General features: G+C 50.2%; 54 protein-coding genes (2 of these 54 running past the window's edge). 16 read left to right on the top strand and 38 right to left on the bottom strand.

Annotated elements, in window-relative coordinates; genetic code table 11:
• Together IEV98_RS05060 and IEV98_RS05055 are read right to left on the bottom strand one after the other, a co-directional pair.
• Positions 1-445: the 5' portion of an N-acyl homoserine lactonase family protein gene (locus IEV98_RS05060; protein WP_188504801.1), read on the bottom strand. 320 nt of this gene lie to the left of the window's left edge; only the first 445 of its 765 coding nucleotides appear in the window; the start codon lies at positions 443-445; its stop codon lies beyond the left edge, outside the window.
• Positions 446-543: 98 nt separating this feature from the next.
• Entirely contained in the window at positions 544-1,368 is an 825-nt protein-coding gene (locus tag IEV98_RS05055; protein ID WP_188504800.1) for a helix-turn-helix domain-containing protein, read from the bottom strand.
• Between the two features lie 210 nt (positions 1,369-1,578).
• Between IEV98_RS05055 and IEV98_RS05050 the strand changes: the two genes are divergently transcribed.
• Entirely contained in the window at positions 1,579-2,166 is a 588-nt protein-coding gene (locus tag IEV98_RS05050) for a Crp/Fnr family transcriptional regulator (RefSeq protein WP_188504799.1), read from the top strand.
• Here IEV98_RS05050 and IEV98_RS05045 read toward each other — a convergent pair.
• From IEV98_RS05045 to IEV98_RS04940, 22 genes are all read right to left on the bottom strand, one after another.
• Complete coding sequence (locus tag IEV98_RS05045) at positions 2,116-2,559, bottom strand: DUF4345 domain-containing protein (protein WP_188504798.1); 444 nt, start codon at positions 2,557-2,559, stop codon at positions 2,116-2,118. The genes IEV98_RS05050 and IEV98_RS05045 overlap by 51 nt on opposite strands.
• A 222-nt stretch (positions 2,560-2,781) precedes the next feature.
• Entirely contained in the window at positions 2,782-4,083 is a 1,302-nt protein-coding gene (locus tag IEV98_RS05040; protein WP_188504797.1) for an aspartate aminotransferase family protein, read from the bottom strand.
• Positions 4,084-4,103: 20 nt separating this feature from the next.
• The gene (locus IEV98_RS05035; protein ID WP_229738582.1) at positions 4,104-5,348 is read right to left on the bottom strand and encodes an MFS transporter; all 1,245 of its coding nucleotides are present in this window, start codon (positions 5,346-5,348) and stop codon (positions 4,104-4,106) included.
• Between the two features lie 23 nt (positions 5,349-5,371).
• A complete protein-coding gene (locus IEV98_RS05030) occupies positions 5,372-6,169 on the bottom strand; it encodes an SDR family oxidoreductase (RefSeq protein ID WP_188504795.1) in 798 nt (265 codons plus the stop codon).
• Between the two features lie 20 nt (positions 6,170-6,189).
• Complete coding sequence (locus IEV98_RS05025) at positions 6,190-7,104, bottom strand: aldo/keto reductase (protein ID WP_188504794.1); 915 nt, start codon at positions 7,102-7,104, stop codon at positions 6,190-6,192.
• Complete coding sequence (locus IEV98_RS05020; protein WP_188504793.1) at positions 7,101-8,204, bottom strand: hypothetical protein; 1,104 nt, start codon at positions 8,202-8,204, stop codon at positions 7,101-7,103. The genes IEV98_RS05025 and IEV98_RS05020 overlap by 4 nt, the downstream gene beginning before the upstream one ends.
• Positions 8,201-9,043 carry an SMP-30/gluconolactonase/LRE family protein gene (locus IEV98_RS05015; protein ID WP_188504792.1) on the bottom strand — a complete coding sequence of 281 codons (843 nt, stop codon included), beginning with the start codon at positions 9,041-9,043 and terminating at the stop codon, positions 8,201-8,203. Before IEV98_RS05015 ends, IEV98_RS05020 begins: the two co-directional genes overlap by 4 nt.
• 1 nt (position 9,044) lies before the next feature.
• The gene (locus tag IEV98_RS05010) at positions 9,045-10,511 is read right to left on the bottom strand and encodes a M81 family metallopeptidase (protein WP_188504791.1); all 1,467 of its coding nucleotides are present in this window, start codon (positions 10,509-10,511) and stop codon (positions 9,045-9,047) included.
• A 2-nt stretch (positions 10,512-10,513) separates the two neighbouring features.
• Positions 10,514-10,897: a RidA family protein gene (locus tag IEV98_RS05005; RefSeq protein ID WP_188504790.1), complete on the bottom strand. Its 384-nt coding sequence runs from the start codon at positions 10,895-10,897 to the stop codon at positions 10,514-10,516.
• A gap of 12 nt (positions 10,898-10,909) precedes the next feature.
• Positions 10,910-11,803 (bottom strand): dihydrodipicolinate synthase family protein, encoded by an 894-nt coding sequence (locus tag IEV98_RS05000; protein ID WP_188504789.1) that lies wholly within the window; start codon positions 11,801-11,803, stop codon positions 10,910-10,912.
• Complete coding sequence (locus tag IEV98_RS04995) at positions 11,793-12,908, bottom strand: pyridoxal-phosphate dependent enzyme (RefSeq protein WP_188504788.1); 1,116 nt, start codon at positions 12,906-12,908, stop codon at positions 11,793-11,795. The genes IEV98_RS05000 and IEV98_RS04995 overlap by 11 nt, the downstream gene beginning before the upstream one ends.
• Positions 12,905-14,152, bottom strand: coding sequence for a sialidase family protein (locus IEV98_RS04990; RefSeq protein WP_188504787.1), 1,248 nt, complete (start codon positions 14,150-14,152; stop codon positions 12,905-12,907). Before IEV98_RS04990 ends, IEV98_RS04995 begins: the two co-directional genes overlap by 4 nt.
• 1 nt (position 14,153) lies before the next feature.
• Positions 14,154-14,963 carry an SDR family NAD(P)-dependent oxidoreductase gene (locus IEV98_RS04985; RefSeq protein WP_188504786.1) on the bottom strand — a complete coding sequence of 270 codons (810 nt, stop codon included), beginning with the start codon at positions 14,961-14,963 and terminating at the stop codon, positions 14,154-14,156.
• Entirely contained in the window at positions 14,941-15,894 is a 954-nt protein-coding gene (locus tag IEV98_RS04980) for a succinylglutamate desuccinylase/aspartoacylase family protein (RefSeq protein WP_229738581.1), read from the bottom strand. The genes IEV98_RS04985 and IEV98_RS04980 overlap by 23 nt, the downstream gene beginning before the upstream one ends.
• Complete coding sequence (locus tag IEV98_RS04975; protein ID WP_188504785.1) at positions 15,878-16,687, bottom strand: SGNH/GDSL hydrolase family protein; 810 nt, start codon at positions 16,685-16,687, stop codon at positions 15,878-15,880. Before IEV98_RS04975 ends, IEV98_RS04980 begins: the two co-directional genes overlap by 17 nt.
• Positions 16,688-16,693: 6 nt before the next feature.
• Positions 16,694-18,418: a sialidase family protein gene (locus tag IEV98_RS04970; RefSeq protein WP_188504784.1), complete on the bottom strand. Its 1,725-nt coding sequence runs from the start codon at positions 18,416-18,418 to the stop codon at positions 16,694-16,696.
• Positions 18,419-18,425: 7 nt separating this feature from the next.
• Positions 18,426-19,598, bottom strand: a complete 1,173-nt coding sequence (locus tag IEV98_RS04965) for a sialidase family protein (RefSeq protein WP_229738580.1) — start codon at positions 19,596-19,598, stop codon at positions 18,426-18,428.
• A gap of 13 nt (positions 19,599-19,611) precedes the next feature.
• A complete protein-coding gene (locus tag IEV98_RS04960) occupies positions 19,612-20,346 on the bottom strand; it encodes an SGNH/GDSL hydrolase family protein (protein ID WP_188504783.1) in 735 nt (244 codons plus the stop codon).
• Positions 20,339-21,241 carry a dihydrodipicolinate synthase family protein gene (locus IEV98_RS04955; protein ID WP_229738579.1) on the bottom strand — a complete coding sequence of 301 codons (903 nt, stop codon included), beginning with the start codon at positions 21,239-21,241 and terminating at the stop codon, positions 20,339-20,341. Before IEV98_RS04955 ends, IEV98_RS04960 begins: the two co-directional genes overlap by 8 nt.
• Positions 21,238-22,395, bottom strand: a complete 1,158-nt coding sequence (locus IEV98_RS04950; RefSeq protein WP_229738578.1) for a sialidase family protein — start codon at positions 22,393-22,395, stop codon at positions 21,238-21,240. Before IEV98_RS04950 ends, IEV98_RS04955 begins: the two co-directional genes overlap by 4 nt.
• 25 nt (positions 22,396-22,420) lie before the next feature.
• On the bottom strand, positions 22,421-23,911 hold the full coding sequence (locus IEV98_RS04945; protein WP_188504781.1) for a RagB/SusD family nutrient uptake outer membrane protein: 1,491 nt from the start codon (positions 23,909-23,911) through the stop codon (positions 22,421-22,423).
• A gap of 17 nt (positions 23,912-23,928) precedes the next feature.
• Positions 23,929-27,108, bottom strand: coding sequence for a SusC/RagA family TonB-linked outer membrane protein (locus tag IEV98_RS04940; RefSeq protein WP_188504780.1), 3,180 nt, complete (start codon positions 27,106-27,108; stop codon positions 23,929-23,931).
• 178 nt (positions 27,109-27,286) lie between these two features.
• Between IEV98_RS04940 and IEV98_RS04935 the strand changes: the two genes are divergently transcribed.
• Positions 27,287-28,000 carry a FadR/GntR family transcriptional regulator gene (locus IEV98_RS04935; protein WP_229738577.1) on the top strand — a complete coding sequence of 238 codons (714 nt, stop codon included), beginning with the start codon at positions 27,287-27,289 and terminating at the stop codon, positions 27,998-28,000.
• A gap of 25 nt (positions 28,001-28,025) precedes the next feature.
• Here IEV98_RS04935 and IEV98_RS04930 read toward each other — a convergent pair whose 3' ends face one another.
• The 5 genes from IEV98_RS04930 to IEV98_RS04920 all read right to left on the bottom strand — a co-directional run bounded on the left by IEV98_RS04930 (position 28,026) and on the right by IEV98_RS04920 (position 31,095).
• Positions 28,026-29,153: a beta-L-arabinofuranosidase domain-containing protein gene (locus tag IEV98_RS04930; protein WP_229738576.1), complete on the bottom strand. Its 1,128-nt coding sequence runs from the start codon at positions 29,151-29,153 to the stop codon at positions 28,026-28,028.
• Positions 29,078-29,482: a hypothetical protein gene (locus IEV98_RS24395; RefSeq protein ID WP_229738575.1), complete on the bottom strand. Its 405-nt coding sequence runs from the start codon at positions 29,480-29,482 to the stop codon at positions 29,078-29,080. Before IEV98_RS24395 ends, IEV98_RS04930 begins: the two co-directional genes overlap by 76 nt.
• Complete coding sequence (locus IEV98_RS24390; RefSeq protein ID WP_229738574.1) at positions 29,427-29,675, bottom strand: hypothetical protein; 249 nt, start codon at positions 29,673-29,675, stop codon at positions 29,427-29,429. Before IEV98_RS24390 ends, IEV98_RS24395 begins: the two co-directional genes overlap by 56 nt.
• Positions 29,676-29,896: 221 nt before the next feature.
• A complete protein-coding gene (locus IEV98_RS04925; protein ID WP_188504778.1) occupies positions 29,897-30,664 on the bottom strand; it encodes a metallophosphoesterase family protein in 768 nt (255 codons plus the stop codon).
• A gap of 281 nt (positions 30,665-30,945) precedes the next feature.
• Positions 30,946-31,095, bottom strand: a complete 150-nt coding sequence (locus IEV98_RS04920; RefSeq protein ID WP_188504777.1) for a hypothetical protein — start codon at positions 31,093-31,095, stop codon at positions 30,946-30,948.
• Between the two features lie 296 nt (positions 31,096-31,391).
• Between IEV98_RS04920 and IEV98_RS04915 the strand changes: the two genes are divergently transcribed.
• The 3 genes from IEV98_RS04915 to IEV98_RS04905 all read left to right on the top strand — a co-directional run bounded on the left by IEV98_RS04915 (position 31,392) and on the right by IEV98_RS04905 (position 32,970).
• Positions 31,392-31,949 carry a hypothetical protein gene (locus IEV98_RS04915; RefSeq protein ID WP_188504776.1) on the top strand — a complete coding sequence of 186 codons (558 nt, stop codon included), beginning with the start codon at positions 31,392-31,394 and terminating at the stop codon, positions 31,947-31,949.
• 465 nt (positions 31,950-32,414) lie between these two features.
• The gene (locus IEV98_RS04910) at positions 32,415-32,684 is read left to right on the top strand and encodes a hypothetical protein (protein ID WP_229738573.1); all 270 of its coding nucleotides are present in this window, start codon (positions 32,415-32,417) and stop codon (positions 32,682-32,684) included.
• 49 nt (positions 32,685-32,733) lie between these two features.
• A complete protein-coding gene (locus IEV98_RS04905; RefSeq protein ID WP_229738572.1) occupies positions 32,734-32,970 on the top strand; it encodes a hypothetical protein in 237 nt (78 codons plus the stop codon).
• A gap of 51 nt (positions 32,971-33,021) precedes the next feature.
• Here the strand turns inward: IEV98_RS04905 and IEV98_RS04900 are convergent, their stop codons facing one another.
• The 4 genes from IEV98_RS04900 to IEV98_RS04885 all read right to left on the bottom strand — a co-directional run bounded on the left by IEV98_RS04900 (position 33,022) and on the right by IEV98_RS04885 (position 37,198).
• Positions 33,022-33,726 carry a hypothetical protein gene (locus IEV98_RS04900; protein WP_188504775.1) on the bottom strand — a complete coding sequence of 235 codons (705 nt, stop codon included), beginning with the start codon at positions 33,724-33,726 and terminating at the stop codon, positions 33,022-33,024.
• An 11-nt stretch (positions 33,727-33,737) separates the two neighbouring features.
• A complete protein-coding gene (locus IEV98_RS04895; RefSeq protein WP_188504774.1) occupies positions 33,738-34,466 on the bottom strand; it encodes a hypothetical protein in 729 nt (242 codons plus the stop codon).
• 42 nt (positions 34,467-34,508) lie between these two features.
• A complete protein-coding gene (locus IEV98_RS04890; protein WP_188504773.1) occupies positions 34,509-36,002 on the bottom strand; it encodes a hypothetical protein in 1,494 nt (497 codons plus the stop codon).
• Between the two features lie 113 nt (positions 36,003-36,115).
• Positions 36,116-37,198: a LacI family DNA-binding transcriptional regulator gene (locus IEV98_RS04885; protein WP_188504772.1), complete on the bottom strand. Its 1,083-nt coding sequence runs from the start codon at positions 37,196-37,198 to the stop codon at positions 36,116-36,118.
• A 144-nt stretch (positions 37,199-37,342) separates the two neighbouring features.
• Here IEV98_RS04885 and IEV98_RS04880 point away from each other — a divergent pair, with 144 nt between their 5' ends.
• From IEV98_RS04880 to IEV98_RS04830, 11 genes are all read left to right on the top strand, one after another.
• The gene (locus IEV98_RS04880) at positions 37,343-38,623 is read left to right on the top strand and encodes an MFS transporter (protein ID WP_188504771.1); all 1,281 of its coding nucleotides are present in this window, start codon (positions 37,343-37,345) and stop codon (positions 38,621-38,623) included.
• Between the two features lie 33 nt (positions 38,624-38,656).
• Entirely contained in the window at positions 38,657-39,529 is an 873-nt protein-coding gene (locus tag IEV98_RS04875; RefSeq protein WP_188504770.1) for a sugar phosphate isomerase/epimerase family protein, read from the top strand.
• Positions 39,526-40,680 carry a Gfo/Idh/MocA family protein gene (locus IEV98_RS04870; RefSeq protein ID WP_188504769.1) on the top strand — a complete coding sequence of 385 codons (1,155 nt, stop codon included), beginning with the start codon at positions 39,526-39,528 and terminating at the stop codon, positions 40,678-40,680. The genes IEV98_RS04875 and IEV98_RS04870 overlap by 4 nt, the downstream gene beginning before the upstream one ends.
• Before the next feature lie 21 nt (positions 40,681-40,701).
• A complete protein-coding gene (locus tag IEV98_RS04865; protein ID WP_188504768.1) occupies positions 40,702-41,586 on the top strand; it encodes a phytanoyl-CoA dioxygenase family protein in 885 nt (294 codons plus the stop codon).
• A gap of 30 nt (positions 41,587-41,616) precedes the next feature.
• Positions 41,617-43,725 (top strand): outer membrane protein assembly factor BamB family protein, encoded by a 2,109-nt coding sequence (locus tag IEV98_RS04860; protein WP_188504767.1) that lies wholly within the window; start codon positions 41,617-41,619, stop codon positions 43,723-43,725.
• 4 nt (positions 43,726-43,729) lie between these two features.
• The gene (locus tag IEV98_RS04855) at positions 43,730-44,638 is read left to right on the top strand and encodes a sugar phosphate isomerase/epimerase family protein (RefSeq protein ID WP_188504766.1); all 909 of its coding nucleotides are present in this window, start codon (positions 43,730-43,732) and stop codon (positions 44,636-44,638) included.
• Positions 44,639-44,648: 10 nt separating this feature from the next.
• Entirely contained in the window at positions 44,649-45,560 is a 912-nt protein-coding gene (locus IEV98_RS04850) for a sugar phosphate isomerase/epimerase family protein (protein WP_188504765.1), read from the top strand.
• Between the two features lie 129 nt (positions 45,561-45,689).
• Entirely contained in the window at positions 45,690-48,746 is a 3,057-nt protein-coding gene (locus IEV98_RS04845; RefSeq protein WP_229738571.1) for a SusC/RagA family TonB-linked outer membrane protein, read from the top strand.
• A gap of 8 nt (positions 48,747-48,754) precedes the next feature.
• On the top strand, positions 48,755-50,551 hold the full coding sequence (locus tag IEV98_RS04840) for a RagB/SusD family nutrient uptake outer membrane protein (RefSeq protein ID WP_188504764.1): 1,797 nt from the start codon (positions 48,755-48,757) through the stop codon (positions 50,549-50,551).
• A gap of 199 nt (positions 50,552-50,750) precedes the next feature.
• Positions 50,751-51,200 carry an SRPBCC domain-containing protein gene (locus IEV98_RS04835; RefSeq protein ID WP_188504763.1) on the top strand — a complete coding sequence of 150 codons (450 nt, stop codon included), beginning with the start codon at positions 50,751-50,753 and terminating at the stop codon, positions 51,198-51,200.
• 74 nt (positions 51,201-51,274) lie between these two features.
• Positions 51,275-52,087 carry an AraC family transcriptional regulator gene (locus IEV98_RS04830; RefSeq protein ID WP_188504762.1) on the top strand — a complete coding sequence of 271 codons (813 nt, stop codon included), beginning with the start codon at positions 51,275-51,277 and terminating at the stop codon, positions 52,085-52,087.
• 347 nt (positions 52,088-52,434) lie between these two features.
• On the opposite strand, the gene IEV98_RS04825 is transcribed toward IEV98_RS04830, so the two are convergent.
• The 5 genes from IEV98_RS04825 to IEV98_RS04805 form a co-directional block, all read right to left on the bottom strand.
• A complete protein-coding gene (locus tag IEV98_RS04825) occupies positions 52,435-52,887 on the bottom strand; it encodes an LIC_13387 family protein (protein ID WP_188504761.1) in 453 nt (150 codons plus the stop codon).
• A 300-nt stretch (positions 52,888-53,187) separates the two neighbouring features.
• Entirely contained in the window at positions 53,188-55,539 is a 2,352-nt protein-coding gene (locus tag IEV98_RS04820; RefSeq protein WP_188504760.1) for an ATP-binding protein, read from the bottom strand.
• A 142-nt stretch (positions 55,540-55,681) separates the two neighbouring features.
• Positions 55,682-56,533 carry an amidohydrolase family protein gene (locus tag IEV98_RS04815; protein ID WP_188504759.1) on the bottom strand — a complete coding sequence of 284 codons (852 nt, stop codon included), beginning with the start codon at positions 56,531-56,533 and terminating at the stop codon, positions 55,682-55,684.
• A gap of 412 nt (positions 56,534-56,945) precedes the next feature.
• Positions 56,946-57,431 (bottom strand): SRPBCC family protein, encoded by a 486-nt coding sequence (locus IEV98_RS04810; RefSeq protein WP_188504758.1) that lies wholly within the window; start codon positions 57,429-57,431, stop codon positions 56,946-56,948.
• A gap of 8 nt (positions 57,432-57,439) precedes the next feature.
• Positions 57,440-57,671: the 3' portion of an ArsR/SmtB family transcription factor gene (locus IEV98_RS04805; RefSeq protein WP_188504757.1), read on the bottom strand. It continues 83 nt past the right edge of the window; the window shows 232 of its 315 coding nt (coding positions 84-315); its start codon lies beyond the right edge, outside the window; its stop codon occupies positions 57,440-57,442.

Here is a 57,671-nt window from a genome sequence, read left to right as displayed (position 1 = left end):
CATCCAGCTTCATGAAGGTCGAATCGCTCAGTCCTTCGTAATCAGCATAGTTCATGGGTTTGCTCGGTGCAGCGAATGCATGGGCATATTCGGCCTCTTGCATGATAATCGTTGAGTGCGGGAAATAATTAGCATTGCCTGTGTGATCGATGTGCATGTGCGAAAACGCCAGGTAGTCGATATCGCCAGGCCGCAGCTCCAATTCGTTTAGCTGCTTCAACAGCGTCTGGTTGACCTTTAACTTGAAAATCCAGTTTTCGACTCCGTCTTTTTCGGTGTGCAATCCATCGGCAAGGCCAGTATCCCATAAAACCCGACCCTTGGGGTGTTCGATCAAGAATACGGGATTCGCCAGTGCGATGTGCATCCCTTGGTTATACTGGCTGCTCAAAAACGACCCATCGGTGCATGCCATCTCACCGCCGTCTAAAATGTGTACATTCATAGTTTAATAATGTCAGGTTCATACCTAATTCCTAAATCAGGTACAAAATTCGGACGTTGGCAGCAGGGAAAAAGGGCTAAGAAGGCGTATTTGCTTGTCTAAAAAGGCGTAACGCGCGACGGGTTGATGTTGAACTGTTTTTTGAAGGACTTGCTGAAATGCGCTAGGTCTTCGAAGCCGCACTCCAAATAGATCTCCGAAGCCTTACGCGGTGTGGTGGTCAGCAGTTGGTAAGCGTGGTCGAGCCGCTTCTGTTTGAGCCATTTTGCGGGTGTCGTGCCGTAGAGTACCTTGAAATCTTTCTTAAAAACCGTCAGGCTGCGTCCCGAACCACGTGCAAAGGTCGCCAATTTCCTGTTTTCGAGGTAATGAACATTCATGTATGCAAATAGATCGGCCTTGCTGCGCCCGGAAAAATGCTGAAGCTGATAGGCCAGCTGGCGGTCGGCCTTGATCAATCCGATAAGAGCTTCCATGGTTTTAAGCTTGGCCAGCTGATCATCCATGGCAACCCCCTGTTCGAAAAACAAGTGAAGCGACTGGATAAATTGATCGAGAATGGGTGTCGATGCGATACCGAACACCTGACGTAAGGGCGCCTTGCTTTCCGTCGGCGGGTGAATTTTCAGCTGTTGAAGCGATTCGTTGACGAGGTCTTCATGAAACGAAAAAACGATGCTCGAAAATCTCGTGTCATTCCCTTGCCCTGTTTTGGTGATCGTTGCCGGTGTGAATTTCCTGAACAGCACAAACTCGCCCGGCGTAAACTGCATGACCGTTCCGCCCTGCGTCACTTTCAATACTCCCTCCCGGATGAAGGTGAGCAAGTGCTGCGAAGGGTAAATATCCATGGTAGCCGCTTTTGTCCGCTCATGTGAGAGGATTATCCGATGGTTTTGGTAGGTGACGAGCCGATTGTACATATCACTAACGAATGGGGACTAACTTACGAATAATGTCACTACTTCGTTTATCTTTTCCTTATTTCATTCTGAAATCGAATAGCCTGTATCGCCTTGATCGGCTATGACCGCGGGTGGGAAAAGGAAACATGATTTTGCTACCCGATTACATTGTATATAAAAACAAATTTAGCTAAGTTTGATGCTGGCGATTACGACAAAAGCATAGTCATGAATGAACTGGCAAAGGAATACCTCCGTAAGTTCGACCGGTTTAAATCCGATGATATCGACCAGATCATCGCAAATACTTCTGTTGAGACGTTCAAAAAAGGCGATTCCCCCGTTCGCGAAGGGAAAATTTGCGACAAATGCTATTTTATTTTAAAGGGATGCCTTCGTCAACTCAAAATCGTGAATGGCGAGGAAAGGACAATGAATTTTTTCACCGAGGGCGATCCTATTGTGCTGTATGCCAGTTACCTGAATGGTAAACCCGCTGATTGTACAATTCAATGTATTGAAGACTCAATCCTCATCAGTGGCACAAAGGCACAAGAGATCGCCATGCACCGCGCCAATCCATCCACTGAACATTTGATGGCCAGCCTAATGTTTGAAGACTATAAAAAGGCTGAAAATTACATCACACTCCTCAACGGCTTCAGTCCGGAGGAGCGGTATCTCCTGTTAATGAAATCACGTCCTGGCATTTTGAATCGGATACCCCTTGTTTATATTTCAAGCTACCTGGGTATCACTCCGGAGTCACTGAGTAGAATCAGAAGGCGAATCGTTACTTCTCCCGAAAAGGAATAGCCGCCCTTTTCTCCGCATAGCATAGCTAACGTAGGCAGCAAGCCCTATAACGATTTCAACGATCGTCACCATCACCAGAGATTGGCTCGGAATCCCGTCTATTACCATACCGTAACTACGCGACAAACCGTAAGCCAGGTAAAACAACACGGCTAGAGAAAGTGCGAAATCAGTTGACGACGGTTTAAAAGCACCAAACAACATCACGATTCCGGCTAGTAATAGGGTGCCACCCGCGGCCCTTATTTCACTTAATAAATTGGTCTCGCCCGCCACACGGATACCGGCAGATGCTTCAAAGGTTACCGGAAAAAATAATTGGCCAATGCCAACCGAAATGCCGATAACACCTGCAAGGATCAAAACCAATTTTACATAAACTGACTGCGTCATACTGATAAATTTTACTTGAAATGACCTGTAATTTCGGTACAAAGGTAACCGACGGGAATAATGCTTCACTTGACTTAAGGTAAGAAATGAAGAGGGGACTGTGAAGTTGAAATCGAATACCTTTGGTTATCCAATTGGCCTGCGTCCGACTTGCCGGACCCATTGAAATTATGCGAACGGTCGGCTAATTTTCTTGTGGGGTTCAACATGCTGCCAGATTCGTTATAACCTCGCCAACACGCGGGCTGAAGCTGCAATTGCATCCGCAATATCCGCTTCGGTATGTGCCGCACTGATGTACCAAAGGCCGCGGCCGATGACCCGGATTCCTTCGTCGTGCAGGCCGGCGATAAACCTGTTCAGTTTACCTTTGTCTGCATGGAAGGTGTCCCGGTAGTCCGTCAATTCGCCCTCATTTCCGAAATACGTCACAAACATCGGCCCAAGGCCTTGAACCACTAGATTCTGACCGGCTTCCGAAGCGGCTTCCCGGAGGCCGGCCATCAGCTGCTGGCCTAATCGATACATCCGGTCATAGGGCATTTCGCGTTCTAATACGCGTATCGTTGCAAGGGCCGCGGCTACCGTAGGATTACCGGAATTCATCGTGCCGGCATGGATCACCTTTCCTTGTTCAATCAGTTCCATCCAATCCCGCTTTCCGACCACTGCGCTGATGGGATAGCCGCTTCCCATGGCTTTGGCAAAGATCGACAGGTCGGGTGTAATCCCGAAATGGCGTTGCGCTCCACCTAATCCGACCCGGAAACCGGTGATCACCTCATCAAATATCAGTGCAATACCGTAGCGGTTACAAAGGTCCCGTAATCCGGCCAAAAAGCCCTCTTTTGGTACGATACACCCATTGTTGCACATGATGGGCTCCGTGATGATTGCGGCCAACTCCTCGTGCCGTTCTTCAAGCGTCCGGCTCACCAAATCCAAATCATTCCACGGGAGAACAATGAAATCCGCCCGGGAGGAATCGGGTAGCCCAGCCGTCCATGGAAATACATTCGGATCTTCACGATCGCCAAGCGCCTCGGCCGATGGTGCGGAGATGCCATAGGCTACGTTGTCCAGCCAGCCGTGATAATGGCCTTCGAAACGCAGAAATTTCTGTCGACCGGTCTTTGCGCGCGCTACCCGAAATGCGGTTTGCACGGCTTCCGAACCGTCCAAACAGAATCGCATGAGTTCAGCCGATGGAATCAATTCATTCAGCTTCTCTGCCAATTCGATTTCCTGCAGGTGCTGACCGGCATACAGCTGACCCTGGGCGGAATAGTCATGTACCGCCTGCAGTACCTCCGGATGGGAGTGCCCCAGGATAAGCGGCCCCTGGCTCAGGGTAAAATCCAGGTATTCGTTGCCATCCACATCGTAGATACGTGTACCTTTTCCGTGCGTATAAAATAGGGCGTGGGGATGGTTATATTTGCGGAATTCGGAAGAGACGCCTGATGCTAGTACTTTTTTGGCGCGCTCCAGCAATTGTGCTGATTTTTCGTAGTTGCTATTCATGATTTGAATGAAAGATTTGATTATTGCGGTTCGATAAATTTCTTTTTGGGCTTAATGAGGAAGAGTGCCACGGCGGCCAGGACAATAAATAACGCTGCAAATTGATAAACTGTAGTAAGTCCGATATTGGCGTCCCTCAAAAAACCGCCATAATAAAGCGCGATTCCGCCAACGATGGTGCCGCAGCAATTTAGGATACCGTAGCCAGTAGCGCGGTAGCGTGAATCGATGATCATACTCAGTATAGGCATGGTATTCGCATCACTGAATGATTTGGTGACAGTGTAAGCGATGAAACAGCCGATGGCAATCGGCAAAACGGTGGTGTAACTGGCCATGAAAATTGCCGGGGCAGCGATACATAGCCCGATGGCAGGCACCCAGATTCTACCCCTTGGATTGATTTTGCTCCAGCGATCAGCCAGAAAACCGCCCAATAGCACGCCAAAGATGGCCGATGTAAAGATATAGGCCGTTGAATACAGTCCGGCCACGGTTTGTGAAAGGCCAAACTGCTCGGTGAAATAGGTAGGCAACCAGCCCACGACCAACCACGTGAGTATGCTCACTAGGGCAAAGAATATCACCAACAGGATAAATGATCGTTGTTTAAATAGATAGGCTAGCCCCTTTCCAAACCCAATTTTTTCTCCCGGTTCACGATCAAGTATTTCGTCTTGTTTGGGAGCTTCCTTCAGCAGGAAAATCAGTGCAAGCGAATAGCCCACTCCAAATATACCAAACAGCAGGAAAGCTGTATTCCATGCATGGTTTTCGGCGATCCAGCCGCCTACAAAGCCCAAACTCTGGCCGGCCATGATGCCGGCCATGTGGATACCGGTAGCCAGGGATCGCGTCGGGCCGCGGTGGTAATCCATGATCAGGGCCAGCGCTGCCGGGATATAGCACGCCTCGCTGATGCCCATCAGCGCGCGGGTAACCAGCAGCTGCTCGAAGGTGGTGGCGTACGCCGTTAGCCACGTCACCAACGACCACACGAAAAGGCTGCCCAATATCACCCGGCTTTTGCCGAGCCGGTCGGCCATAAACCCCGCCATGGGACTCAACAACCCATAAATCCAGAGAAAAACCGCCGTCAATAGCCCAAACTGGGCGTCTGTCATCGGTATCGCATCTACGATCGAACCGCGCATCGTGGTGATCATGGTTCTATCGATGTAATTCAACAGGGCTATAACAACGAGCAGGCCTACGGTCAGCCACGCTCGGGGCACTTTAATAGGGGTACGGGGAGTTTCTTCCATGATCATCTCTTTTTTGCTTTAAATTACCAACTGGTCCAGCCGCCGTCTACGAGCAAATTGTGCCCGGTTACGTAACGCGATGCCTCAGATGCCAAAAATACAATCGGTCCCTTGATGTCTGATTCATCGGCAAACCTGCCCAGCGGCGTTAGCCGCTTGTAGTTGGACACAAATTCATTGTCTCCGTATCGTTCTTCTACGCCCGGCCCGTATCCACCGGGACTGATGCAATTGGCACGGATCCCATACTGCCCGTAGTAATTGGCGAGCCATTTGGTAAAGCCAACCATCGCCGATTTGTCATATGTATAGTTTACCGGGCTGGTCATGCCCGTATCGCCGTAGACCGGAAAATTGGGCCCGACCACCCCTTGTATGGAGCCGATATTGATGATCACCCCTTTGCCGTTGGTGACCATGTGTTGGACGGCGTATTTAGTCATCAACATCAATCCGGTTGAATTGATCCGTTGCGAGGCCTCCCATTCTGACTTTTCCATCTGGTCGAGCGTTTTGAAGCCTTCGCGGGAAACCGCGTTGTTCACCAGCACATCCAGCTGTCCAAACCGTTTTACAACATCATCCACAAGCCGCACAATGGACGTTTCTTCGCCCAAATCCAGTCGCATACCCACCGCCTGGTACCCTTCAGCAACCAGTTCGGCCGCGGCCGCCTGACAGTGCTCCGCATTGCGCGAAGCGATCACCACGCTTGCCCCCGCCTCGGCCAGCGCCCACGCGATGGGTTTACCATACAATCCCGCACCGCCGGTTACCACGCATACGCGGTCTGTTAAATCAAAACTATCTCGAACATTCATATCATCAAACTCGTTAAAAATTACCACATCCCCGGGGTAATTACCTTCAGGGGAAGTTGCTGAAAGGTGTCTGCCGCCTCCTCCCTTATTTCCAAGGGGAGCGCGGGTACCTGTTGCAACACTGCATTTTGTTTTACCTGATCCGGATGTTCCGCACCGAACACCACGCTGGTTACACCTGGCAAATCCCTTACATACGAAAACGCAAGTTGAGCAACATCCACCTGAGCCTTTTTAGCAAGCTGCCGCAGCCGTTGCAAAAAGGGTATGGCTGCTTGAAGGTGCGGCGGAACGCTGCCCTCGTCCAAAAAGAAAAGTCCCTGCAAAAAGACACTGCGGGCAAATACCAAACTTCCCCGCTCCTTCATCCGTGCCAACCCGCCGTTGCGGACCACGCGCTGGTCAAAAATATTGACCGGCACCTGTACCGCTTGCAACGAACGTTCATCCACGATGGCCATTGCCTCGTCTGGATAATACAGCGATATCCCTCCTTTGCGGATCAACCCCTCTTCCTGAAGCTCCGTTACCACCATCGGCAGAAACCGGATCAACTGCTCAATGGGCTCATCCTTACCCTGGTGGTAAAGCAAGATAGGTAGCACCGGGATACCCAGTGCTTTCAGGCTTTGCCGTACGTTATCTTTTGCTTCTTGCCGGGCTTTCTGCAAATCGACCATCGCCGCAGCGCTCCATTTAAATTTACTGACGACCAGCAATTCTGCCGCGTCTTGGCTGTTGGCGGCCAAGAAATTACCGATTACCTCTTCCGAATTGCCATAGTACCGGGAAGTATCCCACGTGGTGATCCCCGATTGCACCGCCGCTTTCAGTATCGCTTCGCCCACCGCCCTATCCGGCTTGCCGCCGTCGTTGGCTATCCCGTAGTTTAAACCCAACTGGACCGTCCCCAATGTAAGTGGTGATACCTTCATGGCTTTTGCTGTTTTTTTTCTGCTGTCACTCCGGTTATCCGATTCGTGCGGATACCCGGTTTAACTTCACCACTGATGTAATAGGTCCGGCCATTCCAGTTGACCGTCGGAAGTGTTACCCGGCCGGGCTCCCTTTCCATCCCTTCGTCATACCCCCAGCGATCTGTTTCCGGATTATACCAAAGCAACTCTCCGCCAATGCCGGGATGTGCCTGCGGAACGGAATGCAGAGCCGTTAGCCGATCCACGCCTCCCCAGAAGAGGAATGCCCGGCCGGCTACCAGTGGCGCGGGGTTTGCTCCTGCCGACATGCCCACCGGCAGATCACTCAGCCGATGCCACTCGCCGCTCCAGCGGTTACCGGTCTTTGCAGGTGCAAAACAAAATGCATCCTGGAAGATATGCCGTTGGTCCAACCCTACGGCATTCCGTTTCTTGTTCTCGCCGCTGAAGAGGTAAAATTTACCCGCGAAGCTTCCCGTAACCGGAAAAATCCGCCCTTCACCCGGCCACTCCGGCAACGCAAACCACCCGTTATCCGGCGCATCCAGATCCAGACCATAACAGCAAAGAAGCGGTGCCCCATCCGGCTTGTCCATTCCACCCACCACAATCAGCAACGAACCCACCCTTGTTCCAGCCATATTCGCCAGTGGATGGGGAAGCCGCGGTCCTGCTTCCATGTCCAGTATGCCATTTCCCCATCGCAATAACCACGTTTCGTCACTATGTAAGGTAGCCGTGCTCCCGCCCACCAGAAAAATACAATCCTTGTAAGATACCGACACGCCATAGGCCAATCCACCGGGCAATACGTCGGCTAACTGCCGCCATTGGTTGGCACCGGCTTCCAGCATGAAGATATCGTTGTGCCATTTCTTCCGCCCTCCTTCCCACGGATATCCATCCGGAAAATTAGCCCCTCCCATGGAGAACAGACGCCCCTGGCTTACCCCGGCAAACATGCCCGCACGCCCTGCGGTATCGGGCAATGGTGGCAATTCTGACCACACAATGGGTTCCTGCGCCCTCGTCTCATACGTTATCATCGTCGTTACGATCAATCCGATCATCGAAATTAGTTTATTCGTCGTGTTCATTTGTTCTCAAGCGTTAATTTCACAACCTTTCCCGGGCCCGGTTCGGCATCACCACCGGTAACGATGGCACAGCCCGGCCCCAACAAGCAGACGTTGCTGGTCAACGGAATCCCCGTTGGAATGGATGCGCGTAAATTCCCTTGATTGTCCACCACCTGAAGGGCACCCATCCCGTAGTGGGCTACCCACACCTGTCCCGATCTGTCAATTGCCAGGCCATCGGGCAGATTTGCCTGCGGAAGCCCAGACGTGTGGTGTGGTAACTCACAAAATGCGTCCCAGCCTTTTGCATCACCCGGCCCGTGCAACCGGATGCGGATCAACCGGTTGGCATAACTCTCTGCCACGAAAAGATGTTGCTCGTCAGCGGAAAGTACAAGGCCGTTCGGATAGTCCAATCCTTCCGCCACGATACGTTCTTCACCCGTGTTCGATTGGTAAAACACATAGCCCCGATGGCGCACCGAATCTGTAAAATAAAAACCGCCCCGGCTGTCTGTAATGACGTCGTTCGGTGTTGTCACCGATTTGCCGGCACAATGCCCGTCGATGGCATTGCCCGTAAAATTCCCTTTGGCATCATAGCGCCTCAATTGCCGGGTTTTGCTGTCGCATACCAGCCAATTGCCCTTCGCGTCTCGGGCTTGCCCATTGGGCCATCCTCCCTCCACACAGCGCGATGCGCCCGTTTCTACGTGCCAATACCAAATAGCTCCACCCGTCAGGTCCGTAAAATAAACACCACCCTTGTCGTCACAGACCGGTCCCTCGGTGTAAAATGCGCCTTCAAACAGGACTTCCCGGCGAACGCTTATCTGCTTCGTGAAATCAATTGCCATGCTATATAGATTCAAAAGGGAAAAGCGGTTTCCGCCGGAATCGATAAGGCAGTTTGCTCATGTCCGCCCGGCTTGGGCCGGGCGTATCCACTTGCAGGACGCTCCGGCAAACCGGCCCGTACGCAGCCAGCGGCGCGTTGACTCCTTTGGCCACCAACACATCGAACGCTTCCGGATCGAGGCCAAAAGCCGTCAGCTGCCGGAGGCTGAAGGGTGGGATACGCAACGTACTCACCATTAGGGTACCGCCGCCTTCCGTACCAATGATCAAGGTTTCGCCCATGTCAAACCGGACCTGCCCGCCATGTCTTGGGGTCTGTTCCGTAAATTTTCCAGCCACCCGGTCTTTTAGTGTCACTCGTTGTTTCCAGGGTTTTCGTCCTTCTTCGTCAAAGCCGGAAAGGCAAAGATCGAAAGAAGCGCCAACCGGCACCGCGGCTGCATCCCTCACCGCGGCGGCATCGTGTTGATAACTGAAATACCGCAGCCCACGGGTTTCCAACGCCTTCACGAGCGCCAGCCCATTACCGGGTGTACCCCCGCCAATGTTGTCGCCCATATCCAGCAACAGCACGGACTTCGGCAAGTGGGGCAGTTTCGCCACGGCTTCCGCCACGCCGATCTTGTCGCCTACAAAGCCAGACTTTCGCTCGAGGATATACGCTTCCAGCTGTTGCGCAATGCGATCCGCCAGCGCGGCATCGCCCTCGGTCACCACGATGATCGAACTACCCATCTCCGGCACATCGGCATAGGGAAATCCCAGCGCCACGCTCACGGAGCACACGCCATCTTCTTTCTCGAGCTGTCGGGCATATTCGTATATCCCTTTGCAGGGCTGCACATCCGTGCCCTGCTGTTCGATACTGATTGCCAGCGGCAGTTGCACCAGTTTCTGAAAAAGCTTCGTTCTTTCCCGCAGGCAACGGATCATCAGCTCCGCAGCTTCTTTGCCTCGCTCGCGCTGGTCGAGGTGGGGATTCCGTTTATACACAACCAGTCCGTCGGTCACATCGACCATCCGCTCGCTCACATTGGCATGAAGGTCCAGCGTACCTACTACGGGTACTTCAGGTCCCACCATCCTGCGCACCGCTTCCAGCCAATGCCCATCCATGTCGCGTTCCTGTTCGCTAACTCCCGCTCCATGCGGCACGACCAGACAACCGTCTATCGGCATTGCACGCTGCAGTCCCTCCAGTATCTCATCCAATAGCGCCCGATACGCCTCATGGTGTACCACACCCCCTGGCGTTGCCTCGGCAAATACAACGGGAATCACCTCGACCCCTTCCCGATCCATCACCTCAAGCATTCCCCCGATTTCATGGTGAGCATCCCGATATTCGTTCCGGATGTCGGCTCCCCACAGCCAATGGCTATTCCGGAAATCAGCCGCATAAGTCAAGGTGTCGATAAACGTATTCGACTCGTGATAAATCCCTATCAAGGCTACCCGGAAACTCATGCTTACTTTTTTACCATCGCCACGGCATCCACTTCAAATTTCAGCAAGTCGCCCAAACAGCCCATCAGCGTGGTCCTTGCCGGATACGGACTCTTGAAATATTCCTTATAAATCGCATTAAATTGCGCAAGGTCGCTTTGCTGCCCGACATAATTCCGCACCTGCACCACGTCTTCGAACCCTAAGCCAGCCGCCGCAAGTATCTTTCCCAGGTTATCAAACGATCGCCGGCATTCTTCCTCAAAAGTACCCTTTACAATAGCTCCTTGGTCATCCACGGACGCCTGTCCTGAAATAAACACATACGGTCCGGCTTGCACAGCTGGCGAAAACGGCAGAAAACTCTGTGGCACGCCCGTTCCTGAAATATACTTTTTCTCCTCCATATCCCTGTTCGATTAGTTTATTAAAAATGCATCCATCTTGTCCAGAATGCGTCGTACTTCCTCATCCGCCCACTCCTGTTGCATCGTGCCGAGCGGTGCCTTGGTCGCACCGATATCAACACCATACTTGAGCAACATCGCTTTCCTGAGAAAGGTCCAGATATTGGGCAAGACAAACAAAATAATCCGCTGGAATTCCAACATAAACGCTTTTCCACGTTCGAAATTTCCATTTTGAAAATCCGACAATACCTGTTGGCACACCTCACCCCATAAGTTATAAAATGTACCGATTGCGCCGCAGGTGCCGCATAGCGACGCATGGCACATCAATTCGTCCGCGCCGCTGAATAAGCGCAACCGTTCGCCAGCGTGTAAATTTATGGTACTGATTTCCAGCAACTGCCCTGTAGTCAGCTTCATACCGGTTACATTCGGCATTTCCAGCAATTGATCAATAAATGACGGAATATCGCCCATCGTATTGTTGCCCAGTTGATAAGGAAAGAACGGCAGTGCGGTAGCCGCTGCGATTTGCCGGTAGTGTTCCAGTGCCGTTGCCGAGTTTCCGGTAAAGTAAATAGGCCCAACCGAGGAGACTGCATCGGCGCCAGCGTCTTCGGCATGTTGCGCCAGTCGTACCGATTCGGCGGAAGTCAGTGCACCCACCTGCACCATCACGGGCACACGTCCGGCGGTTACCGACAATACCCTTTCTGCCACCTGCTTGCGTTGCGCTTCGGTAAAAAGCACGCCCTGTCCGGTCGAACCCAGTATGTACAGCCCATCCAGTCCCTGCCCGATCAACAAATCGGTCAACGCTTCCAGCTGGTCAATAGCCGGTTCCCCGTCATCCGTTACCGGCGTAAACATGGCGGGCCACAATCCACTTAATTTATCGTTCATTCTTCTTAGTTATTAATTGTATGATGTAATTCTTAAGTCCTGCCTCATTGGCCAAATAAGCATTTCCGCTGGTCGACGCCATGACTGACGCGCGCTGCATATCCTTAAAGCCGTGTCCTGTTATCAGGCAAACGATGGGTTGCTCGGGGGCTAACGATCCCTCGGCCAGCGCACGGCGTACGCCTGCCAAAGCCACGGCTCCGGCGGGTTCGCAAAAAATCCCTTCCTTTTTCGCCAGCCAATCCTGGCATTCCCACACGTGTTCGTCCTGGACGCCAAACCCCGTGCCGCCGCTTCTCCGGCACGCAGCGATGACTTCAAGGCCATCCAATACATTCGGCACCTGCAAACCACTGATGGCTGTCTCACTATGCGGCACAGCCGTGGGATGCATCTGCCCGCTTGCCAATGCCGAGACAATCGTGTCATTACCTTCCGGCTGCACGCAGTGCACCACGTGATGGCGGGCGGTTTCATGCTGTTGCTTCCAGCGCTCAAAGCCACGCGCAACCGCCAAAGTTAGCCCGCCCCCGCCGGCGGGCACAAACACCTGCGCCCCTTCGTCAAACGCCTCAGCAATCTCATAGGCAATGGTCTGCACCCCTTCCATCGCCTCCGGGCAAAAGCAGTATGCACTGATCTGCACGGAGGTTTGTTGTTCTTCGGCCAGGCGCCCAAGCATCGTCATGACCTGATCGGTCACCGCAGGACTTCTGCCAAAATCCTTCACCATCAGCGTTGCAGCTCCGTACACTCGCATTTGCTGAAGCTTGCCTTCGGGGGCGCCGTCCACAATGGCCATGATGCATGGCAGTTGTGCCGCAGCGCAGTACGCAGCGAGGGCAGCCCCGGTATTTCCGCTCGATGTCGCCAAGCAGACCTTCACGCCCTGCTGCACAAAACGTGATAGGGCCATGGCCGCAAATCGGTCTTTGTAGGACCCCGTAGGGTTCAGGTTTTCCAATTTGAAGTACAGGTTATCCAATCCGAGCGCCGGACCGATAAACCGTGATTTCACCAAGGGCGTATGTCCCTCCCCGAGCGACATCCGCGCACGATTCTCCACCTCCGGGAGTAGTTCGTGATAGGTCCAAATTCCTTTCAAAATACCAGTTTATTCTCTTTTCCCCAGATAATCCGGGCATTCCATAAGGTCCCATTGGCACCTCTTGGATGGGGCTCATCACCAATCATGAATTCCGCATCGGTAACCCATGATTCATCCTTTGTAATCGATGAGGCGCCAAAATTACCCAGCATAACGCCGCGCTCCGACATCAGTATCTGCTCGGTAGCCCGGATAACGTGCAGTTCTTCTGGGTTTACCTGCGCCAAAAACAAGGGTGCCCGATTGCGCATGATGTGGTCGTTATCTGCCCCCTTTCTTGTATAAGACAAAAACAGTCCGTCGCTGTGCACCAACCAATGTGCTTGCGTATTGTAGCTGCCCAGTACTTCTCCGTTGTCAAATTTCCAGGGCCTAAATTCCTCCCAGTTTAACCCATCCCTGCTTGTCGTCACATATGCAGCTTTATCGTTTCTCAAGGTCAGGTAATAGGTGTCGTCATAAAAGGCCAGCGACGGTTCGACGAGACCTCGGCCTCCTTCCACGGTCATTTCCGTACCGTGTTGCAGATAGGATAATGTCAAACCATCAAACGAACACTCCAGCACCGTAACGGAGTAATCCCCTCCGCCCGGACCCCGGAAGTAAATGGGTAGCAATATATTTCCATTTGGCTTAACCAACCATTGTGTACAACCGGGGTTAACCGAAAAGAACTTCCCATTTTCCTCGGGGATGCCCGCTATCGCCCGCCAAGGAGTCCAACTATTCTCTACCGGATCAAATACCGTATAATGGGCATCACGGGCGCGGGGTTCGTTAACCAGTTGTTTCCCCGCTTTATCATACCTCACTTTGATCCCAATGCCGAGCAGCTTCCCCGTCTTTTCATGCCATCCGGGCGTCACATCGGCAACGCTGACGGTCGTACCATCCGGCTCATAGGTCCACGCCAGTTCGGGCACCTCGATGGGATCGGTCCAGGTTTTGCCAAGGTCATTGGTTCTCATGTAGTACAGTCCGGAATAAAAATCGCTGACTTTAAGGTGTTTTTGCAGCGTCATCATCACCGCAGGTTTCCCATCTTCACCATACCCAGGTATAGCAGCTGCACGGGGATGGAACCATGCGAATGTTGGATTCAACGCCTGATGGGCAACTTCGGTTTGCACGCGGAATGGAAGGCGTTCCGTCCTTTCCACGAGCGAGAAATTTAAAAACAAGCAGAGTGCAAGAACCGGCAGGGGTCTGCAAATGCGACGGGGGTTTATCATTTTCTTCATTTCAAAACGCTTTAGGAAATTGGAGTTTCTTACTGGCATAGCTATTGAAATTATGGCTGAACCCACCATCGGCGAGAATCGTCGTGCCGGTAATGAAAGACGCCTGATCTGACGCCAACCACGCGATCAGGTCGGCGATTTCACCGGGTGTGGCTGCCCTACCCAAGGGTGTCATCTCATTCATCTCGGCCTCCAGCTGCTTGGAAATGTTATTCCCTTTCACGTCTTGGTAATCCCCGCTCATGGCCGTCTGTACATTCCCCGGACTTACCCCCACCACACGAATACCGTCTCTTCCGTAACACGTGGCCATTTCATAGGTTAAGCTTTCGATACCACCCTTACAGGCGATATAAGCCGGACTGTAACCGCCCGCCCGTTGAGCCATGACACTGGAGATATTGATGATGACGCCGGCCTCTTGCTGACGTTCCATCACGGCTGCCACATATTTGGTTAGGAAAGCCGGGGCGGTCAAACAGATCCGCACGGTTCGTTCCCAATCGTCCAGTGGTATAGTCTTCAGCGTGTCGATCGTCCGCCATGCGGCATTGTTCACTAACACATCGATGCGCCCCCAACGGGCCACTGTCGTTTCCACAACGGCATTCCAATAGCTGGGCTCGGCCAAGTCGCCCGCCAGGACCAACACCTGCGTACCAAATCGGCCTTCAATAGCATCCCGTACTTTCAGGAGGTCATGCTCTTCCCTTGCCATAATGGCCAGCCGATAACCCTGCTCGGCAAATTTCACCGCGGTCTCGTATCCGATACCCCGTGAGGCACCGCTAATGATTGCTACCTTCTCCATTGTCGATGCTGATTTTTTCGTTTAATGTTACGTTCATAATTCCGCCCAGGGCATCGCCTTTTTGTACGGACACCCGTTGCTGCAGTAAGAATACCAGTCCGGCCTCTTCCACAAATAGCTCGTGTTTCGAGCGCGTATACGGGTCGATAATACAGCCAAAACGTTGTCCAGCCAGTGCCCAATCGCCCACAGCGACATCGGGTACGAACATGCCCGACACCGGTGCGGGCATCCTGCTTTGCAAGTAGCCGCTGTCGGTGCGGTAGTCTTCCAGCCAATACTTCCACTGGGGGATGTTCATACCGTCGCTCCGGAGCATATTCAGTTGGGCGAGTATCCGCTTTACGGCTTCTTTGTAATGTTCGGCAACGTGTTTCCGAAATCCGCTTCCGCCGCCATATTCCAGGTAAATGGCCGGTATATCGGCATCCCGCGCCACAGAGAGCGTCCGGCCATCGGGTCGATGGTCGGTGCCCCATAGCAACGGCATGCCCGTAGACAGTGCCAGTTGGCGCTGCTGCTCCAATACCGATGCATTCGGATGCAGCATATACCCGGCCAGCGGGTAGATATCAAACGCCATTCCGCCGGTATGTAAATCGATGACCACATCAGCATTCTTAATCCGCTCACTCACGCGATAAGCCGCCTGTTCGGTAGGTGAGCCGTCTGCGCTGCCTGCGCATACCCGGGCAAGATCCAAGCCATCGGCACCAAAACGGCTAACTGCCTCATATGCCCCTGCATTAACCAGCGGGTCGATCAGTACACTGCCGCGGTGGATTACGCCAGCGAGCTCTTCAGCGAGTTCCATCAGCGCAACGATCGGCTCATATTCATCGCCATGTACCCCGGCCAGTAACAGCACCTTCGGTCCGCTGTTGCCGCTTTCGATATGCAGGGTGCGATTCATCTCAATGGTCTCCTTCATAATAGGGTGCGCCGCACGTGGGTGCTTTTGGATCAAAAATTTGCAGGCGTTTAAACAGCAGTCTGGCCATTTCCAAATGTCCGGTACCATTCGGGTGCAGCGGATCATTCAACCAGTCAGCAAACACCTGCTTTTCGCCTTTATTATGCATCACCGACTGCCAATGCAACCAATGGTCGATGGCAAACACCTGCCGGGAATCGGCTACCGTGCGCACGACGTCGGCATACTCGGCGATACGGCGTCTTTCGTTTGCCTTTTCGATGATAATCGGCGCCGGCACGTGCAGCAACGGAATCGCACCGGTGCCCCGGATGAGGTCAACGATTCGGATAAGGTATCGCTCAAAATCCATCGGGGTTATGTTTTTGGTATCCGCACAGTCATTGGTCCCCATCATCACCGACACCACCTGCGGCTTGAACCGGATAATCCGCCATTCCGCATCAGCCAATAGATCCGCCGTGGTGTTTCCGCTAACGGCCGTATTAATCACGACATCCCGGACCCGCCCCAGTTCCCAGCGGATACGTTCGGCAAAGACTTCTTGGTAAGCACGCCACCCGTGCGTGTGCTTCGCTCCCTGCGTGATGCTATCGCCCGTGAAAAGCCACACGGTCGGCTGCTTTGCGTTAAGGTACTCCTGTAGCCTGTCCAGTTCGTCGCCCACGCTGCCCGGTTGCACGGAGCCGGGGACCATATCCCGTTGTATTTCAGGACCCCGCCACCCAAGCGACGAAATTGCACCGATACTCCATAAACCTGTCTTCAGAAAGCCTCTTCGTGAATGCATACGATCCTATTTTGCCTCAAATTTAACCGATGTGAGGTAATAGCCGCTTGACGTGGTGCTTGCTTGTCCCACGCGGAGGTAGTTCAGTCCGAAATCCGTATTCCGGCTGAATGCTGCTGTGCCAGCAGGTTTGCCATTAACCTTGATATGGGCGTCGCCACGTTGGCTATCCCACGTAATTTCGACCTTCAATTTGCCGGATCCGCTGATTTTGGATTCCGGTAAGGAAAAGCGAACGACTGCATGTTTGGCAGCCAACGTATCATGTGATACGCTGAAGTGATCGGTCAACGCCAATTCGATACCGGGATTGACGTCTGTTGTGTAAAAATGCACGGTAAGCTGCCCGCTTTCCGCAGCTGGGAAATTCCATACGGCGGCATGGCCTGCTGATGCCTGTGGCTGAACGCAAAGCGCTTTTTTCTCCCCGCGCGCGGGAATATCCAATGAAAAGCCGGCATCGATGCCAAAAAACGTCCATTGTACGAAGCCTTTTCGGAAGTCGTCGCCCGCGGCGCGATGTGCAAGCCAGTCGGGATCAAACATCACGATCGCGCGTTCTTCGGCTTGTCCAGACACGAATACCACCTTGCCATCACTGTTTTCAACGGCAGAAGGATAGGCCGTACCCCGATCTCCCTTTTCGGCAGATGATACCGGGCTCACCAGCACTTCCCTGAATCCTTTCCAGGTCTTTCCGTCATCGCTGGATATCGCTGCATGAAGCACCTCCCGCCCGCCGTTGGCATAGCTCCGTTGATCGTCATACCGTTGATTGGCCGACCAGAGTATGACCAATCGGCCATCGCGGAGTCGGAGCAATGTTGCCGGTGAATCCGATGAAATAAAGGGTGTGGGCTGCGGTGGCGACCACGTCGATCCACCATCCCCTGAAAACGACTCATACAGCTGTCCCTTATTCGTCCGGACCAGCATCCATACCCGACCATCGGTCAGTTGGATGATTGCGGGTTCTACGCCCCCATACCGCGTGATATTTGTTGGATCAACCGCAATATTAACGGTGCCCGGCGACAGCTCCCACGTATCGCCGTGGTCGTCCGAATAGCAGGCAATGGTCTCATTCCACCCATAATCGGCCGCTCCCGGCGCAGGCTTCTGTTCCCGGGCTGGCATGGCACGTGCGAATGCAAGCAACAGGCGGCCGTTCGATAGCTGGATGAAGCCACGCATCGATCCCACATAGCCATCATATATTTTTTTAGGCTTCTCCCAGTCGGCATCCAACCGCTTTTGGGTGTGCCACAGATCGAGGTGACGCCCCCGGTATCCGTTTGTTCCCGAAGAAAAGAGATGGAAGACCACATGTAATGTACCCTGATCATCCTCCAGGACCTGATTGGCATAATACGCTTGGCCGGGTAGGTCAAACGCCACGGCGGGTTCACTCCATGAAATCCCGTCGTCATGCGAACGGATAACCATCATCTTGTTTGCATCGCCTGGCCGGTTGATAAAGAAAATGACCAGTTCACCGGAAGAACGTCTGATCATCGTTGCCTCATTGCTGGCGGCGGATTTGACAATTGCCGGTTCACGCACGGCTTTGCTATGAAGTGGGGCCGGGCGGAGGCGCATGCCAAAGCCCGATGAAGGCAGTGAAGCCTCGACTTCGCTCGCTCCATGCGGCAGTTGCGCTGAAGACATCGCGGGCAGCAAGAACCCGCACGCGATACCGCAAATCATTGCCAGGAAATGTATCCCTTTCATGCGTGTCTTAGTTGATGTCGGCCTCGTTGAGCTTAACACGTAAACCACCACGCCAGGTCGTTATCCAAAATTCACCGGGGTTGGCTTCAAAGAAATACGGGTATGAAATATCCTTTCCCCCACCCGGCAATTTCATGTATTTCGATTTCTCGGTACATTTGGCAATGATCCGGGGTTTACTCCAGGTTTTCCCTTCGTCTGTCGAAAATGCGATCGACAATTCTTCCCGATGCGCGCTTGCCCGTACTTCCGCCCATTGGTTGTCACCGCCTATCAACGGATAGTCCGTTCGGCCTTCGGGAAACTGCCGGTTCCACACCAATACCAATCCGCCACTGGCCAATCTTTTAATGATCCCTGGTGAAGCACTGGCATTGATCGTGGTGGTCTTTACATCCGTCCACGTCAGTCCATCGTCATTCGAATAAACTTCCCAAAACATACCCCAATTGGTCCGTAGCAACATCCACAACCTTCCATCCTTCAGTTGAACGAGCGTTGATTCGGTGACACCGCTGTGGTGTCCTACGCCCCCTAGGTCAATGACATTACTGCGTATCCAGGTTTTCCCCTGGTCTTTGCTCGTATAGGTCAATACGGTGTGATGGCCCGGGTTGTGCCGCATCATCATCGTGGTAAACACGATGTTACCCTCGGCGGTCTCGATGATATCGCGTATGGCACCCGTCCATTCGCTATGCAATTGCTGCGGCTCCTCCCAGCTCTTCCCGCCATCTGTACTCCGCACGGTATACGTGGGCAGCGTAGCCCCCGGCGAATCGGAGATTTTCTCATCCCACTTCCAGTTTGCCCGTTCGCGATCATTGGCAAAGGCAAGCACGATCACATCGCTTGACGTACGCAGGAGCGCCCGCTCGGGCCGGATTTCATAGCGTGAACTATCGGCGAAAATCGTGTAGGCCGTCCAGTTTTTCCCGTTATCGTGGCTGATGAAGCTCTGCGCGCCATCGATCGTCAATATCCCGCCGTCCGAGAGTCGCACAAAGGGGCCCATTTTCAGTCCCTTCATTTCTTTTGCGACCTCCGGTATCCAATGTCCCTGGTCAGTAAAGCTGCCCGGTCCTGGGTTCGGCTGCTGTGCCTGCACATTAACCGCAATAGCCAATAGCCAAACAAACGACAAGCGTTTGCACAGCACGATCATGTTTTTCGTCATCATTGGTTTTTCATTTTTAGTCATTATCTATTTTGGTCAGTAGCCGATCTGCCACCGCTTCGGCGGTGAGTTTGTGCATGCTATCATTCGGATGCATGCCATCCAGCAGAAGGTTATCCATCGTTGCCCGATGCTGCCGTACGTAATCCGTACACAACCCCCAGACATCTACAAGCTGCGTGTGGTACGTCCGGGCAATCCGTATTGTCGCTTTGCGATACCGCTGCAAGCGGTTAAGCCGCCACGGTTCATACCGTGCACCCAACGGGTTGGGTGTGAGCAGTACCACATCCCCGCCCGCTTGCCGAATCGATTGGATGAAAAAAATCAAGTTTTGCTTATAATCCGCAAGGGGAATCCGGGGTTGCCCTGTTGTCTCGTCATCTACCCAGGCATCGTTGATCCCGAACCAGATGATGACCCATTTGGGCTGATGCGCCAATACCGCTTCCTTAAAGCGATCGCGGCCATGAGCAACCTGATGGCGGGCATTGTCCGTAATAGATCCGGTATGGCTGCCACCAAGCCCAGCATTGACGATCCGGTTCGGTACGCCACGATCTACCAGTATGCGATGCAACCGCTCGGGATACACCGCTTCGACACCGGCGCGTGGTGCCGTTGTCGAATTACCGAACGCTACGATTACCAATGTATCGCCTTCCACCACAGCACCTTGGCTCTTCAGGCAACCAAACGCCAAAAGCAAAACCATGCTGGCAAAGCGGAAGATGCGGCAGCGATCATTCATCCCCCACCGTGTCTATATTGGTCAAAAACGGCGCGGACACATGAGATGCACCAATCACATCCATATCGACCAGTCGTTGCTTGATCTTAGCCACCCAATCCCTTCCTGCCCGCGGCCCCAGCAACGCACGCAATTCTTGCGACAAGCGGCGTTGCAATTCCATCGATTGGGCCGGGTTGTTGGAACAAGCCGTAGCATACAGCTCCTTCAGCAGCTCGACGAATACGACGCCGCCGCCGGATACTACCCCATCAGCCCCCAGAAGCAAGCTTACGTCAAACACCGATTCATCCCCCTGCATGATGGACGCCGGCCTGTCTCCCTTAGGATACCTGCGCAGCATTTCCATGAATAGGCCGAAGTTTGTGCTGGAATCTTTCACACCCGCGATACCCTCCATGTTCAATATGCGATCCAAGGTATCCACATCCACGGGGTTACCAGTGGCGAGCGGTGCGTTGTAAAATACCAGCGGCCGGTCGCTGCTCCCTCTGATTTCCGCAATATGGGTCAGTACACTCTGTGGATCAGGGAACTTATTGTAGTAGGGGCTGGTGCATACCCAATAATCAACCGGGCAATGCCGGATCGATCGGACAAAATCAATACTCCGTTTCGTCGACGTTTCGGATACGGTTGCCAGCAACGTAATCCGCCCCGCATTATGGGCTGCTGCTGTTTCAACCAATATCCGCTTCTGGCTATCGAGCAACGCCACGCCTTCGCCCATCGTCCCACCGATCATGATCGCATCGGCATCGCCATTGATGGTATGGTCCATAAGCCGGCACAACGATTCCACATCCACGGTTTCATCCGGATGGAGTGGTGTCGGTAAGGCGATAACGACACCTGCTAACCCTTTTTCGTTCATAGTCGTTGAATATCCGTTCATCGATAAACCTCGTCCAAACCCAAGCGTGTGATATCCGTCACGGAAAGGTGGGTTTTCTTGGCAATACTGCCTGCGCAATAACCCAACAATACCTGACCGTCATCGGTAAAATGCACGGCGATATAGCAATACCAGCCGTCCGGATCGGTTTCGATATCCTGCTGGTGCGACCACGTCTTTCCTTCGTCTTTGGACACGGCGATGGTAAGCGGTGTCCGCTTGTCCTTGATGGCTGGATTGCTGCCATCATTGTTATTCCAGACCAACAGCAAATCACCGGTTTCGGGTATCCGCTTGATGGTCGCCGGCGAAAGCGGCGAAGGGATATTGCTCTTTTCTATCGGACTCCAGGTTTTACCCTTGTCTGACGAGTATGACAACTGCTGTGCTCCACCACTTGCCCGGATGTACATCATGATGCGACCATCCTTCAATTCCATCAGCCCCGGCTCCTGTGTAATCACACCCTGATTATTCGGAACTGCCTCGCTCGATGTCCACGTCTGCCCATCATCATCCGAATAATACGCATATAACGTTGCCTCATTTTTCCATTCGCCATTCGGCGTTTGATGCAGCGCCACGGCCATCATCAACCGGCCATCTTCCAGTTGGATGACCCGGTCGTTATTCAGTACAAAATACCCTTGCTTATCGGTGATGCAGGCGATGGGTTCGCTCCATGTTTTCGCTTCATCGTCAGAAATCCGCATCATGGGTATGCAGTCGGTCACCGCATTTTTCCGCAAATAAAACAAGGCGATCTTCCCATTTTGAAGGCGCAGCAAGGAGACCGACATCACATTCATATCGCCCTCCTTCTCTACGATGAGCTCATCCGTTTCGGTCCATGTTTTTCCGTTATCGGCAGAGATGCGGCCGGCAAGGTATGCTGGCGCATGGTCGCTGGTCGATTCCCCGGTATAGCGGCTATATACGAATAAGATCCGTCCATCCTTCAACGTGATGAAATCACCCTCGCTGTTTCGGGGATTATCAGCACCGGGAGCCAGTTTCAGTACGAGCTCCTTATCCAAGCTATCCGTCACGTTTTCGCCATTCTCCGAGGCGGCATTGTGCTGGCACGATACCGTTGCCAATACCAGCCAGGCTAAACCTAAGACCAAGCTGCTCATTTTACGTAGTTTCTTCATTTCCTATCGCTGTGTTTATTATTGATTAGTTATAACCGTCATTCTGCTCCACATTGGGCTCCAAGCTCAGGGTTGTTTCGGAAATCGGGAAAAGTAGCAGGTGCTGCTCATCGGCCCTGTCACGCAGTGACGGCACCAATTCGAAAGCTTTTCCAAACCTCACCAAGTCCCACCAACGCTTACCCTCCAATGCGAATTCAAACAGCCGCTCTTGTAGAATCGCCTCGTCATTCGCTTCGGGATCGGCGTTTACAAACACATGGCTCGCAAACTGCTCACCATACGCACGTTCGCGGACCGCATTCATTTCTTCAGTGGGGTCCATGCCGAGCACATTTTTCGCTTCTGCAAGCAACAACAAGATATCCGCATACCGGTAGATGACAAAATCGTCGATGAATTGGCGTGCACCACCAATCACCGTACCCTTAAACTTTAGCTGCACGGCACCGTAATGATCCTGGCCGCCATTCGTAAAGATATCCAGGTAGGTCGCTGCCTTCCGTTGGTCAGCATCGGAAAATTGCGGCCTTACCTCATCGGAAATACGCCAATACGGATTTCCGCCCAGCGTGCCGATAGCTGCCCGTGTGGCTTCGTCCATATCGGCCGATAGAAATGCGCTGGACATATACATATCCTGATACGCTGATATATTACCCGTCTCCAGCTCCTGGAACCGGATCGCCATCACGATTTCCTTATTTCCCTTGTTGCCATAGGCAGACACCTGTGAGAAATCGTCCAGCAACGTCACATCTGCATTTCTAGCCTCGTTCAATGCGGCCATTGCGATTTCTGCATCGGAGTCGCCACCACCCTGGCGCTTGGCCGTCCAGAGGTAAACGTCCCCCTTGAGCGTCAGCGCGGCCGGTTTAGACCAGAAGAAACGTCCGGTGGGAAACGTATTGTCGGGATAGTAGGCAAGTGCCTGATCGATATCCTGCTTGATCAATCCGAAGATCTCCGATACAGGAGCCTTTACCCGTTGCGTCATATCCGGGCTATAACCTTCCGTGGGATCGGTTACCAGCGGCACCCCGCCCCAGGTACGAGCCATGATAAAGTAGACGAATGCCCGCATGGTATGCGCCTGTGCTAAAATTGCTTGTTTGTCCGATTCGTCAGCGAAAGGAATGTTCGGTACGTTCTTGATCAGGAGATTCGCATCGTGCACCACGGTATACAAGCCCATCCAATCCGGGCCGGCAAAATTCCGGTCCAGCGAATTCAGGTAGTAGCGCTCGTAATTGTTGGTACCGCCCAAACTCCGCTCCATGACATCACTGCGCGCTTCGCCCCAAAGGAAGAGTTTAGTCTGTGCCTCGCTGCGAAACCGTGTGTACATCCCGTACATTCCGCCCCTCGCATCGTCTTCCGTCTTCCAGAACGAAGAGTTTGAAATCTCACTGATGGGATCCAATGAGAGGTTATCCTGGCATGACGATAGGATCATCGTAGCGACCAGCATCGCTAGGAAGCCCCTGATAATATTTTGTTTAGCTATTAATTTCATCTTGATCGTTCTTTCGATTAAAAACCTACATTAATTCCGAAAATGAAACTGCGCGGTACCGGGTAACGGCCCCTATCGTCACCGCCCTCTTCCGGGTTTAGCCCCTCATACTTCGTGAAGTAATACAAATTATTGCCGGTAACGTTGAGCCTCAAACTGCTCACTTTCACCCGTTGCAGCCATTGTGAAGGCAGCGCGTAGCTCAAGGTAAGCTCCCGCAGGGCGAGGAAATCCCCGCGTTCATAGTAGTTGGAGTTTCCGCGGAACAAGTTGTTCTGCGCTTGCTGGTCGGCCCAATAAACCCGAGGCACGTCGGTCTGGTCGCCAGGCTGCTGCCAAGAGCGCAGCACATCGGAGACCAAGCCATTCTCGCCGACGAACTGGCCGATACCCTGTGCACGGGTGTAATTATAGATGGTATGACCGGTTGTGTAATCCATCCGCACATTCAGTGCGAGGTTTTTATAACTCACCGAAGAGGAGAACCCTCCCGTCCAGACCGGATAGATATTCCCCACATGTACGCGGTCTGTCGCTTCGATCAACCCGTTACCGTCTACATCAAGCCAGTTTACGCTGCCACCGTATTTGGTCTTGTCTGCCCCCGGGATAATCATGTCCGTCGGCCCTCCGGCAGCCTCCTCATCCGTCGCGTAGATACTCAGCTGTTTGTAAGCAAACAGATCCCCGATCCTGCCTCCTTCTTGCAATCCCCCTAGCCACGCATAGTCGCCACGTGCCGGATCCCACACATATATCCCCCCGATCCGGTTATTTTCGATGCCGTTGTTGGGCAATTTGAGTATCTTATTCTTCACTTTGGACGCATTGAACGACAACAACCACTGCACCGCAGATTCCCTTGGCAGCAGATCCGCCGAAAGCTCGATTTCGACGCCACGGTTTTCGAGGCTACCCAGGTTGGTGAGGATGCTCGCAAATCCGGTGGATTGCGGCAGGCTCATACTGGTAAGCAAGTTGTCGGTAACCCGGCGGTATACATCCACCAGCATGGTGATGCGGTTGTTCCACAATCCGAGGTCGGCGCCCACGTTAAAGGTTTTCGACTGCTCCCACTTCAGGTCCATATTGGGCAATATTGTGTTTTGAATCGCAGCATAGCCGCCGTAGCGCTGGCCAACGGCGTACTGCCCCTGGGCTTGGTACGGGCCGAGTCCGCTGATGTTGCCATTCACCCCGTAGCTCGCACGCAATTTGAGCTGCATCAGGTTGGCAAGCGATTCGCCCCAGAAATCTTCACGGTGCATGTTCCATCCTACGGAGACGCCGGGAAAAAAGCCCCATTTGTGGTTATCGCCAAGGTTTGAAGCGCCATCGTATCGCGCATTCAATGAAACGAGGTACTTCTGCTTATAGTCGTAGTTGACGCGCGATAGGAAACCCGCGATTACCTGTTCAGATTCCGTACCACTTACAGCTACAGGCATGCCCGACGCGTTCAACGTCGGAATCAGATCGGACGCTGCTCCTTGTCCGCTGGCGCTTAGCCCTGAGTTCAACCGCCCGAAATACGAGAATCCGGCGGTGACATCCAGGTTGTGCTCTCGAAAAGACTTCACGTAGGTAAACAAGGCATCCGCCTGCTGCTGCACCTGCTTGCTCGCCCCACCGGTTGCATTACGGGCATCGACAAACTGAAGCGGGCCGTTGTAATACGCCTTCTGGAAAAAGCGGCTATCTGCATTGATGGTATATAGCGATACCTGCGGTTCGAATGCGAAGCCCGGTAGTAATTCCCATCGGCCACCCAATGCCACCGTTAGGTTCGATTCTGAATTTTTTGCTTCCTGTGTATTCAGGTGATAGGCGACATTCCCGATAGAAGCATTCAAGCCAGGGGCCAGCGTACCATCCTCGTAGGTGTATTTGGTGGTAGCCGGAATGGCAATTGAGCGCGAAAAGATATTCGATAGGTTACTCACCTGTCGGTCGCCCGAGTTAGCGTACAACACCCTTCCAAACACTTTGATGTTGTCTCGCAGGGTCAGATCACCATTGAGGTTGACCGAAAGCCTTTCGTAGTTTGTTGTTATGGCGATACCATTATTTGTCAAGTAGCCGACTCCCGCGTTGAACGTTGCCTTATCATTCCCGCCGGAAGCATTGATGGAATGATTGTGTGAGATACCCGTCCTGAACAATACATCCTGGAAATCCGTTTCTTTGAAGATGATCGTTTTAGTGGGATCAATCGGATCCGGCATGCTTTGCCAGCCCTCATTCAGCTTATGTTCATTTTCAGCAGAGAGGTATTGCGTGGTAAAGGCCGTATTTTTAGAGAGGTCGTTACCCGTGCCCGCGCTAGAGGCTTGCGTCAGTTTAGCCAGCTGGGTAGGATCCGTAAGGCCGCGGGCTGCAATCCCCAGGCGCTGGAAATAGATGTAGTCCTTTGCCGAAACCAGGTCATACTGTCGCCCCAGCTGGGAAGTCGTCAGGTCATAGCCGTATGAAATCCGTGCGGTACCCGCCTTACCGGATTTTGTTGTGATCAGGATAACGCCGTTCGATCCCCTCGCGCCGTAGATCGATGTTGCCGCCGCATCTTTCAGCACCTGCAGCGATTCGATGTCATCGGTATTGAGGTGGTCCATGTTGCTCCGTATCACCCCATCGATCAGGTAAAGGGGAGCAGAGCCGTTGGGATTATTTATCGATGTGCTACCCCGCAGGATCACCCGTGGCGCCTGACCGGGCTGGCCCGAGGTACTTTGCACGCGCAACCCAGACACGGTACCCTGCAGTGCCGATGCCGGATTGGCAAATGGGATATTTTCCAGCACCTTGTTGTCTACCTTTGAAATGGATGTCGTCAATGTGGCCCGCGATTGCTGGCCGTAACCAATCACGACGACTTCGCTCAAATTATGGGCGTCCGCTTCGAGCACAACGTCCAATACCTGCCGGCCATCCAACGGCACGATCCTGTCTTTCATACCGATGTAGGAAAACCGCAGCGATTGCTGCAAATCGGAAATCGTTAAGCTGAAATTGCCTTGATCATCCGTGCTTACCCCCCCGTTGCTATCAGCAACACTGACGTTTACACCCGAAAGCGGGATGCCACTCATATCCTTCACTGTGCCCGACACCTGGGTTTGGGCAGCGACACCGAAGGAAAACAGCAGTAGAGGGATAAGACCCCATAAACACTTAAACTTTGGTTTTTCTCTTTTCATATTATACAGTTGGGTTTGTATACATATGTACGACATATGTATAGCAAATATAATTACTAAAACTATAAAAGCAAATAAAATTTTAAAAATGTACGACATATTTATTTTTGGAAAGATATGCTTACTTTTGCAAGCATATTAAATTGGAAAAAGGTAATTTAAACTAATGTCCACATCAATGTCCATTGAAAAACTGCGCCCAGTCGAGAATTTAAGTCAGGTTGATAAAATTGAAATGAGCCTACAGGAATACCTCCGGACAGAAAATTTCCAGCCCGGCGATTCACTACCCAAGGAGCTAGAGCTGGCTCAGGCGATGGGCGTAAGCCGTACGGCGATCCGTGAAGCGTTGTCTCGTTTCCGTACACTGGGCATCATCGAGTCGCGCAAAAACCGGGGCATGATCATCGCCAAACCGGATGTATTCAATAATATGGAGCGCGTGCTGGATCCACAGCTGCTCGACGACGAAACGATGAATGAGATTTTCGAAATGCGATTGGTGATCGAAGTGGGCTTAGGGGACGTGTTATTTCTGAGAAAGCACAACGCCGATCTCGGCGCCTTGGAAAAGATCATCGAAAAGGAGGAAAAAGCCACCAAAAAAATTGATATCGTCAAATGCGACATCGAATTCCACTCCATGCTGTACAAGCTTTCAGGCAACAAGACGATCATGCGCTTTCAAAAGATGCTAAGACCGGTCTTTGACCATGTATATACTAAACTAGGCGAGAATACCGCTGCTTTTGCTGCCAATATCCCCGAGGACTTCAGCCCGATAACCCACCGGGATCTGCTCAACACCCTTAAGCATGGAGATCCGGAGCAATTCCGGAGCCAGATGCGCACGCACTTGATGGTTTACTTTAAAAAATTGAGCACGGATTAGTGACAATATCCCTTCATCTTGGCTTCTACCTGACCAGTGGAAATTCCGAAACGCGTAACGTAGTGCAACCGTAGGGTATCAGTATAATCTCTTCAACCGGTGCATCACTATGCCCGGTTGAATACGGCAGTGGACCGGTCATTTCGTTGTACAATTGCCAGGAGGGGATCCGTTTTGCTTTCGCTTTGATCTGGATGGGTGCGTTTTCGATATTCCAGGGGTAGGTTCCTTTTTGCTTCTGCTCGTCAATCACCACCTCAAAATGCTGTTGGATATCCTGCTCGCGAAAGGTGACAATCCCATAATTCCATGGGGTAGTTGAAGTAACTTCCTGGTATGTGTCTCCGTATCGGGTCTGTTCGGCTTCACCGAATGTCTTTGTTTCCCAATTTTCGGCCATCTTCAACCCATATACCAACGGGCCGCGTTCCACAGCAATGGCGTTCTCGTACCAGCGGCTCGTTTTGATGTCCATCGGCAGTGTCAGTTCCACTTTGTCGCCGCTTTTCCAGGTGCGCCTGATGACCGCCATTGCTCCGCCCTTCACCTGTTGATCCGGAACGCCATTGACGGTAATGGCCGCCTCAACACACCACGCTGGCACACGGAGATGCAGCGGAAATTCCACCGCTTTGTCCTTTTGGTCGACCACGTGGATGGTAAACGTGAGCCGGTCGTCCATCGGATAGTGGGTCTCTTCTACAATTTTTACAACCGATCCGTTTCCCACCTTGGCTGTTACTTCGGATGGCGAGTAGATCAAAGCCGCTAAGCCATTATCAGGCGTGGCATACCACAGGTGCTGGGTGAATTTGGGCCATCCCTGGTGCATGTTTGAAGCACAGCACGGATAGCCGGTGAGCAGCCCATAGGTAAGGTCTGTACCGCTGTGGTTGTGATCTTCGTAGAAGTTGCGGACATGGCGGGTGACCATCACCTGATTCGCCTGTTGGAGGTATTGCTTGTCCATGAAATCATCCGTTATCTGGGTAGGGAGTGCATTGAAGGCAATACGCTCCAGGTGATCCGCAAAATCCAGATCACCGGTCACTTCCATCATTTTCTCCAGCGAGAACATCAGCTCCACCGCAGAGCAAAGCTCAGACCCCTGCGTTGGGTTACTGCCATGCAACCCTTCATCGCCGCCGTACATCCCCTGGGGTTGCCCGTTATATTGCCGGATGTCGGAAATGCCTTTTTTACGGCATCCAGGAAACGCTGTTCAGGCTGTTGCTGATAGTAGATCACCGGCGCCTTGATGCCTTGGGCAAGATTGACGCAATGGATGCTATTAAAGCGCGTCAGGCCATCGCGATGGAGAAACATGTCGACAAAATCAAAGCCCTGTTTATGCAGCAGCTTTCCCAAGTCAAGCAGAAACGGTTGACCCGTGAGGTTATAAAGCCAGTAAACCGCCTGCAGGTTATCACTGGCGCGGTACTCCGCCCAAAATGTCCAATTGCCCAGCGGAACGGTTGGCAATGTTTCCAGCTGGTAGCGGAAATACTTTGAGCATCTCCAAAAGCCACCCCTTCGCCTTGATGGCCCCTAAGGGCAGTTCCACATAGGGCTTACGTTTTAAAGGATAACGGTTATTTGGATAGTGGTCGTTTGCCTTATCCCATGAACAGAGCAAGGTTATCAGCAAAGACAAGGAAACAAGTTTGCGAAGCATAGCCTATTTTATTGGTGGTGTGTTATACGTAGCGTGACACCGGTTGCCCGTATTCACACGTCGGCGCATCAGCAAATTTAAAAAATTCCATGATAGACTTCATCATTCATACGCCACATACCGCCACTCGAAATCCTCCCCGTTTACATCGAAAACGAGGAATCCCCGCGGACCATGGTTTGTGCCGCGCCAAGAGGGCCGCCCCGCGATGGATCCGCCGGTTATAAAATGGGTCTTGTTTTCGACATTAAGGTCTTCAAACCAGTGCAGGTGCCCCTGAAGTACCAGTTTGAGGTTATAATCTTCAAATGCAGCGAGTCGCGATCCTGTACCAGCGGCCGGCCATCGGTTGCCTGCCCCGGCTTGGGATATACCTGGCTCATTGCCGATACCAATGGGAGGTGCACCACCACGGCAATCGGTGTTTCGGCCGGCAATGCCGCCAGATCCCTTTTGAGCCATTGCAATTGCTCGGCACCGATGCGCCCGATGTAGCGCTTGCCTTCCACATCCAGCGTATTGAGCACCACAAAGTGCCAACCCTTGTGATCGAATGCGTAATACGTATCGCCAAAATACCGGGCAAACATGCCGTATTTATAATCGGCATGGGTAGAATCTTCGGGGCTCTCGTCATAGATCCCAAATAACTCGTGGTTGCCCACCGTATTGTGTACCGGCACCTGGATGCGGCTGGTCAACGTCTTATAGAGCGTAAACAACGAATCGCTCTTGGCTTGGTTGCCGCGCATCACATCGTAAACCTGGTCGCCGCCGGAAATCACAAAATCAACCCCGGCGTTGTTGATGCTATCGATCGCTTTATTAAACGCCGTGATCACCATGCTGTCCGGTTTGATATGGGCATCGGTGATAAAAGCAAAGGAAAAGCCTTTTCTTCGTTCGGGCTGGTTGTTGCCACATCCTAGCAACGAAACCATCGCCATACTTAGCACGACGATGCTTAATAATAAGCTGTTGATGTTCATTTTTTTGTAGTTGTTGCTGAGGATTCTTGCTGACGCGCTGTGCACCATTGGAATCGATGCAAATATGAGGCTTTTATATTACGTAAGGATTAAGTTTTTCATGACAAGCCCAACGAAATGGTAACGCTCCCTGCGGTCGGCGCCACTCGGTTCTTTTTTTTGGACTTGCTATATATTAGGGGGAGGGAGGGGAAAATCGCTTTTTTTGAGTAGCTTGAGGTCTCTCAGAAACTTTGTGGAGGTTATAAGTTGATATTTAGACATATGTTAGACTGTTGAAGTTAGACACCTTTAAACAATGCATCTACACTATCAAATCGCTTGCCTTTGCCTTGCTTTATTTCTTGCATAGCCGCAACAGTCTCCTTATTGGGCAGAATTACCAATATATATACTTGCCGTACTGCGACGGCAGCAAGTTGCTGTGCCATTTCATATTCATATTTCGCGCCAGTATGTCGTATAACCGGTAGCATGAACCGAAGTATTTGGCAAATACGGCGAAGCACCTTTATATCGATGGCCAAAGAAGGCTAATCAATAGTATTACAGTCAACGCGTTACAGTGCAAATGTTTGGAGGCCAACATAGATATGTTTACCTTCGTAAAAGGCATGGAAAAAGTTCAACAGAATAAAGAAACCATTGTCAAGTTCTTGCATCAGACGACTAAGAACAAGGAGGTGGCGCGTTCATAAATTATGTTACCCCGGTTGTTAAAAATACCATGAAAGAACCAATCTTGCTCGCCATGCTGCTATTGGTGGGTTTCAACGCGAGACCTCAATTGAACAACTCACCCGCAGGACGGATAAAGCAGGCTATCGAGGCGATGTTGCCGGAGGGCGAAATCATTGCCGATGTCATGGAGGATGTCTATTCGACCGCAGGAGCAGAAATGAAAGTAACGGGAAAACTAAACTTTTCCATAGCCAGTGATGGCAAACGCGTCTGGTTCTATACTTACGGTGCTTCTCGACCAGCACATTTAATTTTGGATGAGATCTCGATCAATCTTGAGAGCAATACGGTCAGCATCGATAGCATCGACCTAACATACCTCGACGAGGCCAATGTGGTAGACCGCGAAGATGGCTTAAAAAACGACCGGCAGGTACACAGCCTGCGATGGCTTGGAAAACAATCTGCGGGGCCGCGCAAGCGCTCATACAGCATAACCATCCGGCGACTTGAACATACCGGCCAGACATTTATGCAGATCCGGATCACGGAGATAACGACCGGGAAGAGAAAATCATTGCTGGATCTGTCGTTACGCTTTTGACCTTGCTTTTATTAGGCGTCGTCCCGAAAATGCATTATCGTTAAAACTTCATGCCAACAGCTCACACATTCCGCCGCAGGTATAATTATCTGGGGGTTTGTTTGCCGAACTCCTCGTACAAAACACCACGGTACAGGCCAAAAACAAAGCCCCGAAACGGGGAGAATCGGGGCTTGTTAACTAACCAATTATAAACCTAAATTATGAAAAGACAATTTTAATAACTGACTATATAACGCATAACGGCCCCGATTTGTTGCAACGGATTTGTTAAGATATGTTAAACAGACAATAGGATGACCAAAAGAAACTCGTTATCTGAAAGACAACGGGAATCCGCCCCAATGGGATTAGGGGCTATCAACCTAAACCTGTTCTAATTATGGGAAAGCGGTACGTTTATTTCGTCGGCATCCAAAATTTCCCGAAGTTTCCTTACTTTTACGGCTAGTAATAAAGCTCGCAATGGCACCGATGAAGCAAAAAGGTCTATCTGAATTAACAGACAAGGAATTATTACAACTAGTCAAAAAAAGCAAATCAACCAATATCACTAATGCTGTATTGATAGGATTTCTGATAGGAATTGTATTTTACAGCGTGATGAAAAACAGTTTGGGATTTCTGACACTAATCCCTTTGTTTTTTGCATATGTATTGATTAATAAATCGAAACACAATAACAAAGAGTTGGCAGCTCTTTTAAAAGAACGAAATTTAAATAAGCCTTCGTAAAGAGATCGGTGTACGCAAAATACTCGGTGCATCTGTACAAAATATTGCCATGCTCTTTTTAGGGGATTTCGTCCTACTGATTGTCATTGCCTTTGTTGTCGCGGTGCCCATTGCTTGGTATGCCATGAATAGCTGGCTACAGGAATTTGCCTATCAAATCAGCATTACACCGCTACACTTTATCGTGGGATTGCTGGCCACCCTCTTTGTTGCGGGAACTACTGTTTTTATCCGTAGCTTCATCGCGGCGACTAACAATCCAATTAAAGCAATCAGGGAAGACTAGTGAACTCCGAGCTAGCCGGACACTTTCGTTTGACGATATTTTACTTAAGTATCAGGTGTTGGGCTGGCCGGGATCGTCGTAATGGTCGGTTACCTTGCTGGGGTCATTGTGATGCAGCTCGCCGAGGTTATACCGCTTATTGATGACCTTGCCGGGTTGATCCTCTGTATACAGATTGAAAAACAGCACTCCGTTTTCTGTGATTTCAATCCCGCCTGCCTCGCCATCGGCTTCGGCCTCATCCATCCGGCGGGCCAGATCGGCTGACGCGGTGCTGCTGTATTCCAATACATCGCACGTGAGGTTATAGTGATGCGCCTGCGTGCCATCATAAATACTTAACGAGCGCGCCGGACCATCCGGACTGTCCGCCACCAACGTCATCTTAGCCCCGTCAGGAAAGACAATCGTGCGGCGGCTGTATTGCCTGTTTTTAATATGGCGATTATTTAGGCGCTCCATATGGAACGTGCGGCCACCCTGTGAACGGTACCCAACAAGCGTGAGATTGAGCGCCGGATACATGCGGTGGCGAATATAGATAGTCTGGTATCCCGGCGATCCGAGGTCGGCAATGATCTCACCGCCCCCGCTGGTGGTGTAGGTAAGCAGGCCGTTTGCAGTGGTCGTACTGAAACAACCCGACTCGCTTACGGCCTGGCAAGTACCGAGTATGGGCAGCGGCTCTTGCGTGGGCTTATCTTTCCTGCAGCTTGCCAGAAAACATAGGAGCAAAAACATCAATAATCTATTCATCGTGTGTGCGTTTAGGTATGGCCAATACGTGGATCGTCAAAATAGTCGTTGATCTGGTTGTCATTGCCCAGTACCAATGAACCCAGGTCATAGCGGCTTTCTACTTTCTGCCCGGGTACATTTTCTGTATACAGGGTGCAGTAGACCAAGCCGCTGCCGGTGATCTCGAAAGTACTTGTTTCGCCATCGGCTTCGGCATCGTCTAGCTCGCGGACCGCTTCCGTTGACAATTCGCGGGAATATTCAAGCTGCCCGGTTGACGGGTCGAGCCGATGCACCTGTGTACCTTCATAGATCATCATGGATATCGCTCGCCGATCGCTGCCTGTACCCGCCACGGTTATCGTCACCTTGGCTCCGTCGGGAAAGATGATCGTGCGGCGATTGCCCAGCCAGTCCTTGATGTGCTTGCCATTCAGGTTTTCGTGTTCGAAGGTATGGTAGGTTTCTCCACCCCATAGCTGGATTTCAAAGTTTGGATAATCGCGGTGCCGGATGTTGATGGCGTCGCCGATCTGGAAGACCACTTGACCACCCCCGCTGGAAGCAAAGGTATACCAATTACTTACCGTGGTAGCACTGAGGCTGCCTGTTGTGACCGTGCTCTGACAGCCCCCTGACGCCGAAGAAGCGGTGGCCTGTATAGGCTGATATTCCGTTGCGGCCAACATGACCGGCCCCGCCACGACAGCGGCCAAGACCCGGATACTCCTCCTGAATCGATTTCTTCTGCTATTCATCGCTCTTTTTATAGACCTATCGGATAGCAGCAGCAAAGGTCATCAACCATTTGCGATTGCTTCACCCATGGCCTTCAAAACCCGGATGGATGCATCGATCAAGGTGATCTGCTGATTCGTTAGCTTGATGTCGTATTCGTCTCCCGCTTGACGCAGCGCACTCCTCAGACTATCGGCAAAGGCAGTCTCCAACGAGTCATAGCTCTGTACTTCGGTTACCTCCTCACCGCCCTGAAGGACATGAATCATCGTCCCTTCGGCATTGTAAGCAAACACACCGCTTGCGGGCATCGTGTAATCTGAAGTATTATTTTTTATGGAAAAAATATCGATGCATCCAGCCACAGCGAACAGCTTGCCATACGGATCGAAGATAGCCTGCAAGACCAGGTGGTCATCGATGCGGTTGTCTGTGATTGCATCGATCTTGACAGTAGACAATGCTCCGCCCTTGGCGTAGAAAAATGTGTTATCGGGGTAATATGACCGGTAGGAATAGGCGTCTTCGCTGAATTCTACGAATGGATTGTGCTTGGTATATTGCCATGGGTTTTTATCCAGTGTGTTTAAAAAGCGTTGTTCATTAAACCCCAGTGCATCATGCGGATCGGGCCCATATAATTCTTGATAATAAGCGAGTATAAGCCTGGCGATACCGTGCGACACAATGGCCGGGAAGTTGGCTGTCCCGCCGTCGCTCTGAAGTTTGAAAACCGCGCCGAGTACGATATTTAGATGATCGACGCAGAACGTCAGTGCTTCTGCAGTGTATTTAATGAGTCGATTAATTTCTACCGTGGCAACTACGCCCACCCCATCAGTCAGGACGATCACGGCGCCATCGGCAATGGCCATTGCACCGTATTTGGCCGCTTCGATGGTGCCGTCGATCAACTTAATGGCCCATTCGGGAACTTGTGTCGCGTCGGCGATATCATACGTCACTTTGATCTGATCAACAAAACCACCGTTTAAATCCATACTGAAGGTTATGACGGCATGATCGTCTTGTTCGAGCTGGATATGATCGAGGTCCATGCTGAAACTTAACGTGTTGCCGCTTAGTTGGATGGAGGGATCGTAGATACGGTACTGGGAGTCTTGCGCGTACCATTCTGTTTCGTAACGATTATTTTTCCGAGACCGCACGGACCCGGGATAGAGCGCCAATAGGTTGTTAATAATCGTGCTGGTGTTAACATCAGGCTTGTGATCATAAAGCTGGAAACTCTCGATGGTGTCATCCATGTCGTCCTCGTCGCTCTCGTCTCGGATCGTTTTCATACTGACATGCTGATCGGGCCCGATGAGCGCTGTTCTACCCTGAAAGTTGGCTTTGGAATAGACCCGTACCCAGGCCTGGGAACTGGTGTCGACCCAGCTGATATCGTCTTTCATATCGTTATTGGAGGTTATCCCTTCCCATAAAACCTTGCTTAGGTCTGCAACAGCCTGCGGCCCATCATAGTTCTTGTAACCATCGGTTCCCTTTTTTCCGTCGGTTTTCTTGTAAAACGTTAAATTACAGTTAGACATAATAAGATGTTTGTCAGAATAAATGGTAGTAGATGCTCAATTGTTCGAAAACGAAGGTCGGCGATTTAACGTTGTCAAGACATCCCTCTTTTGGGGGGGAGATTGAGGGTGCGTTAAAACTGCACAGCATCCCGTAACTCTATCGTATTGTAATACTTGATGTTGGTAGGGGTGATAATATCTATAGGTACGAAGATCTCGGGACTGGGTTTCTTCTTAAGGATCAGGTATTCGTATAGTACCCTAATCCCTTTGTAAGCTTGCATCTGCGGTTGTTGGGAGATAAGAAAACTGATGTGCTCCTTTTTTAGGTATTCGATGTTCGCATCGATTAAGTCATAACCAATCAGACATAGCTTGTCTAAGGCACTTGCGGGAAGTAGCCGAATCAATTTGTGGATATCGTTGGTTACAAAGATGCCTGACAGGGCGGGGGTTGATTGAATAATATCGAGCAGTTCTTTTCCGATGGTTTGTTCGTCTTCGACTCGGTTCTCAAAGGTAATCAATCGGTGGCTTTTCTCTTTGAAATAGCTGATGAAGCCGGCTTCTCGGCTTGCGAAATGCAGGTGATTGTCGTCTTTTTTCTTGATGGTTGCGATCAGAATTTTAGATTGGTCAGGCACGCATCGCGCCATGATTTCGGCAGCTGTGTATCCGCTATCTCGTGAATGCTGGCCGATAAAGGATAGCTGTCCAAGCCCGCTGATGTTGCTGTCAAAAAAAACCACCGGGATGTTTTTTCTAGCGGTGGCGTTGAGCAGACGCTCGGTATCTTGGTGAAATACTGGCACCATGAGTATTCCCTGAAAATTACCGAGAATCGCTTTTGATACGGCGTCTTTAAACGAAAGGGTGTTGTTTTGGCTAAAGGATAACGCCTCCAGTTCAATACCATAGGGGCTTAGTTCATGCATCGCAGCATCGAAGCCTTGCTGATGGTGGCCCCAATAAGGGATATCATGCGTGGCGTAAGGCATGATGACAGCGATACGGTACTCTTTGGCCGATTTGAGTCGGCTTGCAAATATATTGGGCTGGTATCCCAGTTCCTCGATGGCTTTGAGGATTTTGGCTTCGGTTGCCTTGGAAACGCCGCCGCGGTTATTGAGAATCTTGTCCACTGGGCCTGTGGACACACCGGCATATCGTGCAATATCTTTTATTCCTATGGTTCGTTTCTTTGCAGACCCCATTTTTCGATTGTAAGCTTGAAAAACAAAAATACAAAAAAATAGTCAACGTTCACTTTTTTGTAAAAAAATTTGGCGGTTTGGAAGTTAATCTATAAAATTGCGCCATAATAGTCAACGTTGACTATTTAACACCAATTAAAAACCATGAGCGGAAATATCCATACGAAACGAATTTATAGGGCTTCCTGTGTAGCCTTGGTAGTGACCGCACTGACCTTTGCGATCCGGGCCAATCTACTGGGTGTATTGGGAGAAGAATTTGAGCTCACCGCGATGCAGATTGGCAATGTGGCGGCTGCGGCTTTTTGGGGATTTACCGGTGCGATGGTATTGGGTGGGGTATTATGCGACTGGATCGGGATGGGACGGCTGTTTCTGTTGGCATTCCTTGGCCATGCCATCGGCATTGTATGGACAATTTTTTCGTCTGACTACCGGTCGCTATTTTTATCAACCTTGCTTGTGGGCTTAGCCAATGGCTTTGTCGAATCGGCAAGCTATTCCATGTTGAGCAGTATCTATGCGGACGAGGATAAAACTAAACGGATAAATGACTGGCACATCTGGTTTCCGGGCGGTATTGTCATCGGCGGGGTATTGGCTTACCTATTAACCTCCGCGGGATTTAATTGGAAAGTTCAAATGGTTGTGATGTTGATTCCGACATTAGCCTACGGCGCAATGTTCTGGAAGCAGCGTTTCCCGAAATCTGAGCGAGTGAAGCTGGGTGTATCTGACCGGGAAATGTTCCGTGCGTGTCTGAGCCCGCTATTCCTATTAATGTTGTGTTGCATGTTGCTTACCGCTGCTACCGAGTTGGCTACCAACCAATGGATTGTAGAGTTGCTATCGGCGGTGGGGGTACACTCCATCTTGTTATTGGTGTTTATCAACGGCATTATGACCATCGGACGGGCCAATGCAAGGCACATCCTGAAACACCTTAGTGTAACGCAACTGCTTTTTGTATCGGCTGTCCTTTCTTTTTTAGGCTTGCAATTATTGGGATATGCGCACGGATATCTGTCGTTCTTGGCCGCAGGGATTTTCGCCATGGGCATCTGCTTTTTCTGGCCCACAATGATCGGGTTCGTTTCGGAGAATCTTCCCAAAACCGGGCCATTGGGTTTGTCGTTAATGGGCGGAGCGGGGCTTTTTTCGACGGCGTTGGCATTGCCTTGGCTGGGTCAAATCTTCGATACTCATTTATTGGGCGCCGTTCCCATCGGCTTTTCAGTCGAGCAACTAAAAGATTCGACCGATGGAGCGGATATGCAGCTTTGGGCAGATCTGAAGCTTAATGCAGGCGCGTATACGTTGCGTCTGGCTTCGGTACTCCCAGGGATACTTGTTGTTGTATTTGCTGCCCTCCATTTGTCAAGAAGGAAGCGTGCTGCCGGAAAGGCAAGTACAGCTATGCAGTAAGGTTATGATTTTTGTAGGTATGAAAGGAACATCATGAAAGTAGGAATAGATAGTTATTGCTTCCACCGTTTATTCGGTGAGGTCTATCCCGGACAGGACAGACCCGAAAAGGAACTCAGTTTTGAAGGGTTCATGGAAAAAGTGGATGATTTGGGTATTGATGGCATTTCCCTGGAGTCGTGCTTCATCCCCCGCTTCGACGATGCCTATTTAGCCGGCATTAAACAGTGGTTAGACCGATCGGGGTATGATAGTGTGTACGCCTGGGGGCATCCGGATGGACTGGAAGGTGGGCAAAATGAACAGGCGTTTGAGGATATGCTGCGGCATATCGAATATGCACCCAAGATTGGGGCTGATGTAATGCGGGTAGTGGGCAGCAGCCTGGAATTTCGGTTTCTGCCACACGAACCGCAATTGGAGAAGCTATCCGAGCTATTTACGGAAGCGACCAAATTGGCGTCTAAACTGGGTGTAAAACTCGCGGTAGAAAACCACATCGACTACAATTCGGATGAGATACTCCGTTTGGTCAACAACGTGGCATCTCCTAACTTCGGTGTCAACTTTGACTCGGGAAACTTCCTGCGGGTATTGGATGACCCTATCCAGGCCATGGAAAAGCTGGCCCCGCATGTCTTTGCAACCCACATCAAGGATATGATCCCGGTGAAAGAAGTTCCGGTAAACGAATGGTACTTTTTTTCATGTGTGCCGACCGGCAAGGGGTTGATTGCCAATGATCAACTCGCACAGTTGCTCGAAGATCAGGGCTATACGGGATTTCTTGCCGTTGAGGTGGATTTCCTGCACCCATCGTATGCCAATCAGGAAGAAGCTGTGGTAAAGGAAAGCATTAAGGAGTTGAAAAATATTGCAAATCGACTAAAATCTGGGAATCAATGAAAAGTGTCAATATCGGCATCATCGGGTATAAGTTTATGGGAAGAGCCCATAGTAATGCATGGCTGAAAGCGCCATTGTTTTTTGATACCCTGATGCAACCGGTACTTAAGGTGGCCTGTGGCCGCCACGAAAAGGACGTGGCTGCTTTCGCTGAAAAGTGGGGCTGGGAAGAAATTGAAACCGACTGGAAAAAGGTGATCGAACGTGATGACATTGATATCATCGACATCTCCACGCCACAATACTTGCATTATGAAATAGCCATTGCCGCTGCACGCGCAGGTAAACACATTTTCTGTGAGAAACCCATGGCCATGGACATCCGGCAAGCGCAAGAGATGTTGCGGGTTTGTGAAGAAAATAAGGTTACCCATTACCTAAACCATAACTATCGGCGGGTGCCGGCTGTGGCGCTTGCTAAAAAGCTGATCGCTTCGGGCGAGCTCGGCTCGATATATCACTGGCGATGTGCTTACCAGCAGGACTGGATCACAGACCCCGGGTTTCCACTCACATGGCAGTTGCGCGCCGAAACGGCCAAAGCAGGACCGCAATGGGACCTCAACTCGCACTGCGTCGATTTGGCGCAGTACCTCATCGGTGAGATTCGTGAAGTAACGGCTATGACGGCTGATTTTATCACGAAACGCCCATTGGCCGAAGAACAGCAGACAGGCAACCTGAAAGCGGGGGCCAGCGGTTTGGGCACGGGCGAGGTAACGGTGGAAGACGCCGCATTGATGATGGTGAGATTCAGCAACGGAGCGGTGGGCTCCTTTGAGGCTACGCGCTTTGCCAATGGCAGGAAGAATCGACTGACGTTTGAGGTATACGGAAGCGAAGGCAGCCTGGTCTTTAATCTGGAAAACCTCAATGAGCTCAAGTATTACGACAATCGTGGCAAGGCAGGTATGAAAGGGTTTGCCACGATATTGGCGACCGACGAAAGCCATCCCTATGTGGACCATTGGTGGCCGGCGGGCCATATCATCGGCTATGAACACACCTTCGTGCATGCAGCGGTCGATTTTCTCGATGCCATCGCAACGAATAGCCCCGTTACCCCAAATTTTGAGACCGGCTTGGAGACCATACGCGTGCTCGAAGCAGGGCTTCAATCGGCGACGGAGCGGAAGACCATATTTTTATAAATCCTACTAATTCGATACAACATGGAAGTTTCATTAAAAGATCAATTCCTGCAGGAGGGCTATGTAATCATTGATGTCCTCAACGAACGCGAAATCCAGAATTTCCGCATGCTGATGGACGCATTACTCAATCCTGAAATCAAGGCCAATCATGTAAGTGGCAGTCTCAGCTCGTCTTTCCAGCATCTTGGCGATAATCTCGCCGACTTTGGCAAAGAGGCACGGCAGTATTATTTTCACCTCCTTACCAAGCCAGGGACGGAATCGATTCATCATGCTTTCCACCATCCGGTTATATTGGCTGCTGTGCAGCAGATCCTGGGCCCCGACTTGATCGTTAACAACGCATCTATCCTGGCCGCCAACGAAGGGACTTCGTATTCGCTGGGCTGGCATCGGGATATCATTCAGATACCTCAGAATGAGATCGAAGACTGGCTCTTTTCGCCTGACCGATTTCACAACAGTGTGCAGATTAACCTGCCCCTGGTAGACGAGAGCTCGTTGTGGATTGTTCCCCGGAGCCATAATCGGCCGAACACGGAAGCTGAGAATGCAGCGTTTGGAGGCTCCAAACACTACGCACCCGTCGGTGTGGAAATGCCGGGCGGTGTTCCGGTTCCGCTCAAAGCAGGCCAGGCAGTGCTCTACAACAACAACCTCATACACAGGGGCTATACCGACGTGATGAAAGTTCCGCGGCGGACATTGCACATGGGTTACCACAGTGCGGCCTATCCACCTACCTGGCATTTCTATTTGTTGAATGATCAGTTGCTGACGCCCGATTACATCGAAACCCTCAGCCCTACCATGCAGGAGATGATGAACGATTACCTGGCTTGCAGGAAGAAGTATCCGAACATGGAAGATACCTGGAAATGGGGTTACAATTTTCCCGGATAAATCAGCTAACGATAATTGATTTTTGACAATATGCGGTTGCCCATTACCTGGTTATTTTCGCTACTGGCATTTGCGGGTTGCAATCCGCCCAATCCGTTTTCGGAGGCTGATTGGGCGTATCCCGGCGGTACTGCCGGCCAAACCAAATATTCTTCGTTGGATCAAATCAATACTTCAAATGTAGCTGATCTAGAGGTTGCGTGGGTTTTCAACTCGGGGGTGAAATCCGGGAATGTGCAAATGAATCCGCTGATCGTAGACGGCACGGTTTATATCACCACACCTCTGCAGGAGGTGATTGCGCTGGATGGCGTAACGGGTGCGAAAATCTGGCGGTTTAATCCCGCCAGGGAAGGCGAGCAGTTCGGCGGTATCAATCGAGGGATTTCTTTCTGGCGGAAAAAAGGCGAACAGGACCGAATATTTTTCACGAGTGGTGGCTTCCTGAACGCGATCTATGCAGCGAATGGATTACCAGTGCCTGAATTCGGAAGCCAAGGCCGCATTTCGTTGAACGAAAATTTGGTAAAGCCGGCCGACATGATGGGAATCAGTTCCCCCGGTGCGCCGGTTATCTATGGCGATTTGGTGATTGTGGGTGCCATGACATGGTCCTCCCCGGCAAATGTAAGTGCTTTCAATGTGCTGACCGGTGATCGTGAGTGGATCTTTCATACCATTCCGCAGCCTGGAGAACATGGCTACGAAACCTGGGGATCGCAAGATTTCTGGAAAACGGGGGGAGGCGTCAATGTGTGGGGCGGTCTGAGTGTCGACATCGAAAATGGGATGGTCTATTTTTCTACAGGACAACCGAAGGATGATTTTTACAGGCCGGATAACGAAGGTGAGCAGCTATTTGGCAATTCCATCGTGGCACTGCATGCCGAAACCGGTAAACGCGCTTGGCATTACCAGGCGATACACCACGATTTATGGGATTTGGATATGCCCTGTGCACCCATTCTGACTACCCTTCGTCAAGACGGAAAACGGGTGCCGGGTGTCGTGCAGCTCACAAAGACAGGCAACGTGCTCCTATTCAACCGGCTTACCGGTCAGCTGCTATCTGAGGTGGAAGAACGGCCGGTACCAGCCAGTACGCTAGCTGGCCAATATGCCTTCCCTACGCAACCATTCGTGAAGTGGCCGGAACCTTTTTCAAAGCAGGTGGTTACGGCCGATGACTTGACAAATATTAGTGCGGAAGCGCATGCTTATGCACGTGAACGCTTCAATAGTGTGGATGCGGGCTGGTATATCCCCCCGTCTACTAAAGGTATCCTCTATTACGGCATACATGGTGGTGCTGAATGGGGCGGTGGTTCATACGATCCAGTTGATCAGGTAATCTATGTCAATTCGAATGAATTGGCTTGGCGTATCACCATGCAGGATGTAAATAACGAACAGCCAACAGTAGATAAAAACGAACATGGCGGGCGACGGCTTTTTCTTGCCAGTGGTTGTGCCAGCTGCCACGGTGCCGACCGCCAGGGATTGAATGGCACACCGGTATTGAAAAATCTTGCTGAAAAATACACCCAAAAAGATGTTGTCGACATCATCAAGAAAGGCAAAGGCGCCATGCCGCCTTTTGCGCATCTGCCGGAAGATGATGTGCAACTGATAGCCGCTTACCTACTGGATATGGAAGTTGCGGGTAAGGAAAAAGAAGCCGTGGCCGCTAAACCATATTACCGTTCGATGGGCTACAACAAGTTCCTCGATGAGCAGGGGTATCCAGCCACTAAACCGCCTTGGGGTACGTTAAATGCGATTGACCTCGAGTCGGGCAAGATCAAGTGGAAGGTGCCGCTGGGTGAATACCCGGAGCTGACCGCCAAAGGTATACCGCTCACGGGAACCGAAAATTTCGGGGGCAGTATCGCTACCGCGGGAGGGCTGGTATTTGTGGGGGCTACGCGCGATGAACGCTTCCGGGCATTCGATAAGAATACCGGTGAGATTTTGTGGGAAACGAAGCTGCCATTCGGGGGATTTGCCGTGCCAAGTACTTACAGCGCGGGTGGAAAACAATATGTTATCATTCCAGCCACCGGTGGCGGAAAATTGGGCACCATGACGGGTGACGCTTATGTGGCGTTTGCCTTGCCTGATCGCATGCTACAAAAATGACATCATGAAACACGTAATAAATACGATTGCCCTAATCGCCGCTTTCCTACTGGCCATGGAGGGTGCGGCAGCTCAGCGTTTGAGAGGTGATTTGTTTGCCCCCGAGAACCTTGCTGCGTGGTGTATCGTTCCGTTTGACGCAGCGCAACGCACCCCCGAAGCACGTGCAAAGATGTTGTCCGATCTGGGTATTACCAAATTGGCTTACGATTGGCGCGACGAGCACGTGCCGCTGTTTGACCACGAATGGAAGGCGCTCCAAGACAATGGCATTGAGCTATTTGCCTTCTGGTTACCTTCAAATACGGATCCAGCAAACGAGGAACACATTGAACAAGTATTTGCATTTCTAGAGCGAAACGGTATCCAAACACAGCTTTGGTACCTGCCGGGTTGGTTTGAAGGGTATGAAAACCAGATCGAAGGCTTTCATGAAATGTCTTGGCCAGAACAGATCGAATCCATTTCTACGTCCATCCGGTATGTCGCCGAACGAGCGAAGGGGCTCGGCTGTACGGTGGGCTTATACAATCACGGAGGTTGGTTTGGTGAACCCGAAAATCAAGTGGCGATTATTGAGCATTTAAACATGGATAACGTGGGAATAGTTTACAATTTTCAACATGGCAGGCACCATATCAATCGCTTTTCGGAATTTTACCCGCAAATTCAAAAGCACCTCCTATGCATCAATCTTGTCGGGCTTGCGAGCGGGGATCCGATCAATGTAACCCCACTGGGTGAAGGTGATATCGAATACATACTATTGAAAACGATCTATAAAAGCGGGTACACAGGGCCGATCAGTATTCAGAACCATCGGGCCGACCGTGACGCAAAAGCAGCACTTATTGCTGAGCGAAAGGGTTTGAACAAACTAAAAACAAAGCTGATTACACATACTAACTTCTAAACTTTACGTTATGAAACAACGAGAAATGAAACGATTAGCCATTGCGGTGATTTTTTGTGCCACCACATTGCTTACTGGCTGTGCTGTGCTGAAAAATAAGCCTGTTAACGATGTGTTTGCCAAACAGAATCTCGTTGCCTGGTGCGTGGTTCCCTTTGACTCGAAACAACGTGGCCCCGAGGAGCGGGCAGCGATGCTGGCTGATCTGGGCATTACCAAATTGGCCTATGACTGGCGAGAACAGCACATCCCGACCTTTGATGATGAGCTACGTGCCTTGAATAAACATGGAATCGATTTAACAGCTTTCTGGATGACGTCGGGGAATAACCCTCAGGACGACCCATATATCCGGGAGATATTTGACTTTATAGCACGCAATCGGGTTAAAACACAGATTTGGTTGTTGATGGGCGAGTGGGGAGGCTTTAGTGCGCTGAATCAACGAAACAAGGTCTTGGCCATGAGCAAACCCATCGCTTACATCGCGGATCGGGCAAAGGAACTTGGCTGCCAGGTGGCGCTCTACAACCACGGCGGTTGGTTTGGGGAGCCAGAAAACCAATTGGAAATCATCGAGGCGGTAAATCGCAACAATGTGGGCATCGTTTATAATTTCCATCACGCCCGGTTGCATCACGAGCGATTCCCGCAGTTTTTCCCCAAGATTGTGCCCCATCTTTATGCCCTGAATATAGCAGGGCTGCAGGCCGGCGTTACGGACCGCTTTTTCAGAACCGGTCAAGGCGATGTAGAACAGGAGATGATCAGGCAGGTGTGGAAGAGTACATACCGTGGCCCGATCGGTATCATCAACCATGATACAAATGAAGACGCCGCAAAGGGGCTGTCTGATGAAATCAACGGACTTAAAAAAATCCTAAAAGAAATAGGAAATGATCGGGCGCTAGCTACCTACTAGCGCCTTTAGACATTTCTTTCTGAGCTTTCGTGAAGCATTACTTGCTTTTTCCCAAAAATAGTGAACGTTGACTTTCTGGGAGGTTCGACCCACGTATGCAAATTAAAAACCATCATAAATTATGAACAAATGAAAACAATGAAACGCAAACACCCTGTGTTACTGTTGCTGCCCCTATTATTACTCTCCATGGTGGCCAGTGCACAACACGTACTCACCGGCTGGGTACTGGATGAAAACGACGACCCGCTGGCGAATGCCAGCGTAGTGATCAAAGGAAGTACGCGAAGTGCTACGACCGATGTGGATGGTAAATTCGTTCTGGAGATTGACGATCCCACAGAAATGCTCCTGATTACCTATGTGGGGTATTATCCACTCGAGGTGCAGGCGAGAACCGATCGTGAACGGCGGTTTTCGTTAACCATTAACGAAGCGCAGGCGAAACTCGATGAAGTGACGGTGGTCGGTTTCGGCACGCAGAAGAAAGTATCCGTAACAGGGGCTATCTCAACGGTGGCCACACGGGAGTTGGCCAAAACGAGTACCCCCTCGCTTTCCAATGCATTGGGCGGTCGTTTGCCGGGGATCATGACCAGGCAATCAAGCGCGGAACCAGGATCCGATCAAGCACAAATATTTATCCGCGGGATGGGTACGTGGGGCAATCGTTCGCCGATGGTCCTTATCGACGGTGTGGAGCGCAGCCTGGATAATGTCAACGTGCACGAAATCGAAACCTTCTCGGTGTTAAAGGACGCATCCGCAACCGCTGTCTATGGGGTGCGGGGGGCAAACGGTGTAATCGTAATCACCACCAAGAAGGGTGTGATGGGCCGCCCGAAAGTAGCTTTCCGATCGGAATCGGCGGTACTTCAACCTATTCGGCTGCCCGACTACATCAACGGCGCCGAATACGCTAGTTTAATGAACGAGGGCCTCGAACATGTGGGGCAACGCCCCCGGTGGACGGACGAACAGCTCGAAAAGTTTAGGGATGGTAGCGACCCCTACTTATACCCGGATGTCAACTGGACCAGCGAAATCATGCGGAAGAGTACATATCAAACCATCAATAACCTGAATGTAACGGGCGGAGGCGAAATTGTCCGCTATTATGCCAATGCGGGTTATACCGATCAGAACGGTATTTGGAAAAATGACCCGGCCAATGCCTACAAAACCAATGTGCGCATGCGGCGGTACAATCTCCGATCGAATGTGGATGTTAATGTGAGTAAAGACCTGGTCTTCGAGTTGGGAATTGCCGGTATCATCCAGCAAGGCGATTTCCCGGCTACCGGATCAGACGCGCTGTTGGATGCAGTACGGGTTACACCGCCTATTGCCTATAGTGCCCGGAATCCGGATGGCAGCCCGGGGGGAACGCCCACTTTGATCGGAAACAACCCCTGGGGCCTCGCTACACAGGCCGGTTATTCGGTACACATGCACAGCAACGTGCAAGGAACTTTCTCCGCGAAGTGGGATCTATCGTCAGTTGTTACCTCCGGTCTTTCTGTAAGCGGTCGGTTCTCCTATGACCATCATTACTCGGGTGGCATCAACCGGCATAAGTCGTTTGAAGTTAAATACTATACGGGAAAGAATGAACAGACCGGCGAAGACCAATATACCGTGTTACGCGAAGAGCAGCCAATGAACTATTGGCTTTGGAATAGCTCAAACCGGGCCATCTACTCCGATTTTATTGTGAATTATGAAAAGGTCCTGGGCGACCACAACCTCTCGGGGATGGTGCTTTACAACCAACGGGACTACATCAACATTACGGCGGGATCCTCCATCGATGGGTTGCCGTTTAGACGGCAAGGTATCGCTGCAAGGGCAACGTATGGGTTTAGAAATACCTATTTTGCCGAGTTTAATATGGGCTACAATGGTTCGGAAAACTTCCCGAAAGGACAGCGATTCGGCTTTTTTCCCTCCATATCGGGAGGGTGGGTAGTCTCCAACGAATCGTTTATGCAAGATGTCGATTTCCTGGGTTCATTGAAAATCCGGGGATCGTATGGCCAGGTGGGCAACGATCAGATCGGTGGGCGTAGATTCCTCTACCTCACATCGATGAACGCCCGTACCGCTCAAGGTTATCTATTTGGTGACCAACAGACCAGTTGGGCCGGAATTGACGAAATGCAGATTGGAACGGATGACGTAACGTGGGAGGTGTCTACGAAATCAAATGTTGGCTTCGATATGAACCTCCTGAACATGATTACCTTGCAGGTTGATGCCTTCCATGAGCGTAGGGAGGGTATCTTGATCCAGCGGCGAACCATTCCAAACATCGCTGGATTTAATCCATCATCCATCCCTTATGGCAATTTAGGCGTTGCAACAAACAGAGGGATAGAGGGTATGATTGAAGTAAAGAAGAACACAGACAACGGAATATTCTATTCGTTCATGGGGAACTTCACCTTTGCGAGGAGCAGAATCGAAGAAAACGACGAGCCCGTACAACGCTGGGCCTATCAATCGGCAAAGGGTCAACCGATAGATCAACCTTTCGGTCTGGTAGCGTTGGGATTCTTTGAAAGCGTTGAAGATGTAGCCAATAGCCCGAAACAGATGTTTCAAGACGTGGTGCGAGTGGGTGATGTGAAATATAGAGACGTCAACGAGGACGGAGTTGTCGACAATTTCGATGCGGTGGCGATTGGTTATCCCCGTACGCCTGAAATCATGTATGGCTTTGGTGGCACCATTGCCTTTAAAGGGGTAGACTTGAGCGTTTTTTTCAACGGTTCCGGTCGTACAAGCCTCTATCTTAATGGCCCCAGCATTATGCCGTTTTTAAAAGGCCAAGGTTCTTACAACATCCTTCGCGAATTTTATGACAACCGGTGGACACCGGAAAATACTGAGAATGCGTTGTATCCGGCAGCAACGGATGATATTAATCCGAACAATTATCGGTTTAGCACCATCTACCAACGCGATGCGAGCTATGTCAGGTTGCGTAATGCAGAAGTCGGCTATACCTTTCCCACACAAGTTAGCCGACGGATCGGTATTGAACAGCTGCGGTTATTTGTGAATGGGATGAATCTGGCTACATGGGATCAGGTAAAGGTGATCGACCCCGAATCGAACGACGGCGTAGGCAGCTATCCAATCCAGCGGAGCATCAACTTTGGTATTCAGGTTAATTTTAATTAATGAAAATCATGAAGAAAGGATATATAAAATACGTGATGCTGGCGATGCTGGTATCGAGCGTACTCGCATCCTGCGAAAAAGGCTTTTTGGACAAGGCACCTGATGAAGACCTCACCATAGATGACGTCTTCGCTGAACGGCAGTATGCCGAACGTTTTTTGACGGCAACCTATAATTACTTGCCGACGGGAATTGATTTTGCCGAATTGCCGGGCAGAAACCCGTTTGTCGGGGCTTCCGATGATATGGAAATGTCGTGGTTGAACCGGTTCTCCCACCGGATGAATGGCGGCACTTGGGGTCCTAACGACGTCCCCTCAGATCAACACTGGTCAATACCTTATCAGGCCATCAGGCGGCTTAATCTATTTACGGAAAATATCGTGACGACGCCCATGGAGGAACAGGTTAAACAGACCTGGATTGGAGAGGCTGAATTCATGAAAGGCTTCTTCCATTTTCTATTGGTGAGACTATACGGGCCAGTACCCGTTATCGCGCATTCGTATCAGCCGTCAGAGGATTTCACTAATATCAAACGCAATACGCTATCGGAATGCATCGAATATATCGTTGCACGGTGCGATGATGCGATTCAGAAACTGCCGATGACCGTACCATCAGCCAGCGAAGGCCGCATAACAGCGGCGGCGGCATTGGCACTCAAATCGCGCGTGTTGCTTTACGCGGCAAGCCCCCTGTTTAACGGTAATCCGGACTACGTGGATTATACGGATACAGAGGGCAACAAATTATTCCCCGCGTATGATGCACAGCTTTGGCAGCGGGCGGCTGATGCGGCAAAAGCCAGTATCGACCGCTCAGAAGCAGCTGGTTATCGGCTTTATCGATCGCCGAGCAACGACCCGCTTCAGAATTATCAGCAGGTATTTACGGAACGACATAATCAAGAGGTGCTTTTTGCACGTAATCTGGGCGTTCACTCTTGGCAAGAAATGGGGGGTGCACCCAACAGTGAGGGGGGCTGGAGCGGATTGTGTCCGTTGCAACGGCTCGTAGACGAATACGAAATGGCCGATGGGTCTACGCCCATTACCGGATACCAAGCGAATGGTGAACCCATCATCAATGCTGCTTCGGGGTACAAAGAAGAAGGCTATGTAAGCGAAGCCCATCCAGCGGGCTACTACCCGGCAGGCATACGAAATATGTATGTAAACCGCGAGCCACGCTTTTACGCGACCATCAACTATAACGGTGCATGGTGGCGGGGACGGCAATTGCAATTCTGGAACTCGGGTGCAGAAGGAAAGTCAAAGGGCGGATCGGAGCTGTACACCGTAAACGGATACTTGCTAAAGAAGTTTATGGATGAACAGAATGTGAACATCCGGGAGGGCCGTTTTGTGTTAAAAACGTGGGTGTATTTTAGGCTTGCAGAGCAATACCTCAATTATGCCGAAGCACTCAATGAAGCCCAGGGACCGGTGGATGCCGTATATACCTACGTTAATGCCGTGCGGGATCGGTCGGGGTTACCTGGACTGGCACCCGGCTTAAGCAAGGAAGCGATGCGGGAAAAAATACGACATGAACGGCGCGTAGAACTTTCTTTTGAAACCCATCGCTATTTTGACACCAGAAGGTGGCTGATCGCAGAAACGACGAATAAAATAAATATCTATGGTATGAACATTCATGTCGGAACATCATTAAACGATGATGCGTATTACGAACGGACATTCCTCAAGGCGCGTGTTTTTGATAAGAAACACTACTTATGGCCGATTGATCAGAACACGATCAATGTAAGCCCATTGATCGTCCAGAATCCTTTTTGGTAATAACTCCACTTTGATGAGACCTTAAGCCCCCTTAAGTGGGGGCTTTGTATTTTAAAATACCGGGATACCCAACATCTCTTACGCCATCTGTGGGTTTGACTTCCTATAATCTGTCCGTTTTTTCCAATGTTGGAAATACGTATTGGCCGTTCTTTGCCTACCAATGCCCTGATTGACGCTTAACTAAATTAAACATACAATGAATAAAGAAATTAAATACAGCATCTCAAAATTAGTAAATGCACCAAAATCGATTGTTTGGTCGGTAATTTTATCTCCAGATACCTACAAGGAAATCTGGGCGGCTGAATTTTCGGGATCGTGGGAGAAAGGCCGGGCTTTCAGCTTCTCAGGGGAATGGGATGGCGTACCTTATCAAGACAAGTGTAGCGTAATTGACAGGCACGATGAGAAATTATTAGTCTACACGTATTGGAGCTCTTTTTGGAATGTGCCGCAGCGTGAGGCTGAAAGCTGTATCATCAAATACGAGATTAACGAACTGGATGAGCACAGTTCCGAGCTCACCATCACGCAAACCGGGTTTCGGGATGATACCCATTATGCAGAAACCGTAACGCTTTGGGAGGATACCATCGACTTTATGAAACGGGTTGCGGATAAGTTATATCTCGAAAGCGATAGCTAAGGCCATAGAAAACCGAAATTATCTTTGTAATTTCATACTTTTGAATGGTATCCGATCGGAAGAATAGGTAATTCATGAAGCAAAACTTAAATTTAAGGTCGCTATACACGCCCGTGCAGCCGGCAATAAAGGGTATTGAGCAACATGTTTCCTACATCGAAACCTTACCGGACGAAAGATTACAACAATACATCTACTGTTACTGGTTTCTAAAAACGGATGAACAGATGCAATCACCTTATATCTATAATGTGGTTGCAGATGGGTGTATTGATATCGTTTTTGACTTAAACGACCCATCCTCAAACTTCGTAATGGGATTTTGCAATCGGAATAATGAATTTGTTATCGATAAATCATTTAATGCGGTAGGTATAAGGTTTCTCCCGGCAATGTTTACTGCACTATTTCACACGGATGCGCTGGAGTTTTATAACACGCTGGTTCCCTTAAATTTATTTCTTAAAATACCATCGCAATTCATCGAAAACAGCTTCGCTATACAGGATAGTAATCTTGCGATAAAAGGCAAATTGGACAATTTCTTTCTTAAAATAATAAGTAAAAATGCGATTGAAATAGATTTTCGCTTTCAGGTAGCATTAACGATGATTTTACGGAATTGTGGTGCGGTGAAGTTAAACTCGGACTTAGCTATTGGGCTTAGCCAAAGACAATTAAGGCGTTATTTCGAATTACATATAGGCGCATCGCCTAAGGCTTTCAGCCAAGTTGTAAGGTTTCAAAATATGCTGAAAGCCGGCCCCTCTTTAAAAAACACAAAGACCAATAAACTATTCTACGATTTTGGCTATTACGATCAATCACATTTTATAAATGAATATAAACGCTTTTACGGATGTTCTCCTACTAAGTCTTTGCGTTAAATTAGTTCAGCTTGCCTACGGCTATTTCGATGCCTCGGTATCCCTTCTTTCTAAATGAGAGGAATGTTGTAATCAGAAAGATTATCAATAAGGTAACTACTTGAATTTCTTTAATTGCAATTGATAGAACGATGAAAAATATGGTCGTAATCATGTTGCAGTATAATGTTAGCCCTTCAAGAACTTGTAATTTACTTTTTGCGTTTGCATAATTTATGGAGGAACTTAGTAACATAGAAATTCCTCCCGACAAAAACCACATCAGCTCTTCTCCAAAGGGTCTAGGATAGAAGACTGGGTATAGCAGATGAAGCAAGCCAAATATCAGTATAACCAAGCTTAATAATTTATAAGTTTTCATCCGGTTTAATTTTAGTAACAACGGGTAAAACAAACCCAATAGCATATAATGCCAAAAGCGCAATCATAACCAGCGTAAAGTCATCGATCATATATTTCTGGCCTATCCAAACAAAAAATGATAGCGTACATACATATAAAATCGATATGTAATGTTTCTTACTTAAAAAATTGAAATGAAACCTGGTAAGATAAAGCAGTAAACTTCCCATAAAAACTAAACCAGCCCCAAACATGGCATTAAAACCTATCCAAAGATTCCAAAAATTACCAGTTTGATCCATTTGAATGGAGGTCGTTTTCAATTGTTCAGCAATACGTTCAGGAGCAGGATGTAAGTCGGAAGAGAAAAAAATCCCGTGAATGTGCAGTATACCGCTGCTGATTAAAATACCTGAAGATAAAAACCAGCACAGCTTAGAAAAATTCGACTTCCTCATCTTTTCACGATTTGTTAAGGGCATAAAGTTATGCTCATAAACCTAATTGGAATTGGAAAAAAGGGACATATCCTAATGATGATAAAAAACAAAGCCCCGAAACGGGGAGAATCGGGGCTTGTTAACTAACCAATTATAAACCTAAATTATGAAAAGACAATTTTATAAATTTTACCAACTGACTATATAACGCATGAAGATACCATTTTGTTACCGGTGGAATTGTTAAGATTTGTTAAATAGTCATTGGGATGATAAACTCTTAAGATAACGGGTTCGCCCCAATGGGTTAGGGGCTATCTATAGCTTTACCTTCGACAGCGCAGTGACCAGATCTGCTGGCCGGAATGGTTTATTCAAAATATCCAGAATATTCAGTTTCGCCAACTTCAGCCTGGTTTCGGCCATGATGTCTGCAGTAAGGATGATGATCTGAATATCGGGATATTCCCTGCAGATGATTTCTGAAAGCACATAGCCATCCATCTTGGGCATGTGCAGATCAACCAGAGCGACTGAATAAGGCGCGCTCGCCAGATACCGAAGTGCTTCCTCCCCGTCTACCGCGCAATCGGGAACCATGCCCAGCTGTTCCAGCTGCTTGCTCACAACCTTGGTGCTGATTTGGTTATCCTCCACGAGCAATACGCGCATACCCCGGAGTCTTCCTGGATGGGCAATTGGATCAGAAGGATGCGGGTGGACCTTGAGCGAAGTTGTCGGTGATGGAAGCGCAAAATGGAGGTCGAAGCAAAACTCGGCCCCTATGCCGGGCGAACTCTTGAGTTGGATATGGCTGTTGTGCAGCTCAACAAGCCGCTTGGTTATGGTAAGCCCCAACCCAAAACCCACGTATTGTTGGTTAGGTAGCTGGGCTAGTTGCTTAAAATTCTTAAATATCTCCTCATGGTAAACCTCCGGAATACCGGGGCCTGTGTCCTTTACCGAAAAATGCAGGGTAACATCGGTGTCCGCCCGCGACAATTCGCGCACGGCGATGGTAACCTGTCCTTGGTCTGTGTGCTTAGTGGCATTGCTGACTAGGTTATAAAGAATCTGGCTCAGACGGGTTGGATCGCCGGTTATTTGGGAGGGAACAACCTCATCCACCTGTGCGACCACCTCAATGCCCTTCGCCTCGGCCATGGCTTGAAACTGATTCTTGATGTTTTCAATCAATTCTACCAAATTGAACTCCGCCTGGATCAGCCGTAATTGCCCGCTTTCCATTTTGTTGAAATCGAGTACATCGTTGACAAGTCGAAGCAGATGTTCTGACGAAAACAGCAAATTGTTTAGCATGTCCTCCTGCTCAGGTGAGTGGACCTGCTTCAGGTGATTGCTTGCGCCGATAATCCCGACCAATGGTGTCCGGATCTCATGACTCATCACCGAAAGGAAATCCGATTTGACCTGAGCGGCACGTTCGGCCATTTCCTTGGCCTCCAACAACTCAATGGCCTCCAGCTTCTCCTTGGTGATGTCCATCAAAGCGCCGCGTAACCTGACCACTTGATTATTTTCAACCACGGGTACGGCTCGCACACGCACCCATTTGATTTCTTGCCGCGAGGTAACTATACGCACCTCTATGGTATAAGGAAGCTTGTCTACCTTGCATTTTTCAAGCGCTTGGATTACCACATCCCGGTCAGGGCCTGGAAAAAGCGGGAGATTGCTGTCAAACGTGGAGAAATCAGCATCCTCCGAAACGCCTAAAATCACATGCATCTGATTTGTCCAAGAAACTTCACCCGATACAAGATTGTATTCCCAGCCGCCCGTATGGCTAAGCTGCTCACTGATATTCAGCAATTCATTACTCTGTTCCAACCCCGCCTGGGTTTCTTTCAGCGCACGATTACGCTCAACCTCTTCGGTAATTTCCTGGATGACGATGATCAACCGTTGGTCCTCAGGCCTGCTCCGCTGCCGAATCGGTATGACCTTAAGCCGGTACGATTTCTCGATGGCCGGGTCAGTGTGTCGGTATTCCAATGTCGTCTGCCTGCCAGTCTGGATTGCCTGATTCACAGGATCTGCAAACATGGGCGCCCACTCCTTGCCGAAGGCACCCGCTATGGTCATACCCAGAAAACGTTCCTTCGGCATGAAGAGCCGTGATTCATCCGCTACCCATACGTCTCTGAAAATCTTATTGCCGTCTATCTCAAAAACGATATCCTCAATCAAGGTCATCATGGTCTTCATCCGGTCGGCAAGTTCCCGATACGCGGCATTGGCTGCTTTTGCTCCGCATGCGGCTTCGTACTCGGCCGACTCATCACGTATATACATCATGACATGGGGTATTTTACTGCGCTCTGCAATCAGTAAGCATACATCAGCACAGCAATCACGGGTGCCTTTTTGAGGATGTTCGATGCGGAATTTATAGTGGTTTTTCCTTTCCCGATTCCTCACCGTTTTTTTCAGCGTGTCTATGGTGGGCTGTCGGTCTTCAACAGGCAGGTAGCCAGCCCATCCGAAACCACGCATCCCGAGGTTGCCGACCCCAAAAATCTGGCAACAGGCTTCGTTGGCAAACAAGCACCTGCCTCGCCCGTCTGCCAGTATAACACCGATAGGTGCGTCCTGCAAAGTGTGCTGGAGACTGGTTATGTGGAAATGCGGAAATTGCTCTTCTTGCATGGTTCCACTTGTAAAATGTATTAAAAATAGTCAGCAAGGCAAATCTAGTAAAAAAAGCATGGATAGCCTGCCCCATGTTGACCAATTTAATACATGTCGAAAATCCGCTGCTGCTCATCCTGAGCGCGGAGCTTAACCCTTTTTATTCCGCAAAAAAACGCGCTGCATTCTGAAAGAAAATCTTGTCTTTCTGCTTTTTTGACAAAAAGGTAAGTCCGTTTATCGCAGCAATGACTTGCCGCACGTCTCCGTTATCGGTACCGAACATAAGTCGATCTTCCAAACCAGCCTCCATGAACGCGCTCATGATGGCGGCAAATCGATCTGCCGATACAATCGCTGGATTGGAAAGGACGGAAATATCTGCATAGACCTGCTCATTTTGCGTCATGATTGAAATAGCATCGCTATAATAGCTATCGCCAGCATGCATAATCCAAACTTTTAATTTAGGAAACGTTGAAAGCAGCTTTTCAAAGTGTAATGGGCTACCAAGTTCTTCCTTGAAGTTTGGCGCACCATGATTGGGGCCGGCTCCGCCGGTGTGTATGCCAACAGGAAGGTTGTACCGCTCCGCTAAAGCATAATAAGGTAGCAGTAGAGAATCCGACGATGAAATACCATAATATTGACTTAAAATTTCGCCTAAAAAATCGATCTTTCCAGCTTTTATCTGCTCCTCGACCCAATGAAGTGAGGGCCAGTCCTGCCCATTGGGAAAACAGGGTTGGAGGCTATAGGGAACATGTCCATTGGGGCAGGGAAACATGAGGCCATACAGGAAATTTATTTTTGACTTGCCTCGATAGCTATTTTGGAGATTCCACGAGGTACTTATTGCTGCCCGATGCACGCCCGCCTGTTCCAGTGCAGCAAGCTGCGCCGGAACATCACTACTGCCGTGAAGGTGCACGTCGAACACTTTTTGAATGTCTTTATCGCTTGATAACATGGGAGAAAGCAAAACACCCAGCAATAGCAACAGTGATTTCATTCCGAACAATTTGTTTTTAATGACTGCCTAGAACCCGCATTTCATCGCCATTCCTGTGTAGATCGGCACTGGCATAGCAGGTTTCACAGCAGCGTATGACTTGATTAACACAAACCTAATGATTTGAATTTAATAATACCATGGTTAACAGTATACTGGCGTACCAAAAAATTCCGAGATTCACGAAAGCAGGTACGATGCCAAACAAAATTGACGCGAATACCCGCGTTTTTATCAAAGAAAAGCCCCGAAACGGGGAGAATCGGGGCTTTCTAACTAACCAATTATAAACCTAAATTATGAAAAGACAATTTTACTAACTGACTATATAACGTATAAACTTCCCATTTTGTTACAAACGAAGTGTAATCTTTGTTAAAAACCGATAAGGATAGGAATATAGCCTTGAGTCTTAATTTGAGCGTATGAGTAGCTGACTGAGCTTATTGAACATCTTGAGCCAGCTTTGGTAAGCACCCGTTTTTTTCGCTTCCTCTTCCAAAACCGTTTGATGAATGGTGACCTTAGTTTGTTGTTTTATCGGTTCGAAAGTAACAGTGGTAATCAGACGTTCGGGCCAGTCTTCCGGTTTACCAGCATCAGCTGAAGCCACGTCATTCCCAAGTTCATTCGAAAGTACCATGGTAAACACTAATTTATCAGGCGCTGATACTTCGAGGTACTTTCCTGTAATCCAGCAATCGCCATATATGGGATCATGAACGCAAGAATGAAAGCTTCCCCCAGGGCTAACTTCGATATGTCGGTATTCAATTGTACAGCCATCGGGCGCGTACCAAACCTTCAGTTTTTCGGGATCTGTCCAAGCCCGGAATACGATTTCTCGTGGGGCATCGAATAAATGCGTGATTAAAAGTTCCTTTTTTGTTGTGCTCATCGTACTAGCTATTTTGAGTTCTGAAGGAATTGGTCTAGCTTTTCAAAGCGCTGGTTCCATAACGTGCGGGACTTTGTGACCCAGTCTACAACTTCATCCAGCTGATCGATCTTGGCTTCACAAACCTGCTCGCGCCCCTGCTGCGTAATCGAGATCATACCACATTCCTTGAGCACTTTGATGTGTTTGGCAATGGCCTGCCTACTCATGTCAAAATCCTCAACAATCTGCGCAATGTTG

Source organism: Parapedobacter pyrenivorans, from assembly GCF_014636865.1.
GTDB lineage: Bacteria > Bacteroidota > Bacteroidia > Sphingobacteriales > Sphingobacteriaceae > Parapedobacter > Parapedobacter pyrenivorans.
This window is presented reverse-complemented; position numbering and strand designations above follow the sequence as displayed.

Coding starts and splice junctions, on each gene's coding strand:
- IEV98_RS04820 (WP_188504760.1), bottom strand. CDS start 55,539: ATGCAAGAAGAGCAATTTCCGCATTTCCACATAACCAGTCTCCAGCAC.
- IEV98_RS04970 (WP_188504784.1), bottom strand. CDS start 18,418: ATGAAAGGGATACATTTCCTGGCAATGATTTGCGGTATCGCGTGCGGG.
- IEV98_RS04990 (WP_188504787.1), bottom strand. CDS start 14,152: ATGAAGAAAATGATAAACCCCCGTCGCATTTGCAGACCCCTGCCGGTT.
- IEV98_RS04910 (WP_229738573.1), top strand. CDS start 32,415: ATGGCACCGATGAAGCAAAAAGGTCTATCTGAATTAACAGACAAGGAA.
- IEV98_RS04825 (WP_188504761.1), bottom strand. CDS start 52,887: ATGAGGAAGTCGAATTTTTCTAAGCTGTGCTGGTTTTTATCTTCAGGT.
- IEV98_RS04915 (WP_188504776.1), top strand. CDS start 31,392: ATGAAAGAACCAATCTTGCTCGCCATGCTGCTATTGGTGGGTTTCAAC.
- IEV98_RS04815 (WP_188504759.1), bottom strand. CDS start 56,533: ATGAAATCACTGTTGCTATTGCTGGGTGTTTTGCTTTCTCCCATGTTA.
- IEV98_RS04870 (WP_188504769.1), top strand. CDS start 39,526: ATGAAAAGTGTCAATATCGGCATCATCGGGTATAAGTTTATGGGAAGA.
- IEV98_RS04845 (WP_229738571.1), top strand. CDS start 45,690: ATGAAAACAATGAAACGCAAACACCCTGTGTTACTGTTGCTGCCCCTA.
- IEV98_RS04835 (WP_188504763.1), top strand. CDS start 50,751: ATGAATAAAGAAATTAAATACAGCATCTCAAAATTAGTAAATGCACCA.
- IEV98_RS04940 (WP_188504780.1), bottom strand. CDS start 27,108: ATGAAAAGAGAAAAACCAAAGTTTAAGTGTTTATGGGGTCTTATCCCT.
- IEV98_RS04950 (WP_229738578.1), bottom strand. CDS start 22,395: ATGAAGAAACTACGTAAAATGAGCAGCTTGGTCTTAGGTTTAGCCTGG.
- IEV98_RS04920 (WP_188504777.1), bottom strand. CDS start 31,095: ATGGCACAGCAACTTGCTGCCGTCGCAGTACGGCAAGTATATATATTG.
- IEV98_RS04840 (WP_188504764.1), top strand. CDS start 48,755: ATGAAGAAAGGATATATAAAATACGTGATGCTGGCGATGCTGGTATCG.
- IEV98_RS05030 (WP_188504795.1), bottom strand. CDS start 6,169: ATGAATGTTCGAGATAGTTTTGATTTAACAGACCGCGTATGCGTGGTA.
- IEV98_RS04880 (WP_188504771.1), top strand. CDS start 37,343: ATGAGCGGAAATATCCATACGAAACGAATTTATAGGGCTTCCTGTGTA.
- IEV98_RS05025 (WP_188504794.1), bottom strand. CDS start 7,104: ATGAAGGTATCACCACTTACATTGGGGACGGTCCAGTTGGGTTTAAAC.
- IEV98_RS04945 (WP_188504781.1), bottom strand. CDS start 23,911: ATGAAATTAATAGCTAAACAAAATATTATCAGGGGCTTCCTAGCGATG.
- IEV98_RS04985 (WP_188504786.1), bottom strand. CDS start 14,963: ATGGAGAAGGTAGCAATCATTAGCGGTGCCTCACGGGGTATCGGATAC.
- IEV98_RS04930 (WP_229738576.1), bottom strand. CDS start 29,153: ATGTACGGCGGCGATGAAGGGTTGCATGGCAGTAACCCAACGCAGGGG.
- IEV98_RS04855 (WP_188504766.1), top strand. CDS start 43,730: ATGAAACACGTAATAAATACGATTGCCCTAATCGCCGCTTTCCTACTG.
- IEV98_RS05020 (WP_188504793.1), bottom strand. CDS start 8,204: ATGAACACGACGAATAAACTAATTTCGATGATCGGATTGATCGTAACG.
- IEV98_RS04900 (WP_188504775.1), bottom strand. CDS start 33,726: ATGAATAGATTATTGATGTTTTTGCTCCTATGTTTTCTGGCAAGCTGC.
- IEV98_RS04905 (WP_229738572.1), top strand. CDS start 32,734: ATGCTCTTTTTAGGGGATTTCGTCCTACTGATTGTCATTGCCTTTGTT.
- IEV98_RS05010 (WP_188504791.1), bottom strand. CDS start 10,511: ATGAGTTTCCGGGTAGCCTTGATAGGGATTTATCACGAGTCGAATACG.
- IEV98_RS24390 (WP_229738574.1), bottom strand. CDS start 29,675: ATGCTTCGCAAACTTGTTTCCTTGTCTTTGCTGATAACCTTGCTCTGT.
- IEV98_RS04955 (WP_229738579.1), bottom strand. CDS start 21,241: ATGAACGGATATTCAACGACTATGAACGAAAAAGGGTTAGCAGGTGTC.
- IEV98_RS04965 (WP_229738580.1), bottom strand. CDS start 19,598: ATGATGACGAAAAACATGATCGTGCTGTGCAAACGCTTGTCGTTTGTT.
- IEV98_RS05040 (WP_188504797.1), bottom strand. CDS start 4,083: ATGAATAGCAACTACGAAAAATCAGCACAATTGCTGGAGCGCGCCAAA.
- IEV98_RS05045 (WP_188504798.1), bottom strand. CDS start 2,559: ATGACGCAGTCAGTTTATGTAAAATTGGTTTTGATCCTTGCAGGTGTT.
- IEV98_RS04935 (WP_229738577.1), top strand. CDS start 27,287: ATGTCCATTGAAAAACTGCGCCCAGTCGAGAATTTAAGTCAGGTTGAT.
- IEV98_RS04895 (WP_188504774.1), bottom strand. CDS start 34,466: ATGAATAGCAGAAGAAATCGATTCAGGAGGAGTATCCGGGTCTTGGCC.
- IEV98_RS04960 (WP_188504783.1), bottom strand. CDS start 20,346: ATGAATGATCGCTGCCGCATCTTCCGCTTTGCCAGCATGGTTTTGCTT.
- IEV98_RS05050 (WP_188504799.1), top strand. CDS start 1,579: ATGAATGAACTGGCAAAGGAATACCTCCGTAAGTTCGACCGGTTTAAA.
- IEV98_RS04980 (WP_229738581.1), bottom strand. CDS start 15,894: ATGAAGGAGACCATTGAGATGAATCGCACCCTGCATATCGAAAGCGGC.
- IEV98_RS05005 (WP_188504790.1), bottom strand. CDS start 10,897: ATGGAGGAGAAAAAGTATATTTCAGGAACGGGCGTGCCACAGAGTTTT.
- IEV98_RS05015 (WP_188504792.1), bottom strand. CDS start 9,043: ATGGCAATTGATTTCACGAAGCAGATAAGCGTTCGCCGGGAAGTCCTG.
- IEV98_RS04810 (WP_188504758.1), bottom strand. CDS start 57,431: ATGAGCACAACAAAAAAGGAACTTTTAATCACGCATTTATTCGATGCC.
- IEV98_RS04865 (WP_188504768.1), top strand. CDS start 40,702: ATGGAAGTTTCATTAAAAGATCAATTCCTGCAGGAGGGCTATGTAATC.
- IEV98_RS04830 (WP_188504762.1), top strand. CDS start 51,275: ATGAAGCAAAACTTAAATTTAAGGTCGCTATACACGCCCGTGCAGCCG.
- IEV98_RS04875 (WP_188504770.1), top strand. CDS start 38,657: ATGAAAGTAGGAATAGATAGTTATTGCTTCCACCGTTTATTCGGTGAG.
- IEV98_RS04885 (WP_188504772.1), bottom strand. CDS start 37,198: ATGGGGTCTGCAAAGAAACGAACCATAGGAATAAAAGATATTGCACGA.
- IEV98_RS05035 (WP_229738582.1), bottom strand. CDS start 5,348: ATGGAAGAAACTCCCCGTACCCCTATTAAAGTGCCCCGAGCGTGGCTG.
- IEV98_RS04860 (WP_188504767.1), top strand. CDS start 41,617: ATGCGGTTGCCCATTACCTGGTTATTTTCGCTACTGGCATTTGCGGGT.
- IEV98_RS05055 (WP_188504800.1), bottom strand. CDS start 1,368: ATGTACAATCGGCTCGTCACCTACCAAAACCATCGGATAATCCTCTCA.
- IEV98_RS04890 (WP_188504773.1), bottom strand. CDS start 36,002: ATGTCTAACTGTAATTTAACGTTTTACAAGAAAACCGACGGAAAAAAG.
- IEV98_RS04850 (WP_188504765.1), top strand. CDS start 44,649: ATGAAACAACGAGAAATGAAACGATTAGCCATTGCGGTGATTTTTTGT.
- IEV98_RS05000 (WP_188504789.1), bottom strand. CDS start 11,803: ATGAACGATAAATTAAGTGGATTGTGGCCCGCCATGTTTACGCCGGTA.
- IEV98_RS04975 (WP_188504785.1), bottom strand. CDS start 16,687: ATGCATTCACGAAGAGGCTTTCTGAAGACAGGTTTATGGAGTATCGGT.
- IEV98_RS04925 (WP_188504778.1), bottom strand. CDS start 30,664: ATGAACATCAACAGCTTATTATTAAGCATCGTCGTGCTAAGTATGGCG.